Genomic DNA, 57,671 nt, shown 5'->3' with positions numbered 1-57,671 from the left:
AGCCCGGACCCTAACCGGGCGCCCGAATACGGCCCCGCACCGCCCCTGGGCCCGTGGGCCCCGGTGGCCCGGCGGTCCGGCGGTCCGGCGGTCCGGCGGTCCGGCGGTCCGGTAGCGCCCATAGCACCGCCGGGCTCCCCGCTCCCCCACAACCCCCGCATCGGTCACTCCACCACGCCAAGTCGGCGGCGCCAGATCTGGATCACGGTCGCATACGGTCATCTCGCGCCCGAGTCCCACCACTTCCGTACTTGCCGTTACCCCGGTCGCGCTCCCAGGTTTAGCGTCCTTCACCAGGTGACCGGCTCCCCACCGCCGCCCGGGCCAGGGGCGGCCGTCGGACACCACCGCCGAGGAAGGTCCGGCGGCGGCCCGCTCCCCCTGTGCGGGCCGCCGCCGGACGCGTACCCGACCCATCGAGGACCGCCGCCGGGGACGTACCAACGCCTCGACGACCGTACGGAAGTCCCCTTCGGGCTTCAGGAAAGGACGTGGGCCCACGTGGCAGCGCACCGCAAGCCGAGACAGCGCTCAGGCGGCGGAAATACGGCCCGCACAGCCTTCACGGTCGCGCTCGCCGGCGCGGCGAGCGCGACCGGTTTCGACGGGACCGGGCACGCGGAGCCGGAGCTGACGTCGGCTCAGGTCAAGGCGAAGATCGACAAGTTGTACCAGGAGGCGGAGGTCGCCACCGAGAAGTACAACGGGGCGAAGGAGAAGGCCACGAAGGCAGAGGGCCGGCTGAGCACCCTGCGGGACGAGGCCGCGCGCAAGACGGAAAGGCTCAACTCCGAGCGGGACGCACTCGGTTCGCTGGCCACCGCGCAGTACCGGGACGGCGGGATCGACCCCGCGCTGCGGCTCATGCTCTCCTCGGATCCCAACCAGTACCTGGACGGGGCCGCGTTCGCCGAGCGGGCCGACAGCCGACAGGCCTCGACGGTGTCGCGCGTACGTGGGCAGCTCCGCGAGATCGAGCAGTTGCGCGGGGCCGCGCATGTCGAACTGGCCTCCCTCAAGGCGCAACAGGCGCAGCTGAAGCGGCACAAGAAGACGGTCACCGGGAAGCTGGGCGAGGCGCGGCAGCTACTGTCCCGGCTGCCGGACGAGGAGCGGGCGCGGATCGGTGCGGACGACGCGCACACCGCGGACGCCGCGCGTGCCTCACGCTCCACTTCCGTCCCGCGTGACCTGGGTTCGGGTCCGGGCGGCTCCTCCGCCGACGCTCCCAACTCCCGTGCCGGGGCGGCGATCGCGTACGCATACGAGAAGCTCGGCAGCCCGTACGTGTGGGGCGCCACCGGCCCCGACGCCTTCGACTGCTCGGGGCTGATGCAGGCCGCGTACCGCTCCGCGGGGATCTCGCTGCCCCGCACGACGTACTCGCAGATCAATGCGGGACAGCGCGTCTCGCGGTCCGAAATCCGGCCCGGTGACCTGGTGTTCTTCTACTCGGGCATCAGCCATGTGGGGCTGTATGTGGGCAACGGGCAGATGATCCACGCCCCCAATCCGTCGGCGCCGGTGCGGTTGGCACCGATCGACGAGATGCCGTTCGCGGGGGCTACGCGCGTGGCGTGAACGGGGTGGTGAAGGTTCCGTCGCCCTTCTCAGCTCACCTCGCGTAGATGCCCCGCGTCAGCGCGGCACCGGCGAGGTCGGTGTCGGTGTCGGTGAAGTTCCCCAGGCTCCCGCCACCTCCGTCTTCACCTGCACCTCCGCCTTCACCTTGGCCTTCTCCTTCTCCGAACGTGGTCGATGGCTTCACCCGCACCACATTCATCACCATGATCGGTCCGCACGGGACGACGCCCTGGCCGCGGGCATCATGACGCCCACGGACCGGGCCCGCGGCGTCGCGCACCTGCACTACCCGGCGGCCGAGGACGGTACGTTCCACTACACGTTCTCCAAGGCGGTGGCCGTAAATCCCAACTGAACGCTGCAGCCTGAACCGACCGCTTGAACGGGCCCGACCGAACGCGCCCGACCGCGCCCCGCCGACACCACGCGGCCGCCCGGACCGTGACCAGCTACCAGTCAGCAGTCAGCAGTCAGACCAGTCGCCTCGCCGTCGCCCACCGTGTCAGCTCGTGCCGGTTCGACAGCTGCAACTTCCGCAGCACCGCCGAGACATGGGACTCGACCGTCTTGACGGAGATGAAGAGCTGCTTGGCGATCTCCTTGTATGCATACCCCCGGGCGATGAGTCGCAGCACCTCGCGCTCGCGCTGGGTGAGGCGGTCCAGGTCCTCGTCCACCGGCGGGGCATCCGTCGAGGCGAAGGCGTCGAGGACGAATCCGGCCAGGCGGGGAGAGAAGACTGCGTCGCCGTCCTGGACGCGGAAGACCGAGTCCACGAGGTCCGTACCGGTGATCGTCTTGGTCACGTACCCCCGGGCGCCGCCCCGGATCACGCCGATGACGTCCTCGGCGGCGTCCGACACGGACAGCGCCAGGAACCGTACGGGCTGCTCGGCGTCGGCCATCAACGGGGCGCAGCGGCGCAGGACTTCGACCCCGCCGCCGCCCGGAAGATGCACGTCGAGGAGGACGACCTCAGGCCGTGTCGCCGTGATGACCGTGACCGCCTGGTCGACGTCCGCGGCTTCGCCGACCACCTCGACACCGGTCCGCTCTGTCTGCCCGATCTCCGCCTGAACCCCCGTACGGAACATGCGGTGGTCGTCGACGAGGACCACCCGCACATGCCGCCCGGGCCCGGCGCCCGCCGGATCGCTCGTGCCCGCCGGGTCGTTGTTCGCGCCAGCCGGATCGTTGATCGTGCCCGCCGGGTCGTTGGACGCGGCGGCCTGCGACGGCGCGTCGGCTCCGGCCGGACCGGTCGGCGTGGCGGGGCCGTTGGCCGCGCCCGCCGCCATCGCGCCCGCGCCGGTCGCGCCGCCGCTCGGCTCGACCGCCCCGGTCGGCTCGTTCGCGTCGCTCATGTCTCCGCCCTCTCCATCTCCAGCTCGACCTCCGTGCCGCCGTCCGGCACTGCGCGCAGCCGGGCCGTACCGCCGTTGCGCTCCATGCGGCCGATGATCGATTCTCTGACGCCCATGCGGTCGGCGGGTATCGAATCCAGGTCGAACCCAGGACCACGGTCCCGGACCGACACGAAGACGGTTCTCCCCTCGACCTCGGCGTAGACCTGCACCGCGCCGCCCTCGCCACCGTACTTGGCCGCGTTCACCATCGCTTCCCTCGCGGCCTGCATCTGCGCTCCGATTCTGTCGTCGAGCGGGCAGTCGCCGACGACGACGACCTCGATGGGGACGCCGTGCTTGTCCTCGACCTCCGCCGCGCTGCGCCGGACCGCCTCGGCCAGGGTGTCGGGCTCGTCCGCTTCGTCCTTGCCGGTGCCCTCCGGTTTGTAGAGCCAGTTGCGCAGGTCGCGCTCCTGGGCGCGGGCGAGGCGTCTTACCTCGCTCGCGTTCTCCGCGTTGCGCTGTATCAGGGTCAGGGTGTGCAGCACCGAGTCGTGGACGTGCGCGGCGACCTCCGCCCGCTCCTGAGCGCGGATACGCATCAGGCGCTCCTCGGAGAGGTCCTGGGTCATGCGGACGAGATAGGGGCCGGCGAGCAGCGCTATGCCGACGAGGACCGCCAACGCGGCCTGGAGGACCGAGCCGAGGTGGGCGGCGGAACCCTGCAGGACGAATATCCCGGAGACGCCAGCGGTGACGAGCAGGACGCCGGCCGCGGAACGGAGCAGCGTGAGCGTGCGCCGGCGGCGGCCCACCTCCATCCAGCGGGCCCGCCGCGCGTTGTCCGCCTGGCGCCAGACCAGGGCGACGCCCGCGCCGACGAGGACGGTGGGCCAGAGATAGGCCTTGGCCCCGCCGCTCAGGTTCACACTGCCGACGAAGACCATGGCCATCACGACCATGGCGAGGAGCGCGACGATCTGGCCCTTGTCGGGCTTGCGGGCGACGAGTCTGCGCCGGCCGTCGGGGGCGGTCTCGGTGGCCAGGGCCGGGGGCCGCTCGGCGTCCACGCCGCCGACGCCGAGCGGGACGAAGAACCAGAACGCCGCGTACAACAACGCACCCAGTCCCTCGGCCATGAACAGACCGACGAAGACCAGCCGCACCCAGATCACGGGCAGCCCGAGGTGCCCGGCGAGCCCCCGCGCCACACCACCGAACCAGCGTCCGTCACTGCTGCGGTAGAGCTTGCGCGGCGGCCGCGGGTCCTCGACGGTCAGAGTTGCGGCTTCCGGCATGCCATCGATATTCACACGTCGGCCGTGCCCGGGCATCAGGGTCGACCCCCGAGACTCCCCTGATCTTCGAAGCCGTGGCGCTTCGCGGATCCAGGCCCTGGCCGGCGGAGGCCAGCGGAGGAGGCCGAGGGGGAGACCAGCGGAGGAGGCCGCCGGCCCCATCGCCGCAGAACCGACCCCGCCGGCAACCCCGCAGAACCGGCTGATGCCCCGCTATCTCGCGACACCGACCTGATCCGCCGGACAGCCGTGACAGCCGCCGAACAGCCGTGCCATCCGCCGGTCAGCTGGTCCCCTCATCCCCCTTTTCCCCCTTCGCCTCCGCCCTGCACCTCAACCTCCACCGAGCCCCCTCCCTCCCCCTCCACGCACCTCGGGGTCGATTTCAGGGTTCGGCCAGGGTCGTTCCGACTCCCAACGGGCCGTCGCGCCCGTCACCATGGACACATGACAGATCAGCAGCACGCCGCGACGGGTCCGGGACCCGGTTCGGGCCCTGGCCGGGGCGGCAGCCCGGGCGCGGGGGCCGGGCCGCAGGACGCCGTGCCTGCCGCGGACGCCCCGGCCGCCGCGGGTGAGGAGCCGCGCGCGCCCGGGGAGCCACGCGCCCACGGAGATCCGGTCACGCCAGGAGATACGGGTGTGCCCGAGGTCCCGCGCAAGTTCCGACGCGACCGGCGACACAAGATGCTGGGCGGTGTGTGCGCGGGGCTCGGGCGGCAGTGCGACATGGACCCGGTGATCTTCCGGATCGTGCTCGCGGTGCTCTCGGCGACCGGCGGCATCGGCCTGATCTTCTACGGCTTCGCCTGGCTCTTCGTCGCGTACGACGACGAGGAGGAGAACGAGGTGCGCAAGCTCCTCACCGGCCGCGTGGACGGCCAGGCGCTGACGGGCGTGCTGTTCGCGCTGGTCGGCTGCGGGGTGTTCCTCTCCATGCTGAGCAACAGCGGCGTGCTCACCTTCGCGGCGACGCTCGCCCTGCTCCTCGCGGGCGCCGGCTACTGGTCGCGGAACCGCGGCACCCCCGATCCCGACCCGCTCGCCGCACAGGCTGTGGCCGACGCGCCGCCGGAGGCACAGGCACCACCCGTCCCTGTCGCCTTCCCGTCCTGGTGGCGTGAGCCCATCGTCAAGGACGGCACGTATGTGGGCGGCACGGGCTATCTGTGGGGCCCCAAGGACGCACGGGACCGCGACATCGCGGCGGCCGTCACCATCGCGCACGGCGGCGCCCTCGGAAGGGACATACGCACACGAGAGCCCAAGCAGCCCGGCCCCCGCTGGATCGGCGGCTGGGTGTTCCTGCTCGCAATGCTGGCGGGCACGCTCGGCACGAGCCTGACCTGGGAAGACCGCGCGCTGGGCACCAGCCTGCAGACCGGCCTGTCATGCGCGCTCGCCGTGTTCGGCATAGGTATCGCGGTCAGCGCGTTCCGGGGGCGTACGGGAGCGGGGTCGATCTTCCTCGCGATCATCACGGCGGGGCTGCTGGCAGGGTCGGCGGCGCTACCGAAGGACATCAGTACGCACTGGACGCGTACGGAGTGGACACCTTCCACGGTGGCCGCCGTACAGGGGCAGTACGACCTCGGCACCGGTGTCGGGACGCTCGACCTCACCCGGATCGACCTGTCCAAGGGCCAGACCGTGACGACGAACGCCGAGGTGGGCATGGGCAAGCTCGAGGTCGTGGTGCCCAAGGACGCGACCGTGAGGCTGGACGTGGAAGTGGGCGTGGGCGACATCCAGTTGCCGGGCGACGGCAAGCAGGACGTGGACGTGGCCCCCGGCAAGAGCAAGCAGCTGACGCTCACGCCCACGGGCGACACCAAGACCGGCGGAACGCTCGACCTCACCCTCCAAGTCGGCATCGGACAAGCGGAGGTGACCCGTGCCACGTCATGAATTCCAGCCCGGCCGACTCATCGCGGGCCTCTTCCTCACCCTCACGGGCATCGTCTACTTCGGCGACGCGGGCGGCGCCTGGGACACCCCGTGGTTCGTAGTGATCCCCCTGGTCGCAGGAGGCCTGTGCCTGGCAGCCGCGGCAGGCACCCTGACCCTTGGAATACGTCGCCACCGCCGAGCCATCCCCGCCCGAGAGGACACCCACACCCCCTAGGGCCTCCCGGCCCCGACCGACCACGCGTTCGCCGACCAGGAACTGTCCCTGAACTCTCGCCACTCAGACCCCATTGTCAGTGGCGGCCCCTACCGTGGGGCCATGACCTTGACCCTGAGCTTCTTGAGGGCGACGCCATGACCCTCCTGAGCCACGAGCGCCACTGCGCCGAGATCGTCAGGCAGACCAACCTGCTGAGGTCCTGCACAGCCGACGCGGACCTGATGGCCCCCGTCCCCTCGTGCCCCGGCTGGAACGTGGGCCAGTTGCTGCGCCACCTCGGCGGCGGCCACCGCTGGGCCGAGAAGACCGTACGGACCCGCGCGACGCATCCACTCCCCGACGACCACTTCCGTGTCCTCTCCGCCTACACCCACGAGGACGCCGCTCTGCTCGGCCCCTGGCTCACCGAGGGAGCCGAGAAACTGGCCGAAGCACTGCGCGCCGCCGGCCCCGACGCCGCGGTATGGACGCCGGTCCCAGAGCAAACGGCCAGGTTCTACGCTCGCCGTTTCGCACACGAGGCCCTCATCCACCGGGCCGACGCCACCCTGGCCATGGACAGGGACTTCATCGTCGCCGAGGACTTCACCGTCGACGAGGACCTCGCCCTCGACGCAATGGACGAGTGGATGGAACTCGGCTCAGTGCCGCAGCTCTTCGACGTCCACCCGGAGAAACGCGACCTCCTCGGTCCGGGCCACACGCTCCACTTCCACGCGACCGACACCGCCCCGGAGGCGGCGGCGGAATGGCTCGTAGACCTCACCGGCGACACGATCGAGTGGCGCCGCACGCACGAGAAGGCCGCCGTAGCGGTACGCGGGCCCCTGAGCGAACTCCTGCTCCTCGTCTACAGACGACGCCCCGCCCAGAGCAAGCACATCGAGATTCTCGGGGACGCGGAGCTGCTCGACTTCTGGCTGGAGCGGGTCGGCTTCGGGTGACCGACCAGCACCGACGCACCGACAAGTGCTGACTCCCGCCGACTGGTGCTGACTACCGCCGACTAGTAGGCACCCAGCCGGGGCCTCCGCCGCGCCCGCAGCATCGCGTCCACGGAGAACACCGACGCGCCGGCCAGCACGAGGGGCAGCCAAGCCATCAGGTAGGGGAGGTCATTGCCGTAGTAGTACGGATCCGACGCCCAGCTCACCGTCAGCCAGAGGCTGAGGGAGATGAGAGCCCCGCCGAGCGCGGCAATACGAGCGAAGAGGCCGATCAGCGTGCCGATACCAACGGCGAGCTCCCCGAAGGCGATGGCATAGCCGAAGCCGACGGGATTCTTGAGGGAAAGATCCACCAGGGCCGGAATGGCCGATGAGTCACGCACCGTACGCATCAGGTCGCCGACCGACCCCGACCCGGCATCGGACATGAACGCGCTGTCAGTGAGCTTGTCGAGCCCCGCATAGATAAAGGTGACGCCGAGGAAGACCCGCAGCGGAAGCAACGCGTACCGGGTGGCGGTATCCCGCCAGTCCCGACCGCCGTCGTCCGTGTACCCCGAGTGCGAGTCCATCCGCATGCCGTGAGCCATCGCCCTCCGCCGCCTCTCGCCCGCCGAACGGTTTACCCCTCAACAGACGATACGTACGACCGCAAGCTCCCGCTCACCCCCGAACCGACAAATTTCCACCGCGCCCACCGGAACGTCCGCTTTTGAGCCCTACTGGGGGGGTGCCTCCGGCTGCAGCCGAGATCTGCCGGTCGGTTGGGCCGTTTGCGCGGTTCCCCGAGCCCTTAACGGAGCGCATCAGGCGGGTTCGTGAAGTGCGGGCCGTCGGTGGCTGGGCGCGCAGTTCCCCGCGCCACCAGAGCGGCGGATCTCCTCCGCTACGTACACTGCCGTCGTCGTGCGCTGGGCGCGCCAGTTCCCCGCGCTCCTGGGCCGGGGGATGCAGTCGCCGTACCGGCGCGTCCCACCCACCGGCAGGCGCGCTTTCAAGGGGCGCGGGGAACTGCGCGACCAGCCCCCACCCACTCGCACCAGACCAGAAACCAGAAACCACAGACCACAGACCACAGATCCGAAGCCACCCACCACAGGCCCCGTCCGCCCCTCACTCAGTCACATCAATCCCCACCCGATTCGTCTCCACCCCCGCCGCAGTAACCACCTGCACCTCAAGCCGTCCAGGCTCCACATCCACCGGCACCGGCACCGTGAGCACCGCGTCGGACGGATTGCTGAATCCCCCAGCCACCGGAACAAGCGGCACATGCACATGCACCGCCCCGATCCGCACCACCATCCGCGACAACCGGTCCGCCGTCCCGGCCCCGGGCGGCACGAACCCGGCCCCCCGGATCTCGATGTCGTCCCCAGTCCGAATCGGCGCGTCCAGATCGCCCGCCTCCCGAGCCCGCACGACCGACAGAATCACCGGCCGCCCACCCTCCGCGTACTTCCCTGCGACATAGGTGGCGGCCGACACGAGTACCACCAACGCCAGCCCCCACGGCAGATCCGGCAACTGTTCGGGCCGCCGCGCGAGCCGTACCGCCGCGAACACCAGGGCGACCGCGGTGATCACCACGTACTGGGTGTCCGCGAAGCTCCCCCGCCCCGAGTCATCGGTCAACAGGTCCGCTGCCCTGGGCCGGTCGGCCCGCACCTTCTGCAAGCGCTGCCCGAGAACCCGCAATCCCACAACCCGCCGCACCAACACGGCGATCCCGCACACCACGCCGAGAACGGTGACAACCCCCGCTCCCCGGGCTAGGTCAAGCCCATCGATCAACGCGTCCCGCTCGGCAGGCGAGGACGCCCCCGCGAGCCGCCCCGCCAGCACCAAAACGGCATAGACGACGAAAAGCACCCAAACAACCGCCACCGCACGAGAGGTGGACAGCCGGTTGTCCTCCCCGATCAGCGGCGCCAAGACCCCACCCCGCGCCCGATGGAGCCAAGACGCGCCGGTCAACAACCCGCCCACAACCACCGCCGCGAGCAACCCCACCGTCCGGGCATTCGTCCACCCGGCCCCGATCGCGGTGAGCGCCTGGACCAACAGCAAGCACCCCACGATCCCCCACACCGCGACAGTCGTACGTCGCCACACGAACCCCAGCCAGACCTCCCCCTCGGCCCGCCCGCGCTCGGCGACGAGATCAGCGGACTGCGTCAACTCGTCCGAAACCCACTGCCGCGAGGCCCCGGCCGAGTGCGCGACAGCGGCGGGCAACCCACGCCCGGACGCCAATTCGTCCCGCTTGGACAGAAATTCGGCAACGGCCCGCCGATGCCCCTCACGCGCCCCATGCGGACAGTCCCCGCAGGTGCAGCCACCCCCGTGCGCGCCCCGACCGGCGCCCCGCCCCGCGCCCTGTTCCGCGCCTTGTCTAGCCTCCTGCACCGCCACGCCCGCTGCCGCCTTCCACACCGCTCCGCCGAACCATCACTGACCGCACGCCACACTCATACGCCACATACATCACGACCGCATTCCAGTCGGCCACTGACCCCGCCCCAACCGCGCACCCGCCCGCGGCACAGCAAGCCCTACACACCCCTTCGCCACCCAGCAGCCCCACACGACAGCCCTACGCGACAAACCACCGCACAACAAGCGCGCACGACAACCCACCGCACAACAGCCCGCACGACAACCCACCGCACGAGAGCCCGCACGACAACCCACCGCACACCTGCCCGACCGCACATCCGCCCAGCCGCACAACTGCCTCACGACGAAAGCGCATTGTGCCGTACCCCACACCCCCCGCACCCGCCAGGTCAGGTCAGCGCGGGTGAACCGCCCACCCCCGTGTTGACCCGGCTGCGAGAATTTCCGTATGGCCGAGATCATCCAGCGCGACGGGACCTGGGCCTTCGACGGCAGCACGGTCCGGATCACACCGGGACTCCACCGCTCCGTGCCGCTGTTCCGGCAGACGTACGGAGAGATCGCCGTGCCCCTCGAAGCCGTCGCGGGCGTCGTCTACGAACCCGAACGCAAGCGCGGCCGCCTGCGCCTGAGGCTCCGCGAGGGCGCCGACCCACTGCTCCAGGCGACCGGCGGCCGCCTTCCCGACGCGGCCGACCCCTACCGGCTGACGGTGGACATCGACCGCTCCGGCGTCGCCGAGTACGTAGCGGAGGAGATCCGCCGCGCCATGCTCCTCGAACAGATCCCCAAGGAGCCGACCAAGTCCTATCTCCTCCCCGGCCCGCCCGTCCCCGTCTCGGTCCGCTCCAGTGACGGCACGGTGTCCTTCGACGGCGTCCAGGTCCGTATCGACTGGAGCGACACCTCGGACCGGGTGAAGCGCGCGACGGGCCCGCGCATCATCGACATACGGGATCTCGTGCAGGTGGAGTGGCTGCCCAACTCCGGTTACGAGGACGGTTTCCTGCGCTTCCTGACCCGCGAGACCGTGTTCTCGAAACTCCCGCCCGAGAAGGACCCGTACGCCCTCGACCTCTGGGGCAGCGCCCGCCGCGACCTGCTCACGGCCCTCGTCGCCACCGCGGTCACGGCCCGCCTCCCGCACCCGTCCATCCGCGCCGGCGAGTACGTCCCCGGTGACCCGCCCCGCATCCCGGGCCCGCGCCAGGACGGCACACCGCCGCAGCTGACGCAGGAATCCCAACAGCCGCAGCCCCAGCCGGACCACCACGACGTACTCCTTCGCCGCCTGAGGGAGTTGGGCGAACTGCACCGCGACGGCGTACTGACGGACGAGGAGTTCGCGGCGACAAAAGCCGCCGTGCTCCGTGGCTTCTGAGACAAGCCGCCGGCGCTTCTGAGGCAAGCCGCCAGAACGATCGTTCAGAACAGCGATGACACCTCAGGACAGCGCCGACCCTTCGAGAAAGCGACGACCTTCAGGAAAGCAGATCCGGCTCGCTGCGGCTGATGTCCTGCCACAACGGCTGGTAGTTGATCCACGCCACCAGATCCCCGCCGAGCTGCTCGCGCGTCGCCACCGCCTGCCTGTGGTCGATCAGCACCGGCCGCCCCGCCGCACGCGCGGTCAGCTGCACCTGGCACGACCGTTCCATCGACAGGAACCACCAGGCCGCCGCGTCCACCGAGTCGCCGACGGTCAGCAGCCCGTGGTTGCGCAGCACGAGCGCCTTGCGGGAACCGAGCGCGGCGGCGATCCGCCGCCCCTCCTCCGCGTCCACGGCGACGCCCGAGTACGCGTCGTACAGCGCGTGGTCCTCGTAGAACGCGCAGCTCTCCTGCGTGATCGGATCCAGCAGATCGCCTAGCGCGGACAGCGCGCGCCCGTGCACCGAGTGGCAGTGAGCGACCGCGACGACGTCGGGGCGGGCGGCGTGCACCTGGGCGTGCACCGTGAACGCCGCCTGGTTCACGTGGTAGCGGCCCTCGATCACCTGCCCGTCCTCGTTGGCCATGACCAGATCGCTGACGGTGACGTGCTTGAAGGGCATCCCGAACGGGTTGACCCAGAAGCAGTCGCTGAACTCCGGGTCGCGCGCGGTGATATGACCGGAGACCCCGTCCTCGAAACCGAGCCGCCCGAAGATCCGCAGCGCCCCCGCGAGGCGTTCCTTGCGATGCCGCCGCTCGTCGTCGAGCGACTCGTGCATGGGCGGCATGGCGAACCGCAGCTGTTCGGTGGGAAGGGGCAGGGGCGGCGTGGGCCCGTGCATGTGTCCTCCAGTCCTGAGGGACGGACTCCTTACGGACTCCTTTACGGTTTACGGGCGGGAAGTTACCGTCGGTCAGCGCAGGAGAACAGAGGATGTTCGTGAAGAGAGTGCACAACCGTTGTACAACATTGCACAACCGTTGTCCGGGGTCGCTGGTCTGCCTGACTGGAGCCAACTAACCGGTCGGGCCATTTGTACCGACGCCCCTGGAGGACCCCCCGTGCGCAGTCACCCCCCTACGCTGCGCGGACCGAGCCCCGCGCCCGCACCCCCCACCCGCTCATGCCCCGCCCCCGCATGCCCCACCCACTCATGCCCCATCCACTCATGAAGAGAACCGAGCGCCTGATCACAGGCGTGCTCCGACAGGTCGCCACCCGCGACGTGGTCGTCCTGGACGACCTCGGCGGATCCCCACGCCGACTCGCCGCGCTCACCTACATCGCCGTGCAGTACGGATTCCGGTACGAGGAGACGAGCCGACTCGGCCCGACACTCCAGGTCCGCCTGGTCCGTGACTGCCGGCCCGAGGCCCGCGAGCGAAGTACCGCCGCCCTCGGCCGCCTCGCGGACGGCCGCGCCCCCGGCATGCGCCCCGGCACCCTCAAACCCCTCCCGGACGTGGCACCCGCGGTCGGACTGATCAGGGCCCGCATCGAGTTCGACGCCCTGGACGACGACCTGGACTGGCGCCGCAAGGCCGTCTTCATGACCGCCAGCGCGGCCCTCATGGCTCTGCTGCTGATCCCCGCGGGCTGGCGGGCCTCGCTCGCCGCGAGCGCCACGATGGCCGCGGTGTTCGCCGTCTTCCTGCGCCTGGAGGTGGTACGGAAGGACCGGCTCGCGCGCCGGCTGAAGGCGGCCGGACTGATCTGAGGCCCATCCGCACAACCGCAGCCCACCGCCCCCACATCGACGGCCCACACAACGGCGGCAGCACAGCGACAGCCACACAACGACATCCGTGCAACGCCATCCGCCGTAAGACGACAGAAGGTGTCCGGTATCGGCGCGAGACTCGTCTCATGACGTCGAACTGGGCAACTTTCACCACCGCGGAACCGGACCTCGCCAAGCTGGTCGAGGACCGGTTCGCGGCGTTCACGCACCACATCGTCGCCACCCTCCGCAAGGACGGGTCGCCCCGCACCAGCGGGCTCGAAGTCCGTTTCCTGAACGGCGAGTTGTGGCTCGGCATGATGCCGGACTCCCGCAAGGCGCTGGACCTGCGCCGCGACCCCCGCTTCGCCCTGCAGGCCAATCCGGGTTCCGGCACGGAGATGGCGGGCGGCGACGTACGGATCGCGGGCCGGGCGTTCGAGGTCCACGAGCCGGGCGAGCGGGCCCGGTACACCGAAGAGGTGGAACCGCCGGAGCCGTTCCACCTCTTCCGCACCGAGTTGACGGAGGTCGTACGGACCTACGTCGAGGACGACACGTATCTGGTCGTCGAGATCTGGAAGCCCGGAGAGCCGGTGCGCACTCTCAAGCGGAAGTGAGCCCCGCGGAAGTGAGCCCCGCGGGAAGCCCTGCCCGAATCACTCCCACTCGATGGTGCCCGGCGGCTTGCTCGTCACGTCGAGCGCGACGCGGTTGACATCCGCGACCTCGTTCGTGATCCGGGTCGAGATCTTGGCCAGGACGTCGTACGGGAGGCGCGACCAGTCGGCGGTCATCGCGTCCTCGCTCGACACCGGACGGAGCACGATCGGGTGGCCGTACGTCCGGCCGTCGCCCTGGACGCCCACGCTGCGCACGTCCGCGAGCAGCACGACCGGGCACTGCCAGATGTCCCGGTCGAGGCCGGCCGCGGTCAGCTCCTCGCGGGCGATGGCGTCGGCGTCGCGCAGCAGGTCGAGCCGCTCCTTCGTCACCTCGCCGACGATGCGGATGCCGAGGCCGGGACCCGGGAAGGGCTGGCGCTGGACGATCTCGTCCGGCAGGCCCAGCTCCTGGCCGACCATCCTGACCTCGTCCTTGAAGAGCTTGCGCAGCGGCTCGATGAGTTGGAACTCGAGGTCTTCCGGCAGCCCGCCCACGTTGTGGTGGGACTTGATGTTGGCCGTGCCCGTACCTCCACCGGACTCGACCACGTCCGGGTAGAGGGTGCCCTGCACGAGGAACTCGACGGCCTCGTCCGAGCCGCTCGCCTCGGCGATGATCTCCGCCTGCGCCTGCTCGAAGACCCGGATGAACTCCCGGCCGATGATCTTCCGCTTCTCCTCGGGGTCCGAGACGCCCTTGAGCGCGTCCAGGAACCGCTCCTCCGCGTCCACGACCTTCAGCTGTACGCCGGTCGCGGCCACGAAGTCCTTCTCGACCTGCTCGGTCTCGCCCTTGCGCATCAGACCGTGGTCGACGTACACGCAGGTCAGCTGGGAGCCGATGGCCTTCTGTACGAGGGCCGCGGCGACCGCGGAGTCCACGCCACCGGACAGACCGCAGATGGCCCTCTTGCTGCCGACCTGCTCACGGATCGCGGCGACCTGCTCCTCGATCACGTTGCCGGTGGTCCAGGACGGGGTCAGGCCCGCGCCCCGGTAGAGGAAGTGCTCCAGGACAAGCTGGCCGTGCGTGGAGTGCATGACCTCTGGGTGGTGCTGGACCCCGTACAGCTTCTTCTCGTCGTTCTCGAAGGCCGCGACCGGGACGACGTCCGTGGAGGCAGTCACGGTGAAGCCTTCCGGGGCGGCGCTGCACGCGTCGCCGTGCGACATCCAGACGGACTGCTCGTCGGGGGTGCCCTCGAAGAGGGTGGAGCCGGACTTCGAGACGTGCAGCTGCGTACGGCCGTACTCGCGGGCGCCCGTGTTGTCGACCGTGCCGCCGAGGGTGGTCGCCATCAGCTGGAAGCCGTAGCACATGCCGAAGACGGGGATGCCGGACTCGAAGATCGCGCGGTCGAGGCGGGGGGCGCCCTCCGCGTACACCGACGAGGGGCCGCCGGAGAGGATGATCGCCGCCGGGTTCTTGGCGAGCATCTCCTCGACCGGCATGGTGCTCGGCACGATCTCGCTGTAGACCCGCGCCTCACGGACTCGGCGGGCGATGAGCTGGGCATACTGCGCACCGAAGTCGACGACCAGGACGGTGTCGGGGGCGGCGGCAGCGGGGGACGCTGATGGCACGGCTTGCCTTCCGGCGGTTTAGCAGGGCTGTGGTACTGAGTCTAACTGGGTGCTCGGAGATGGTGTCCCGTAACTGGGGGCTCCGCCCCCAGACCCCCGATCGGCCTGGAAGACGTCCCGCTCCCGTGTATCTGGAAGGCGTCCCTCCTCCCAGTATTTGGAAGGTTTCCCCCTCCCATGCATACTGGCCCCATGCTCACGCACCAGACCTTCGTCTTTACCTATGGCAACCGGCCCACCGGCTGCCATGGTCGTGCTGCTTGAGCAACTGACAAGCGACTTACCAGGCGCCCCGGGCCGACAAGGCCCGGGGCGCCTGACGTTTCCGGACCTTGCCGCTCCGGGGCACCCCACTCGAAGAGGAGCCCCACCATGGCCGACGTAGTCGACAGGACCGGCGCCCGTACCGACGAGGCCGCCGACGTGATCTCCGGTGCCCGTGAGCGCATCGACACGCTCGACGACCGAATCATTGGTCTCGTCCAGGAACGCATGGCCGTCTCGGCCGTCATCCAGGAGTCCCGGATCGCCTCCGGCGGCCGCCGCGTGAACCTGTCGCGCGAGATGGAGATCCTCGCCCACTACAGGGACGCGCTGGGCAAGCCGGGTACGTCGCTCGCGATGACGCTGCTGGAACTGTGCCGGGGCCGCATCTGAGTCCCGCGTACTCATGTGCGCGTGCCCTCTCACCCGTACGGCGCGTGACCGCCCCACGGCGGGCTTCGTTGGTCCCGATGTCCGTGCCAGCCAGGGGCGGGCCCGAACAACCACGCGTGGCTCCGCTGGAACGATGAGGCGTACGGACGTGCGTCGTGGGACCTCGTTCCAGAGAAGTGACCGGACGGCAGGGGACAGCAGCCCGGTCACCCAAGAGAAGGTCGGCTCCGGGGACGCCCGGAGCCGACCGGCGGAATCTGTGCAAGGACGGTCGAAATGGTTGCGAAGGCCGCAGCCCATCCAGCACGATGCCTAGAACAACCCCGAACCCCCAACCCCCAAGTTCCAGAGCAGAAAACCGCATTGCACCACCTGACTGCCAATGGTCGATACCACACGCGCTCCCCTCACGCGCCGGGGCGCCGACCGGCGGATGAACCATCAAGCGGCGCTACCCCCCGGCGCCGCTCCCCAGGCACCGGCGCTGCCCTGACGTCGGTGCTGACCAAGAAGGGCCCCGTGGATCCGTCCCACGGGGCCCTTCGCCTGCCTCAAGTACCTCTCCAGGAAGGCGGATTCGGCGTGGGTCGCCCCTTGTCGACAATGCCATGGACACACGTTCCCCACAGATTGATCTCATGTTTCACACAGGGTGACCGTACTGCCGCGCTCCTCCTCATGGGCCTCACCACGCACCGCGCTCCCGACCCGTGCCGGTGTGGCGGTGGACTGCCCCGGGGGGAGGGGACGACATGAAGATCGCGTTAGTCATCAACAACGCCTACGGCATCGGCGGCACCATCCGGTCCACCGTGAACCTGTCACGAGCCTTGGCCAAGCGCCACGACGTCGAGGTCGTCAGTGTCCACCGGGTGGCGGACGTTCCGCAGCTGTCTTTCGACCCACGCGTGAAGCTGACCTGGCTGATCGACATGCGCGAGGACAGCCCGACGTACGAGGGCGATCACAAGCTGACCCGGCAGCCCTGCACCATGTTTCCCGACACCGGTGCCGCGGCGAACTCCTCGCGACTGCCGTACTCCGCCCTGCAGGACGAGCGCATCGGCGGCTGGCTGCGGCGGACCGAGGCCGACGTGGTGATCGGGACCCGGCCCGACCTCAACGGTTACCTCGCCCGCGACGGACACTCCGGCTACCTGCGCATCGGCCAGGAGCACCTGAGCCTCGACGCGCACAACGCCACGCTCCGCCGCCACCAGAACAGAGCCGTGGCCGGGCTCGACGCGTTCGTCACCGTCTCGGAGGCCGACGCCGCGCAGTACCGGGCCGCGCTGCCGGACGTGGCGACGCACATCCAGTGCATTCCCAACGGCGTCCCGGCACCCGCCGTCGAGCCGTCGGACCACCGCTCGAAGACGATCGTGGCAGCCGGGCGGCTGGTCTCCGTGAAGCGGTACGACCGGCTGGTCGACGCCTTCGCCAAGGTCGCCGACGCGCACCCCGACTGGACTTTGCGCATCTACGGGCGCGGTCCCGAGAAGCCCAGGCTGCGCCGACGGATCGACGAACTCGGCCTCTACGACCGCGTCCTGCTCATGGGACCGGTCTCCCCCATCGAGACCGAATGGGCCAAGGGTGCCGTCGCCGCCGTCTCCTCCGACATAGAGTCCTTCGGCATGACCATCGTGGAGGCCATGCACTGCGGCGTCCCGGTCGTCGCCACCGACTGCCCGCACGGCCCCGGCGAAATCATCACCCACGGCGAGACCGGCCTCCTGGTTCCCCTAGACGGCGGCATCGACGCCTACGCCGACGCGCTCGCGTCCCTGATGTCCGACGGCGCCGCCCGCGAGCGCCTGGGCCGCGCCGCCCGCGAGCACGCGCTCTCCTACGCCCCCGCCGCCATCGCGCGCCGCTATGAGGAGCTCTGCCACGACCTGTACCGCAAGCGCTACCGCGAACAGGCACGGGAGGGGACCGGGCGGGCCGCCGCTCGGGCTCGGCGCTTTCCGCTTCTGGGCCGCCTGCGCTCGGCGCTGCGCGGCCGGGCCGCCCTCGCCGCTCCCGGGGCCGGCCCGGCCACCGCGGGGTCCGCGGCCGCCGGATCGGAGGCGGTCGCCTCGGCATCCGGGACCGCCGACAGCCCAACGGCATACGCCCGTTCCACCGAGGAGGGCGGCATCGTCGTACGGCTCGACGCCAAGACCCTGCCCGGTGGGCAACTCGACTTCGTGGCGCGGCTGCGCCGTGATTCCAAGAAGCGGGAGATCAGGGTCCCGATACCTCTCGTCGCCACCGCGGCGAACCTCGGCGACATCCGCGTGGCCCTGAGCCCCGCCGTGCACGCACTCGCAGAGGGCCGCTGGGACTGCTACGTGGTGACACGCGGCTCCGACACCCGATTCCGCCTCCGCTCCGGCCTCACCGAGCGGGCCCGCCTCGTCGGCCGCTTCCCGCTGCACACCGGCGACTCCGACACTGAAGGAGCCGAAGTGTCGGCCTGGCTGCCGTACGCGACCGCCGACGGTTTCCTCGCGCTGCGCACCTGGCAGCGGCCTGCGCATGCCGAGGTCGAGCGGGTGCTCGTCGGCGAGTGCTGGGCCACCGTCACGGCACGACTGCTCGGCGAGGGCGCGGGCACACCGTTCGACGGAGCGTGCGTCGTCGCTGTCTCCCGCGAGGCGGAGGCCCACGACTTCACGGCTCCGATCGCCCGACTACCGGACGGGCGCTTCGAGTTCACCATCCCGTACCTCTCGGCGCTGGCCCGCCGCACCGTCGAACACGACCTCTGGGACCTGCGCCTGCGCCGTACGGCCACGGCCGCCCCGGTCCCACTGGGCCGGATCGGCGGCGACATCGTCGACCGCAAGAAGACGAACGTCTTCCCCCCGGTCCACCTCGCCCACCCGGAGCGCGGCGCTACGCGCGTCAAGCCGTTCTTCACGACGACGAACGACCTCGCGCTGAGCGCCCGGGACACGGAGGATCACCAGGAGTGACCCGAGTCGATCCGTTCCGTGTCGCCCTGGAACAGGTGAGGCACATCCCGCCCGAGTGGCGCTGGCCGACACCTGAGGAGTACGGGCCTGCCTGCGTGCCGTGGACGGCGCGCGGGCCCGGGTGCTGTATCCGGGCTACAGCCGACCGCTCTGTGACTCAGCCCACATAAGAATTCTGTGAGTTCGAGGACAACCATTCACAGGGGTCACACGTCTCACTTGCGAAACCAACGGCCATACCCGCGCCCGCCACGCGGAGGCCTCCCAAATCTCGTACCGCGACACTGCGGTACACCGGACTTTCTGAGGTCTTGATGAAGCTTCGCCGTGCCATGGCCGCTGCGGCCGCGACGGCTGTCATAGCTCCGCTGGCGCTGCTGTCCGCACCGGTCGCGTTCGCGACGGAGGAGACCGACCCGACCGCCTCCACCTCCGAGAGCGCGTCGCCGTCGGCGTCGACGTCGGAGTCGGAGAGCGCGTCCGCCTCCGCGTCGGCGTCGGCCTCCGAGTCGGAGAGCGCATCCGCCTCCGCGTCGACGTCGGAGTCGGCGAGCGCGTCAGCGGTGCCTTCCAACTCCGAGAGCTCCAGTGCGTCGGCCTCGCCGAGCGAGTCGGACGACAACGGCGACATCGGCGACGAGCCGTGGAACCCGTACGAGGACTGCAAGTCCTTCGACCTGGACGAGAAGCTCACGGCCACGCTCACCGGTCTGCCGAACAAGATCGTCGCCGGCTCCGGCTGGGACGAATTCAAGTTCGTGGTCAAGAACGACTCCGGCAAGGACCTCGAGAACGTCTGGGTCGAGGCGTTGACCGAGTACTCGGATGACACGAACAGCGACTCCTCGCTGCTCATGGATCTCGCTGAGATCCAGGTCAAGGAAGACGGCAAGTGGACCAGCGGTTACCAGGACTCCTTCGGGGACGAGGACGGCGACTTCGTCCTCACTGGGAGCTTCGTCGCCACGCTGGGCGCCTTGGAGAAGAACTCCACGGCCACGCTGGACCTCCGGCTGCGGGTGAAGGCGTCCGCCCCGGCGGGTTCGTCGTTCGCGCTGAGCCAGGCGGTGTACGCGGGCGAGGACTCCGCCTGCTACGGCAACGGTGACTTCTACGACTTCACCGTGCTCGCCGCGGGCACCAAGCCGGGCGATGTCGCCGATGTCAAGCCGAACGGCAAGAAGCCCAAGGGCATCGACGGCACGAAGCCCCAGGGTGAGGTCAACGAGATCGACGGCAACCTCGCCGAGACCGGCTCCAGCTCCGCCCTGCCGACCATCGGTCTCGTCGGCGGTGCCGCCATCGTCGCCGGTGCCGGTGCGGTGTTCGTCGTCCGCCGCCGCAAGGCCGGCGTCGGCACCGACGCGTAAGGCGTAACGCTTCACGCTTCACGCAAGAGACGAAGGACCTGCGCTCGGAGGGGGGCGCAGGTCCTTCGTCTTGTCTGAGGACCGCCGGGGACTGGTGGGGACTGACGGGGGCTGGTGGGGACTTACGGGGGCTGGTGGGGACTGACGGGGGCTGATAAGGGCTGGTAGGGGCGGCTCATTTCTTCGGCGGTACCGTCGGCATCCCCAGGAACGGCAGTCTCAGCGCGCCGAAGGCGTCCGCGGGAACTGCGGGTGAGTGGGGCTCGACCGGCTTCAGGCGCTCGTACGCGGCTCCCGGCGCCGGACGCGGGTCCGCCTCGCCCTTGTTGGGCCAGTACGACATCGCGCGTTCGGCCTGGGCGGTGATCGTCAGGGACGGGTTCACCCCCAGGTTCGCGGAGACCGCGGCGCCGTCGACGACCGAGATGCCCGGGTGTCCGTACAGCCGGTGGTACGGGTCGATGACGCCCTCGGCCGCGGACGCGCCGATCGGGCAGCCGCCCAGGAAGTGGGCGGTCAGCGGGGTGCCGATCAGCTCGCCGACGTTCGAACCCGCGAAGCCGTTGATCTCCGCGGCGATCGCGGAGGCGCCCTCCGAAGCGGCCCTGATCTGCTTGGGGTTGGGCGCTCCGTGGCCCTGCCGGGCGGTCAGCAGCCCCTTCCCCGCTCCCTTCGGCTTCAGGTACGTCGTCAGGGAGTTGTCGAGGGACTGCATCACCAGGCCGATGATGGTCCGCTCCGACCAGCGGTGGGAGGAGAGTGAGCGGGCCAGGGTGAGCGGGTGCTTCACCGCGTTGGCCAGCCAGCCCAGGACCCTCGACGAGCCCTCCGAGTAAGGGACTTGGATGATCGCCAGGCCGCCCATCGAGTTCGAGCCCTTGCCGTAGCGGACGGGCTCGATGTGGGTATTGGCGTCCGGGTGGATCGAGGACGTGATCGCGACCCCGCGGGTGAAGTCCACCTTCCGCTCGCCGGTGACCTTGCGGTACCGGCGGTTGGTGGTCTGCGCGCCCACCAGGGCCTCGGAGTTCGTACGGGTCAGTGTGCCCAGACTGCTTGATACGTACGGGAGTTGGCCGCTCGCCTTCATGCGGTGCAGCAGGGTCTGCGTGCCGTACGTGCCGGCCGCGAGGACGACCCGCCGCGCCTTGAAGGTCCTGCCCTCGCCCTTGCGCCTCTCGTCGGTCGGGAGCGTCGCGATCGCGTAGCCGCCCTGCGAGTCGTCGGTGACGGACACGACGGTCGTCATCGGGTGGACCACCGTGCCCGCCTGCTCGGCGAGGTAGAGGTAGTTCTCGTTGAGGGTGTTCTTCGAGCCGTGCCGGCAGCCGGTCATGCACTCGCCGCACTCGTTGCACGCCGTGCGGGCCGGGCCCGCGCCGCCGAAGTACGGGTCGTCGACCCGCTGTCCGGGCTCGGCCTTCACGGTCCCGTCGGCGTCGTCGCCGTCGCCGAAGAAGACGCCGACCGGTGCCATGTGGAAGGTGTCGCCCACGCCCATCCGTTCGGCGGCCGCCTTGAGATGCACGTCCGAGGGGGTCGTCGTCGGGTTGAGCCGCACGCCGAGCATCCGCCGGGCCTGGTCGTAGTACGGCCGCAACTCCTCCTGCCAGTCGGTGATGTCCTTCCACTGCGGGTCCTCGAAGAACGGCTTCGGCGGTACGTAGAGGGTGTTGGCGTAGTTGAGGGAGCCGCCGCCGACGCCCGCGCCCGCCAGCACCATGACGTTGCCCAGCAAGTGGATGCGCTGGATGCCGTACATGCCGAGTCTCGGCGCCCAGAGATAGTTCTTCAGGTCCCAGGAGTTCTTGGGGAGCGTGGCGCGGGTGAAGCGGCGGCCCGCCTCCAGCACGCCTACGCGGTAGCCCTTTTCGGTCAGGCGCAGGGCGGTGACGGAGCCGCCGAAGCCTGAGCCGACGACGATGACGTCGTAGTCGTACCCGTCGTCATTCCGGTCGTGGACAGAGTTCTCCTGTGACACGTGCTCTCCTCATTGAGAACTGGTGCGGTCTAGCGGAAGCGCAGCGCCTTCATCACCTTCAAGCTTCGGCTCATGAACTGCGCGTACTTCTCGTCGTCCATCCCCAGCGACGGCGCCATCGGCAGCAGTCGCTGCTGGGCGACGGTCTGGGCCTCGGTGTACTTGAGGATGCCCTCGGAGCCGTGGCGGCGCCCCAGGCCGGAGTTCTTCATGCCGCCCATCGGCGACTGGACGCTGCCGTACGCGGACGCGTAGCCCTCGTTGATGTTGACCGTCCCGGTACGCAGCCGGGCGGCGACCTTGGCGCCGCGGCGGCCGTCCTTCGTCCAGACCGATGAGTTGAGGCCGTACGGCGTGGAGTTGGCGCGCTCGACCGCCTCGTCCTCGTCCTTGAAACGGTAGATGGAGACGACCGGTCCGAAGGTCTCCTCGTTGCAGACGGCCATCGGCGCCTCGACGCCGTCGAGGATGGTGGGCTCGAAGAAGTACGGGCCGATGTCCGGGCGCGCGACACCGCCCGCGAGGACGGTCGCCCCCTTCGCGACGGCCTCCTCGACGTGCCGGGTCACGGTCTCCAGCTGGCGCTCGCCGACCAGCGAGCCCATCTCGGCGCCGTAGGAGAGGGACTTGCCGAGGCGCATGGCCTTGGTACGGGCGGTGAACCGCTGCACGAAGGCGTCGGCGATCGACTCGTGGACGTACAACCGCTCGACGGAGATGCACAGTTGGCCGGCGGACGAGAAGCAGGCGCGGACCGCGCCGGCCGCCGCCTTGTCGAGGTCGGCGTCCTCGAGGACCAGCATGGCGTTCTTGCCGCCGAGTTCGAGGGATGCGCCGATCAGACGGGCCGCCGCGCCCTGGGCGACCTCGCGGCCGGTGCGGGTGGAGCCGGTGAAGGAGACGTAGTCGGCGTGCTTGACGAGCTCCGGGCCGATGACCGGTCCTTCGCCGAGGACGACCTGGAAGACGTCGGCCGGCAGGCCCGCCTCGATCAGCAGGTCACGGGCCCAGAGGGCGGTGAGGCAGGTCTCGGTGTCGGGCTTCATCACGACCGCGTTGCCTGCGGCGAAGGCGGGCAGCGCGTCGCCGACGGACAGTTCGAGGGGGTAGTTCCAGGGGGCGATCTGGCCGACGACACCGCGGGGGTGACGAAGCTCCGTGACCTTGGTCAGGGTCGGGACGGCGCCGGTGTGCCGCTTGGGCCGCAGATACGAGGGGGCCATGCGGCCGTAGTGGCGGGCGGTCACGGCGACCACCTGCACCTCCTCGTGCGCGTGCAGGCGGGCCTTGCCGGTCTCCAGCTGGATGAGGTCGAGGACCTCGGCCTGGCGGGCGACCAGCAGGTCGTGGAAGCGCAGGAGCACGGCGGCGCGCTGCCTGACGGGCGTCTGGGCCCAGACGGACTGGGCCGCGCGAGCCCGCTCGAAAGCCCGCTCCACGTCCTCCGGAGTGGACTCCGGCAGGTCGGCCAGCTTCTCACCGGTGAACGGCATGTGGTTGGCGGTGCGGCCCGAACCGACCACGCCACGAGTGAGCTGGGCGATCAGCTCCGGTGTGACCACGTCGGCGGCCGTGCGGGCGCCCTCGGGGGCGGGGGCGAGGGGGTTCGTACCGGTCTGTGCCGGAGCCTGTTCCGTCGCTTGCGAGTCCGTCATGAGCGGCAGGGTATGCCCGGGCCGGGCGCTTTGGGTACCCGGCGGTAACAGGGATTCACGGAGTGCTCACACGGCGCCAGTGATCACTGGCAACGAATGGCCTGATCAGTGGGTTGTACGGCGACGATCAGCGCCCGGCCGAAACATCGGCGCTCGGCGACCACTCCCTCGTCTCCCCGATCTCGAGACGCCCGCGCGCCCCCTTGAACACCGCCGTGCCCCGTTTCTCGTTCGCCGTCCCCTTCGGCATGTCCACGCGCAGCTCGTACATCCGGTTGTCGTCGGTGAGGATCATCAGCTCCATGACGCGGTTCGGCGTGCCCTTGTTGACATAGGTGGTGTCGACGAGCACGGCCTCGTACCCGTGGAAGGACGTCGGAGTGAACCGCGACTTCGACTCCCCGAATCCCGCCCAGGCGTCGGCCGACTCCTTGGCCTCGTCCATCGGCGAGCGCGGTGCCTCGTCCCACTGGGTGAGGCGGACCTGGATGATCTGTTCGTTGTCGTAGATCGCCGTTTGCGGGTCGTCGTCGGCGCCGCCCGGCTCGCTGACGCGCTCGTACTGCCCGGGGAGGGAGAGGACGGCGTTCAGCTCCGTCTCCTCGTGGGCGATCCAACTGTCCTCGGGAGAAGGGGAGTTCTGGCCGTCATCGGGGGAAGGCGAGCTCCGGCCCGCCGTGATGGGCGCCGACGGACTGCCCCCTGCGGCGGCTGCGTCGCCGTCGTCGTCGGTGAGCGAGGTGCCGAGCCAGACTCCGCCCGCTATGAGGACGGCGCCGGCGAGCGTGCCCGCGACCAGGCGGGTAGTGGAGCGCTTGCGCTTGGGGGGTACGGCCTCGGGCAGGTCCCGCGAGGTGCGCGCCGGCGTATCGGGCACCCTCGCCGGGGTGGGGGACTCCGACCTGTCGGGCGCCTCGTCCGGATCCGGAGTGGAGGACCCACCGAGCTGTACGGTGCCCGCGTCGTCCGCGAACTCCCGCAGCGCTGAGGCATCTTGGGGAACCGCCGGATCCCGCCTCGGTACGGGCCAGCCCTCGGCCACCGCCTCCAGCGCGGCCGTGACCTCCTTCGTGTCCGGTCTCTGGGCCGGGTCCTTCGCCAGGAGCCGTACGATCAGCGGTCCAAGTGGCCCGGCCTGCTTGGGTTCCGGCGGGTCGGCGGACAGGATCGCGGCGAGGGTGGACTCCAGCGTCGTACGGCGGAACGGGGACCAGCCCTCGACGGCGGCGTACAGCAGAACACCCAGGGACCACAGGTCGGAAGCGGGCCCGGCGCCGCGCCCCGACATACGCTCGGGCGCGATGAACTCCAGCGAGCCGACGAACTCGCCGCTCGCCGTGAGGGATTCCTCGCCCTGGATGTGGGCGATCCCGAAGTCGGTGAGGATGACACGGCCATGCTGTCCGAGCAGCACGTTGGCGGGTTTCACGTCCCGGTGCACGATCCCGACCGCGTGCGCGGCGTCGAGGGCGCCCACGACGGCCAGCCCGATGCGCGCGGCCTCGACGGGCTCCAGGTCGCCCCGCTGCAACACCTCGTCGTGCAACGACCTCCCTCGGACCAACTCCATGACGATCCAGGGGAGTCCGTCCTCGACAACGACGTCATGGATGGTGACGGCGGCGGGATGCTCGACGCGCGCGGCGGCCCGCGCCTCGCGGTAGAGCCGGTTGGCGGCCCGCTGGTGGGCGGCGTCCTCCGGATCTCCGGGCAACCGCGGCTGCTTGACGGCGACTTCACGCTCGACGAGCTCGTCGACGGCCCGCCATACGGTTCCCATGCCACCGGAGCCGATGCGCTCGGCCAACCGGTAACGGCCGCCGATCAGACGCCCCGCCTTGCTACTCATGTCACATGATTACCGTGCGGGGTCGGCCCTTGTCGATGCCGGCCAGGGCCTACCCGCCCGCCACATCCTTGTCCGCGTCCTTCACTTCCTTCCGCCGTTCCACCGCGGTCGGGCTGCGGCCACGCAAAGCGACACCCCGGAACCATCCTCACCACCGGGCCACCGCCGACTCCGCGCACTGATGACCACGCTCCGGGCCCCGTCACCTCTTGGGTAGGTTCCAGCCCTTGGGAAGGGCCCTGTGCTTGGGCAGCGCCGTACGTCCCACCGCCGCCGCGAGCTTGCGCAGCCTGCGCCAGTCCATGGGCGGCTTGGTCTCCGGAACGCCCGGCCGGTTCCTGGGGACGCGCACGCGGAGGGCGCCGGGCTCGATGCGGCACCGTACCGGCGTGGGAAGGACGAGGGCCTCGCCGTCGACACCCGCCTCGATCTCGGGGCGGTCGGCGTCGACGACCACCTCGCGGGCCGTCAGCACCGTGAGCCCGGTGGAGTGGCGCCCCAGCAGCAGCGCCGCGGCCTCGGCGGCGCTCTCGACCTTGATGCCGAGGACGCCCAGCACACCGGACTCCAGCCGCTCGCGGTACCCGAGCCCCACCGGATCGTCCATGCGGTACGGGTTGTTGCTCACGAGCAGGGCCTGGGGCGCGTCGATGACGGCCGCCCCTTCGGTCGCCCCGGTATCCCCGGCCTCCCCGATCCGGGCGGTCAGGCGCGGTCCGCGCTGATGCGTGAGCAGCTCCGGCAGCAGCTCCAGCGTCGTACGCACCTTGTCGTCCCGGTACTCGGGGCTCTGCACGACCGCCGCGTACGCCCCGAACGAGGCGTTGTTGACGAAGGGGTGGCGGTCGGCGAAGCCGAGGTCGACGCGGAGTTCGACCCCGTCGTCGGTGAGCGCGTCCAGGCAGGCGGCGGGGTCGTCCCGATCGAGCCCGAGGTCCATGGCGAAGTGGTTCAGGGTCCCGGCGGAGATGACGAGGAACGGAATCCCGTGCTCGGCCGCGACCGCCGCGACGAGGGCCTGTGTACCGTCCCCGCCCGCGACGCCGAGCAGATCGGCCCCGGCCGCGACCGCACGCCGGGCGAGCGCGGCGACGTCCTCGTGCTGCCCCGGGTCGAGGAGGTGGACGCGCGCTCCGAGCCGCTCGGCCTTGTCCTGCAGCCCGAACCGTTCGACCTTCCCGCCCCCGGACCGCGGGTTCATGATGAGAAAGGGGCTGGCGGGGGCGGGAGTCCGGTACTCGGGCACGCTCACCACATGTGACCTGGTGGTGCTGAGCGCGAACTTCCCGGCCCAGACGGCGAAGCCCCACAGTCCCAGGGAAACGACGGCGACCCACAACAGGTTCGCCGTGGCGAAGGACCCGACCACAGCGGCGGGTGCCGCGAGGACCAGCACCCCGGCCGCGGCCCGGGCCGGGCCGCGGCGGGTCAGCGTCCACCAGAGGGCGGCCACGGTCACCGCCGTACCGAACACCCCGAACACGACGAGCAGCAGGCTCCCGGCACCGGCGTACCCGAGCGGCAGCAGGACAGCCAGCCCGGCGGCCGCCAGGGCACTCCGCGCCGCCCACCGCTGCCGGGCGTGCGCCCGCCCGTCGAGATCCAGACCCATGGCAGCAGTATGTCGTTCCCGGAACCGGCTTGACGTTTCTTTGACCTTGACATCAGACTCCAGCGTCATCTCCACACCACCGAAGGAACATTCGAAACATGAAGAGATCCGCGCTGTCGCGCACCGGCGTCGCAGTGATCGCGTCTGTCTTCTCGCTCGCGCTGATGACCGGTTGCTCCGACAGCGATTCCGACTCCGGCTCCGGCTCCGGCTCGGGCGACAAGGCCGGCGCCAACGAGCCCACCACGGCCGCGAAGGCGCTCAGCGACAGCGAACTGGAGAAGCTGATCGTCACGACGGCCGACGTCAAGGGCTTCAAGGTCGGCCCGGCCGACCAGTCCGACGCGTTCGCCTCCTCCAAGAAGGACGTCAAGGTCGTCGACGAGAAGTGCGCGCCCCTCGCGTACGTCCTCACCGGGTTCGCGCCCGGCGACTCGACCGCGTACGTCAACCGCATGGTCCAGGAGGACCCGACGGCCAAGCCGAGCGCGTCCCCCACCAAGAACATGGAGGACATGACCGAGGAGGAGATGGAGGAGGCGCTGGGCTCGATCACCGACGCGCTCGGTATGACGATGACCATCGTCTCGCTCTCCTCCTACGAGGGTGAGGGCGCCAAGGAGACGATGTCCTCGGTCTCCGCCGCGATAGACGGCTGCGGCGGCGGGTTCACGGCCTCGGCGGGCGAGGAGCCCCAGAAGTTCACGAAGGTCGAGGCGGAGAAGGCCTCCGGGAGCGGGGACGAGTCACTGGCGTTCGCGGTGACCGGTGCCGCCGAGGACGACTCGGTCACCGTGCACGCCGAGGTCGTGCGGCACGGGAACACGGTCGCCACGTACTACGCGATCAGCCTGGCGGCCTTCGCCGATGACGCGAAGGCCGGCGCCTACAACGTACCGGCGCCCATCATCAAGGCCCAGGCGGCCAAGCTCGGCTGAGCCGACGCCTGTTGGGCGACGTTTGTTGCACGTCGCCCGTTGCACTCGCCTGTCGGGCGACGCCTGTCGGGAGGGCGGGGCCGGGTTCACCGGTCCGCCCTCCCCGGGTTCACAGCTTGTTGATGTCGAGGTTCGCGATGGCCGTCTTCGCGACCTCACGACCGCGCTCGGTGAAGTCGCCCTTGCCCGGGTAACTGATCGTCAGCTTGTACATGTCCCCCTTCGAGGACTTGTAGTAGAAGATCTTCAGCTCGCGGGGACGCGGATTCTGAGTGTCGGTCGTCGTGAAGGCGAGCGTGTTCTCGGCGGCCTGCTTGTCCTGGTACTTGGACTGCTTCGGATCGCTCCTGGGCCCTTCGGGCATGCTGAGGTCGTAGCTGCCGCTGGTCCGGAACGCGCCGTCGTCGGCGTACATCTCCGCGGCGGCCGACTCCTTGATCTTCCCGGTGCTGTCCTCCGACTTCTTCGCGAGCGTCAGACCGATCCAGACGCTGCCGCTCCAGTCGGAGTACCTGACCCAGTTCTTGTCCGTGTCGTCGGCGTCCGGCCTGGCCACCTGGTAGCCGGCCGGCACGGCCAGCGTGACGCCCAGCGCCTTGTGTTCGCGCGTCTTCCAGTCGTCCGGCAGCGGTCCCGCGAACGGGTTGCCGAGCGCCAGGAACGCCGCCACCACCGCCGCAGCGACCAGCGCCGCACCGATCCCGATCCACCCCTTGCTGCCGACCCGCCCGGTCCCGCCGGTACGTACCGGCTTGCCGCCCGGACCCGCGATCTGGACGACCTGGGTGGGCGCCGCCTGGGGCGGCTGCGCGGCCTGCTCCAGGAGTTGGCGGACCTGCGCGGCGTTCGGGCGGCGGGCCGGGTCCTTGTCGAGGAGGCCGTTGATGGCGTCGGCGAGCGGGCCCTGGGCCGCGTTGGGCGCGGCCGGCGTGGCGTTGAGGACGGACTGGAGTGTCGCGGGCGTGTTGGTACGGCGGAACGGCGAGACGCCCTCCGTGGCCGCGTACAGGACCACGCCCAGCGACCAGAGGTCCGACGCCGGACCCGGCCGCTGCCCCAACACCCGCTCCGGGGCGATGAATTCGGGCGAGCCGACAAAGCCTCCGGTGTCCGTCAGGTTCGTCTCGCCCTCGATCTGGGCGATGCCGAAGTCGGTGAGGACGACACGGTCGTTGCGGCCGAGCAGTACGTTGTCGGGCTTGACGTCCCGGTGCAGGATGCCGGCCGCGTGCGCGGCCTCCAGAGCGCCGAGGACGTCGAGGCCGATTCTCGCCGCCTCGCGGGCCCCGATCGTGCCCTCCTGCAACGCCGCACCGAGCGAACGCCCCTGCACCAGCTCCATCACGATCCACGGCTGGCCGTCCACGACAGCCACGTCGTGCACGTTCACCACCGACGGGTGGTCGAGCCGGGCCGCGGCGCGTGCCTCGCGGCGCATTCGCTCGAAGGCGTTGGAGCGTTCGCGTTCGGGAAGATGGTCCGGCAGGCGAGGCTCCTTGACGGCGACCTCCCGGTCCACCGTCTCGTCCTTCGCCCGCCATACGGTGCCCATGCCGCCGTGGCCGAGCTTGCCGAGCAGCCGGTAGCGGTCGGCGATGAGTCGACCGGTGCCGGGGTCCTGAGGCGACTCGGACGTTTGTGGCGCTTGTGGTGCTCGGGCTGCTTGTGGTGCTTGGGGCTGCGGTATCTGTGGCGTCTGCGGTATCTGCTGTTCGGGCACGACCTGAGTGGGTGCCGCGTACGGGTTGCCGGGGTACGGAACGCCAGGGGTGCCGGGGACCCCACCGGACTGCTGCTGCCCGGGCACAGCCGGACGCGGCGGTTGCAAACCGAAACTGGTTGGCTCGTCGGATCCGTAGGGGGCTCCCCCGTTGCTGCTCATGGGTCCATCCCTATCGCGGCAAGGGCTTCGGGTTCCACCCCGGACGCTTTCCAGTCACAGACCCGTGACGCAGGGCGTTACTTATGTTCCTTTTAGGACTGTTCCGTTTACGAGGTCGCACGGCTCACGAAGTGGCGCGTACGAACGTGTCGACCGCGACGTCGAAGTACTCCTTCGCCTCCCGCGCCTTCCCGACCGGAGCCGACACCCACACGTCGTACATCCGGCCGCCCTCCTCCCAGCACAGGTCGTACGTGTGCCGCGCGCCCTCCGCCTCGCTGTAGCCGTTCCAGGTGAACTCCCAGAGGGCGGCGGTCCGTCCGGCGTGCGTGGTCTCGGTGACCCGGCCGTCGCGGTAACCGGGGTTCGTGGACGGCCCCTTGGCGTCCGAGCGCCCCATCACCGCGAGCGGCCCGCCCGGCTCCGGGTCGGACACCTTGATGCCGAGGCGAAAGGTTTCCCCCTCCGACACGTAGAAGATCCGCTCGCCCTGCGGATCGCGCGTGAAACCCTCCGGCACGGCGAGCGAGAAACCGCCGGGGTCCTGGGCGAGGCGGTAGCCGGAGGGCACGGTGCGGGCGACAGGGGAGGGCGCGGGCTGCGAGCGGGTGACGGTGACTGTGGGCGCGGGGCTCGCTGTCGGGCTGGCCGTCGTCACCGAGGTCGTACGGGACACGGAGACGGAACTCGTGGGCGGTGTAGGCCCGTTGTCGCCGTCGTCCTTCATCAGCAGGGCGGCCGCCGAGACGCCCGCCCCGGCCATCGCGGCGACCAGCACGGCGGCGAGCAGCACATTCCGCATCGAGGACGTCGAGGATCCCAGGGACGCCGAGGACTCCGACGACGTCGTCACGGGCGATGCCGGGTGCGTCGGCGCAGGCGCCGGCTCCCGCCTCGGCGCGTCCCGGTCCCGCTGCGTCGGCGTGTACCCGGGCGGCACCGGCGGCGTACGGCCCGTGTCGAGAAACGCCCGCAGCAACCGCTCGGCCTCCACCGCGTCGAGCCGCCGTTCGGGATCGCGCTCAAGGAGCCCTCGTACGACCGGAAGCAGGGGTGCGGCAGCCGCGGGCGGACGTATCTCGTCGACCACCACCGCGTGCAGTATCCCGCCCAACGAGTCGCGGCGGAACGGCGATTCGCCGCTCAGAGCCGTGCAGAGCAGCGCGCCCAGCGACCACAGGTCGGACTCGGGCCCGGTTCTGACCCCGGACATCCGCTCGGGCGCGGTGTACTCGGGCGACCCGACGAACGACCCGCTCTCGGTGAGCGTCGTCGCGCCCGCCACCTGCGCGATCCCGAAGTCGGTGAGCACGACGCGGCCCTCCTCGGTGAGGAGCACGTTCGCGGGCTTCAGGTCGCGGTGCAGGACGCCCGCACCGTGCGCCCTGCGCAGCGCGCCGAGAAGGTCAATCCCCATCCGGGCCGCCTCGGCCGCGTCGACGGGCCCGCGCCGGGAGATCCGCTCGGCGAGCGAGCCGCCCTCGATCAGGTCCATGACGATGTAGGGGCGTTCGTCCTGCTCGACGACGTCGTGCACGACGATGATGTGCGGATGCCGCAGCTGCGCGACCGCGCGCGCCTCACGCAGGGTGCGCTCGCGCTGCAGCCGGGACTCCTCCGCCGAGAGCGACGTGTCGAGAGCGAGCTCCTTGACCGCGACCTGCCGGCCGAGCAGTTGATCCGTGGCCCGCCATACGATGCCCATGCCGCCCCGGCCGAGCCTGGCCTCAAGCCGGTAACGGCCCACGATGACGCGGACGTTCTCCCCCTCGGTCCCCATGAGCCCCATCATGCCGCACCGGAGGAAAACCCTCCGGGACGGTTCGGCCGGGGTGGCCGACAAGCGACGTATGCGACGAGTACGCAGCCGTCCCGGCGGTCACTGTGCTGTCGCCGGATGGGCGGTGGGTCGGCGCCGGATGGGCGGCGGGTCGGCAGCAGATGGGCGGTGGGTCGGCCCGCCGATCGGCCCTGGATCGGCCCGGGATTGGGCCCAGGCCGTCACTGGGCCGGGGGCCGCCATCCGCGCAGGATCGCGTCGAACTGCTCCCGTGCGGTGTCCCAGTCCGCCGCGGGCGCCGACATGTAGATCACGTACTCGACGCCGTCACGGCCGAGATAGGCCTGCTCGATGGCCCGGCGCGGACCGGGGAACTCTGTGTCCTTCGGCAGTGCGGTCCAGGTGAAGTCCCACAGCGCGCCCGGGCGGTCGCGGAAGGTGTTGGCCTCCATGCTGACCCGCCGGTAGTCGCTCAGCCGCGTCAGCAACTGCTGCTCCAGGTCGAGCAAGTGCGCGTGCGGGCTGTCGAAGTCCGGGGAGTCGTCCATGGCGACGCGGACGAACTGCTTGCCGTTGTCGGGCGTGTAGTCGATCTGGCTTCCTTCGACCTGCCGCTGCCAGCCCTTGGGCAGGACGAGGCTGAAACCCTGGACGTCGTTGACGCGTTCCCAGCCTTCGGGGATGCCGCCCGGCTGGGTCTCGTTCCCCTGTTCCCCGCCCGTCGGGGACGACGAGGGCGACTCGGAGGACGGCGGCGGCGAGGGAGACGTGGACGAGGAGGGCGACTCCGTCGACGTCTTGGTCCCCCATCCGTCCGCGTACAGCATCGCCGCGGCTCCACCGCCGCCGACCAGCGCCGCCAGGACCACGACGAGGACGAGGGAACGGACCCGGCGGCGCTTCGGCGGGCCGCCGGTCTGCTGGTGCACGGTGGCGACGGCGGGATCGGGCGCCGGACGGCCGTGAGCGCCGTAGGTGCCGTGGGGGCTTTGAGCGCCATAGGTGTCGTAGGGGCTTGCGGGGGCGGGGACGTGAGGGCCCGACGGGGTGGCGTAGGCGTCCGAGGCGCCCTGGTCACTCGGGGGTCCATAGGCGTCCGGCGTGCCCTGGCCCTGGGATCCGGATCCGTAGACGCCCTGTGCGCCTTGGGATCCGGGCCCATAGACGCCCTGAGTGCCCTGAGACCCATAAGTTCCGTGAGCGCCTTGGACTCCTTGGGCTCCCTGGGCTGGCTGGGCTGGCTGGGTGCCATGTTCGTTGGCCACATGTTGCGTCGGCACATAGGCCTGCGCCGAACTCGGCGCCCGTCCCTCCGCGGCCTCGGCGAGCATCTGCTCGGCCTCATCCGCTCCCGGCCGCAGGGCGGGATCCTTGTGCAGCAGCGCGGTGATGACGGGCGCGAGCGGACCCGCGTTCCGGAGCTCCGCGGGCTCCTCGCCGACCACGGCCTGCATGGTCGTCAGCGGTGTGGTCCGCCGGAACGGCGACCTCCCCTCGACCGCCGTGTAGAGCGTCGCGCCGAGCGCCCACAGGTCCGCGGAAGGACCCGGATCATGACCGCGGATGCGCTCCGGCGCCAGATAGTCCACCGAGCCGACGATCTCCCCGGTGCGCGTGATGGTCGTGTCCCCCTCGACCTGCGCGATCCCGAAGTCGGTGAGCAGGACGCGCCGGTCGTTGGAGATGAGTACGTTGCCGGGCTTGACGTCACGGTGCAGTACGCCGGCGGAGTGCGCGGCCCGCAGCGCGCGCAGCACCCACAGTCCGACCCGGGCCGCCTCCTCGGGCTCGACGCGCCCCGACTCCTTGACCGCGTCGGCGAGCGAGTGGCCCTCGACCAGCTCCATCACGATCCAGGGGCGGCCGTCGTGGTCCAGCACGTCGTGCACGGTGACGACGGCGGAGTGGTTGATCCGCGCGGCCGCGCGCGCCTCGGCCCGGGTACGGGCGAGCAGGATGGGCCGGTCGCTCTCGGAGACGTAGAGCGCGGCCGTCAGCTCCTTGATCGCGACGGCACGGTGCAACACCTCGTCGTGCGCCCGCCACACCCGGCCCATGCCGCCGCTGCCGATGGAGTCGACGAGCCGGTAGCGCCCCGCCAGAAGCAGGCCCTGCATCTGATTCACGTTTCCCCGCAATGGTCTTGACAGGGTCAGACTAAAGACCGGCCTCCGCCCAGGGAACCGGCGGGGGCCGACGGAGACAGCACTGTGACGGTTGCCCCGCGTGTGAACGAGTGGCAACCGACGGGTGATCAGGCATCAAAAGGGCGTCGGCTACTGACGTATCGTCACGTGTTGGCCCCACACAGCATCGGCTGAACCAATGTCACGAGCACACAGTCAAACACCCATCGGCTGGACGGATGTCACGAGCACACGGCCGCATAGCCATCGGTCGAACCGGTGTCGCGACCGCCACAGCAGAACAGCCGTCCGCTGCCCCGTGCCACCCCACGACTTCACCCCGGTCAACCGGTGAACTGATAGGTCGCCGACGCCTGCTCGTAGAGCCGCGTCACCTCGTCCCGCTCGGCCTCCGGACCGCGCACCTGGACCACGTGGTAGCGGCCTTCGACGATGATCGCGAGATTGCGTACGTAGGTCTCGCGTCCCGCCGAGTCCTGCCAGGTGAACTGGCCCTCGGCCATGACCCGTCCGCCCACGTCGATCCGCCGCATCCCGCTGGACGTGGCCCAGGTCGAGTCGCGGAACGGCTGCAGCTCTCGCTCGTCCTCGCGCTGGTACGTCATCGGGTCGGTGCCGTACTCGCTGGTGCTGTCGCGTCCGGGCACGACCAGCAGCTCGAAGTTGCCCTGCGAGTAGACGACTTGGCCCCGGCCGTTCTTTCCTGCCCGGTCCCACCCGTTGGCGACCGCGACGCGGAAGCCCTCGGAGTCCTTGCGCAAGGTGAACCCCTGCGGGAGCTCGGGGCCGGCAGTCTGCGTCGTGGAACTGGACCCAGAACCGGACGACTGCGTCGGGCTGTTTTCCTTGCTCGGCGACGCCTCGTTCTGCGGATCCGTACCCGCGTTCCCGTCCGTCCCCGTACCTGTGCCCGCGTCCGACGAGTGGCCGGGGGCAGGGCTGACGACGTCCCCCGCGGAACTGGTCCGCTCGCCGTCGGTATCGGCCTTGGGCATGAACACCATGGCGTACGCGACGGCCGCGGCCAGTGCCAGCAGTATCAGCACCAGCAGGGTGCGGCCGAGGCGGCGGGGCTTGACCTCCTTGCCCGCCTGCTTGGCCCGCTTGTGGCGGCCGTGCGTGTCGGGCAGCCCGGCGCGGCGCCTGCGGACGAGCTCGCCCCGGCGACGCACGATGGGCAGCCGCGAGGGATCCACGGGCGGCGCCGCCACGACGTACGTCCCCGCCTCCGGCTCGGGTGCCGACCGCACCAGCGAACGCAGCCAGCCGCGCAAGTCCTCGAAGTCCAGCCGCTCGGTGGGATCCTGGCGCAGCAACGACTCCACCACCGGCCTGAGCGGCCCGCACTCCTCCGCGAACGCGGGCGGCTCCGCGCACACCAGCTGCACCAGCTCGGCGGTGCTCTCCTCCGGGTACGGCGCGTGCCCCTGCACGGCCCGGAAAAGCAGCGCCCCCAACGCCCACAGATCCGTGGCCGGTCCGATCGGCGCGGCCAGCTGCCAGTTCTCATGCACGGGCCCGGCCTGCTCGGGCGCCCACCGCTCGGTGACAGGCCCTACAACAGCCATTCGCGCATGCCTGGCCCGCTCGGCCGCCAGAGCGGTGGCGGGGCCTCGGTGGCCGGCGGGGGCGGGGCCGGCGGCGGCGAGCTGACTCCACTGGGTGGGGCCCTCAGTGAGGGCTCCGGCGGCGGCGTGGTCGGGCTGTGCCGCCGCGGAGTCGCCGCCTGATACGCCGCTTCCCGGGAGGCCAGTGCCCTGGGTGGGACTCGGGTACTGCTGCGCCACGGTGCCGTTGCCCGGCGCCGACGCCGGCGCACCGGTGCCGTTCCCGTGGAACCCGGTCATGTCACCGTGGCCCGCAGCTCCAACTCCATTGCCCGGAACACCACTCCCGTTGCCGCCCCCAGGACCAGGAAGCGCGGGAGGCTGGTTCTGACCGTTGCCGCCCGCCATGGGTGCACCAGTGCGCGGCGCCGCTCCATGCCAGGAACTCGACCGCCCCACGCCGTACGGATCGGCGATCTGCCCGGGCGGCGGAGTGTGCTCCATCCCGACCCCGGAGGCCTGCCCGCCCTCGGCATCGCTCCCGGCGGGCCGGGACCGCGGCGCGGGCAACGCCGCGCTCTGCCCACCCCGCTGCTCCTCCTGCACCCGAGCCGCGGCCCGCGCGCCCGCACGGTAGGCCGCGATGGCCCCGGCCCGCGCGGCGCGCACGTCACCGCCGACCTCCAAGGCCCGCTGCCCGCCACCCGACATCTGCGGCGCCTGGGGCACCGGCGGTGCTTGAGCGACAGGCGTCGACGAACCTCCGGCACTCCCACGCACCGCCTCGACCGCGGCACGACCGTCACCGGCAACGAGCGCCCCGGGCACATCGCCTGAGCCGAGCTGCCCCGGCTGACCGGACGCGCCGTACTGGCTGGGCTGACCGGGCTGTCCGTACTGTTCGGACGGCCCGTACTGACCAGACGGGCCACGCCGACCGGAGACCGGACCTCCCGGACCGGCGGCCGCCGCTGCCCCAGACGAACCCCCTGCCTCGCCGTGGCCCTGGCCCTCGCCCTCGCCCTCGGCAGTCGGCACCGGGTCATACCCGCACAGCGCCTCCTCCGCGGCCCCGGCGGCAAGCCCTGTGAGCATCACGCGCCCGTCATCACAGACGAGCACCGTCCGTGCGGTGATGTTCCGGTGCACCCATCCATGGGCGTGCAGCACGCGCAAGGCGGTCAGCACATCGGAAGCCACCTCGGCGGCCCGGTACGGACTCAGCGGCCGCTCCGCGAGCAGCGCCGCCAGCGGCCGCGCGGCCACCAACTCACTCACTATCCACAACGACCCGCCCTCGGCGAACACGTCGAAGACCTGGTCGAGCCGCGGATGGTCAGGGATCTGCGCCGCGGCCTGCGCGGCCTCGATCGCCCGCCGCACCGCGGGTTCCGTGGGCCGCCGCGTGGTCCGCGCGGACGGCCGCCGCACCCCGGCGTCCCGCGACACGAACCCGTCGGGCAGTCCGTCCGCGTCGAGTACCTCCGCCTCGACGACCTCGGGCAACGGCACCTGCCGGACCAGGACTTCCTGCCCGCTGTAGGTGTCGAAGGCCCGGGTCTCGGCGAGTTCGTACTCGTCCGAGGGCGGCAGCGGCAGGCGGTAACGGTCGGCGAGTACCCGTCCCGCATAGTCGTCCACGATGCCTCCCCCGGCCGCCCGGTTGGTCAATTCCGTTCGCCATGCGCCCCGTTGTGGCCGCAGATGTGGCTGCGTACGGTCCGCAACCACTCACGATACGTGCCGGAGGCAACCCACAGTGAGGAGATGCGAGATCTCAGGAGTCTCGTGCCCCTCAGGGCTTCGGTTCGAACGACTTCGTCAGCGTCCGCCACGAGTTTTTACGAAGCTCGGTGTCCCAATTCGACGCCTTCGCGGTGTACATGAGCCCATATCCGAGACTGTCGTTGACGACGAATCCGCGGTCTATCGACCGGTACTTCGTCCCACCGTCCACGTAGGTGAACTCCCAGTCGGCCGTGTTCCAGCCGCGGTAGCCCACCTGCTCTATTCGGATCCGCTCGTACTGCGTCCGCCGCATGGCCCGCTCTTGGTTCTCCCAGTCCGCCACCGGGTCACTCTTGGGCGTCGTGGTCCACCCGACCAGCAGCTTCTGCCCGGCAGGGCCGGCGAACCGGTCCCCCGCCGCGCTCGTGGACTGGAACTTCCATCCCTTGGGCAGCCCGATCGAGAACCCCTGCCCGCTCTTGTACGGCGTCACGACGCCGCCGACGGGATCCTCGCCGGAGGAGCCGCCCTCCGACCCGCTCGACGCACTCGCACTAGCACTGGCACTGGCACTGGCACTCGGCGGAGTCCCCGTGGTCGCGCCCCCGCCTGCGGAGTCGGTCTTCTCGCCACTGTCCGTCTCGGTACCGCTGTCCTTGTCCTCCTTGGCGTCGTTCCCCGCGCTCGCCCCGCTGGACGACGACTTGGTACCGCCGTTCTTGTTCCCCTGGGACCCGGAGTCGTCGTCCCCGCCACCCAATGTCACGGTAAGGATCGTGCCCAGCACCGCCAGCACGACGACCACGGCAATGATCACCAACGTCCGCCGAGGCACCACATCCGTGAGCGGTGCCCTGGGCGCGGGAGGCCTCGGAGGCGTATCCCCGGCACCGGCACCCACCGAAGCCCCGCCGACCGCACTGGAGTTCACCCCGGAAGCGTCGGCACCGCGGCTCTTCGCCGCAGCGGCCTCGTCCACCCCGACGGAAGCGGAAGCGGCCGGAACGGAAGCCTCAGAAGTGGGAGCCGCAGAAGGAGAAACGACCGGAGATGAGACCTCCGGAGGAGAAGCCGCGGGAGGAGAAGCAGAAGCCGCAGGAGCAGCCGAGGCCGCCTTACCGCCCGATCCCTCCGCCGGCCGTTCCGCGGCCTTTCCGGTCCCGGTCCTGGCCACGGCGGCAACCCCGGCCGCCCCGGCGCCCTTTCCCTTCCGCACGGAACGCAACGCTCCACGCAGCCGCTCCCCCGGCTCCTCGCCCTTCTCCTTCTTCTCCCTGGCCTTCTCCCTGGCACCGGCCTTGCCGCCCGAAGCACTCCCCTTCTCGGAAGGGAGATCTGGCAACGGCACGACCTTCGTAGCGTCCGCGGGCTCCGGCTCGTCCTCCTTGGGTTCGGGCGCGTGGATCACCTCGGTGAGCATCGCCCGCGCGCCCGCCTCGTCGAGCCGCTGCTCGGGGTCCTTGACGAGCAGCCCGTAGATGACCGTCTCGAGCGGCCCCGCGCTCTTCGGCCTCTCCAACGGCTCCGTCATCACCGCGGTGAGTGTCGCGATGGCGGAACCCTTGTCGTACGGCGGCACGCCCTCCACCGACGCGTACAGCAGCCCACCGAGCGACCACAGGTCGGCCGCGGGCCCCGGCTTGTGACCGCGCGCCCGCTCCGGCGAGATGTACGAGGGAGCGCCGACGAGCATGCCGGTCGACGTGATGGACGGGTCGCCCTCCACCTGCGCGATACCGAAGTCGGTGAGCACGACCCGGCCGTCCTCGGCGATGAGCACGTTCGACGGCTTCACGTCCCGGTGCAGGATGCCCTCGCGATGCGCCGAACGCAGCACATCGAGAACGGCGAGCCCCACCTCCGCCGCGCGCTTCGGTGTGAGCAGCCCGTCCTCACGGATCGCCTCGGCGAGCGACTTACCCTCGACGAGTTCCATCACGATCCACGGCCGGTTGTCCTCGTCGACCACGTCGAAGACCGTCACCGCGCCGTTGTTCCGGATCCGCGCGATCGCCTTGGCCTCGCGCAACGTCCGCGTGATCAGCCGTCGCTTCTCTTCCTCGTCGATGCTCGACGGGAACCTCAGCTCCTTGACGGCGACCGTACGGCCCAGCGTCTCGTCCTTGGCCCGCCAGACCGTGCCCATGCCGCCGCGGCCGAGGACTTCTCCCAGCCGGTACCGCCCGGCGAGGAGACGCTCGCTCTTGTCCTGACGGGATGCTCCCGCCCGCTCCGCCTCCGACATGCGTCCCCTCATGCAACCCGCCCCGACAGAGCCTCCATTGTCACCCACCCGAGCACCGCCCAACGCCCCGGGTGCCACTCATTCGAAGAGCACCCCACACTCCAAGCCATCCCCGACACCGCGTGCACGCCGCGCCCCGAGCCACCACCGACACCGGCGAGCACGTCCCGCCCCAGGCCACCCCGGACGCCGACGAGCACCCCGCACCCGAGCCGCCCCCGACGCAAGCCCCGCCCACCGATCGATCCAGGCCGTCCCGCATGATGAGCGGCGACGAGGAAGGACCGTGATGCCGCCGCTGAGGACGCTACTGGCCCTACCTGTGTCCCTGGCCCTCCTCGGTCTGATCCCGGCCGGCTCGATGGCCCCGGCACCCCCGGCCTCGGACTCCGTCCTCAGTCAGTTCGTCACCCGGGGCAAGGCCCCGGCTGCCGCCCTCCTCGCCCACGAGGAGTCCGCCTCCCGCTTCGCCCACGCGGAGACGGCCACCACGACTGACGGCACATCCGGCGCCAACGTCCGCCCCGGCAACGCCATCCGCCTCGCCGACCACTTTCGCGCGGGCAGCATCACCAAGACGTTCATCGCGACGGTCGTCCTGCAACTGGCCGCCGAGCACCGCCTGTCCCTGTCCGACTCGGTGGACGCTCATCTGCCAGGCCTGGTCCGCGGCGCGGCCAACGACGGCCGCACCCCGACCCTGCGCGCCCTGCTCACGCACACCAGCGGCCTCGCCGACTTCACCGCCGAGACCTCGGGCACCGTGCCCGTCACTCCTGTTCAGGCCGTACACATCGCACTCACCCACACCCCTTCCGAACGTGGCCGCTTCGCCTACTCCAACACCAACTACGTACTGCTCGGCATGATCGTCGAGCAGGTCACCGGTCGCTCGTACGCCGCCGAGGCCGAGCGTCGCGTCATCACTCCCCTCCGTCTGACCGGCACCTCGTTCCCGGGCGCCCGTCGCTCACTGCCCGACCCGCATGGCCGCGCATACGCAACCGACGGCTCCGACGTCACCGAGCTGGACCCCCGCGTGGCCGGCGCGGCGGGCGAGCTGGTCACCACGCTCGGCGACCTGAACCGCTTCTACGCGGCCCTGCTCCGCGGCGACCTGCTGCCGCCCCGCCAACTGCGCGAGATGCTCAACACCCGCACCGCACACGGCTCGTACGGCATGGGCCTCTACCCGGTGGAACTCCCGTGCGGCACCACGGTGTGGGGTCACAACGGCCGCATATCCGGCAGCTACGTCCGAACCGCAGCCACCGTCCCCCACTCTCAGCTTCGCTCGAGCGGGGACACCCCCATGAGCGGAGGCACTCCCATCGGCCCTCGCGTCCTCACCTTCCGCGTGAACACGGACGCGATCGCAGACCCCGACCTCGAACCCGCCCTGCTCGCCGCCGAGTTCTGCCCCCGCACCCCGTAGAACGGCCGGGTTCCGAGGAAAGATCCCAGGCCAAGACACTCGTTCGAGTGACATTCGAGTGACATCCGCTCGGTTTCGCGAGCCCTCGCCGCCACAGCCGCTCCCAAGGCGCCACAACCGCACGCACGGCGGCCCGAGCCCTGCTCCTCCGCTCCTCTACCTCCGCCCCTGCCCCTGCCCCTACAGCGGCACGATGTCCGGCGCCCCCAGCCGAGCGGCGTCGGCCGTCAGGTCGTCCGGCTGCCGCTGCGACTCCCGCTCCGCCTCCACCCGCTTCTCGTAGTGCTCGACCTCCCGCTCGATCTGGTCCTTGTCCCAGCCGAGAACCGGAGCCATCAACTCCGCCGCCTCCTTCGCACTGCGCGTCCCGCGGTCGAAGGTCTCGATGGAGATACGCGTCCGCCGCGTCAGCACGTCGTCCAGATGCCGCGCTCCCTCGTGCGAGGCGGCGTAGACGATCTCGGCGCGCAGATAGTCCTCGGCCGCCGGCAGAGGCTCACCCAGCGAGCTGTCCGCGGCGATCAGATCGAGCACCTCCTCCGCGAGCGACCCGTACCGGTTCAACAGGTGCTCCACACGCACCACATGAAGGCCGGTCCGCTCGGAGATCCGCGCTCGCGCGTTCCACAGCGCCCGGTACCCCTCGGCTCCGATGAGAGGTATGTCGTCGGTGACGCATTCCGCGACCCGCTGGTCGAGGCCGTGCACCGCCTCGTCCACGGCGTCCTTGGCCATCACCCGGTACGTCGTGTACTTGCCGCCCGCCACGACCACGAGCCCCGGCACCGGATGCGCGACGGTGTGCTCGCGCGACAGTTTGCTCGTGGCGTCCGACTCTCCGGCGAGCAGTGGGCGCAGCCCCGCGTACACCCCCTGCACGTCGTCGCGTGTCAGCGGGAGCGCGAGCACCGAGTTCACATGTTCCAGGAGGTAGTCGATATCGGCGCTGGATGCCGCCGGATGCGCCTTGTCCAGGTCCCAGTCGGTGTCCGTGGTGCCCACGATCCAGTGCCGCCCCCACGGGATCACGAACAGCACGGACTTCTCGGTGCGCAGGATCAGCCCCGTCGTCGACTTGATCCGGTCCTTCGGTACGACCAAATGGATGCCCTTGGACGCCCGTACGTGGAACTGCCCCCTCTCGCCGACCATCGCCTGGGTGTCGTCGGTCCACACCCCGGTGGCGTTGACGACCTGCTTGGCGCGGACCTCGTACTCACCGCCCGCTTCCACATCCTGGACCTTGGCACCGACAACGCGTTCGCCCTCGCGCAGGAAGCCGGTCACGCGCGCGCGGTTGGCGACTTTCGCGCCGTACGCCGCCGCTGTGCGCACCAGCGTCGCCACATAGCGGGCGTCGTCCATCTGCGCGTCGTAGTACTGCAGTGCCCCGACCAGCGCGTCCTTCTTCAGTGCGGGCGCGACGCGCAGCGCGTGACGGCGTGACAGATGCCGGTGGGTGGGCAGTCCGCGCCCGTGTCCGCGCGCCATCGACATCGCGTCGTAGAGCGCGACGCCCGAACCGGCGTACCACCTCTCCCAGCCCTTGTGCTGCAAGGGATACAGGAACGGCACGGGCTTCACGAGGTGTGGCGCTAGCCGTTCGAGAAGCAGCCCGCGCTCCTTCAAAGCCTCCCGTACGAGCCCGAAGTCGAGCATCTCCAGATAGCGCAGGCCGCCGTGGATCAGCTTGCTCGACCGGCTCGACGTGCCCGAGGCCCAGTCACGCGCCTCCACCAGACCGGTGGACAGGCCTCGGGTCACGGCGTCCAACGCGGTGCCCGCGCCGACCACGCCCGCTCCCACGACCAGCACATCCAGCTCACGCTCGGCCATTCCCGCGAGCGACTCGGCGCGCTCCGCCGGCCCCAGTGTCGCTGTCCTCACAGTTGCCTCCCGCTATCTGTCGCGCTGGGCTCACCCGTCCGGCAAGGCCCGGCTCACATCCCCCATTCCCAAATTCTGACCGCGTTGCCCGACTTCGGCCACCACCGGCCGTCGGCCTGTGGATATCTCTCGGCGACTTCCGAAGAAACACAGCCGAACAATCCAGCAAATCGGTCATATTTACTCCTAGTCTGACATTGCGCTCGTCCGTTCTGTCCACAGGGCTTGCGCCCTCGTCCCACTTCGGCTAACGGGAAGGACGGCCCACCGCCATGCCCGCAGATCTCGCCGTCATCGGCCTCGGCCAGCTCGGCCTGCCCCTGGCCCAAGCCGCCGTCACCGCCGGCATCTCGACCCTCGGCTACCAGTGCGGCGACCCCGCGCCGCTGGCCGCCGCCGACCTGCGCCGGATGCTCTCCACCGGCTTCCGGCCGGCCACCAACCCGGCCGAGCTCGGCCGCGTACGCACCGCGGTCGTCTGCGCGCCGACCCCGCGCGGCCCGGACGGAGCGCTCGACCTGGGCCAACTGACCGCGGCCGCCCGCACCCTGGCCTGGCCGACCACCTGCGCCCGCACACCACGGTGATCCTGGAGTCCCCCGTGTACCCGGGCACCACCGAGGAATTCCTCCGTCCGCTCCTCGAAGAGGGCTCTGGGCTACGGGCCGGACGCGACTTCCACCTCGCGTACTCGCCCAGCCGTGTCGACCCCGGGAACCGCGACCACGGACCCGCCAACACCCCGAAGGTCATCGGCGGCCTCACTCCGGCGTGCACCGAGTCGGCTGCCGCCTTCTACGGCCGCCTCACCGACAAGGTGGTACGCGCGCGTGGACCACGCGAAGCGGAGACGGTGCAGCTCCTGGAGACCAACTACCGGCACATCAACATCGCCCTGGTCAACGAAATGGCCGTCCTCTGCCACGACATGGGCGTCGACGTGTGGGACGTCATCCGCTGCGCCGAGACCAAGCCGTTCGGCTTCCAGGCCTTCCGCCCCGGCCCCGGCGTGGGCGGCCACGCGGTCCCCCGCGACCTCGCGGGCCCCAGGACCCGCTCCCTGCGCATGGTCGAGCTGGCCCAGCAGGTCAACAACCACATGCCCCAGTACGTCATGCAGCGCGCGGCCCAACTCCTCAACGAGCACGGCAAGTCGGCCCGCGGCGCGCGCGTGCTACTCCTCGGCGTCACCTACAAGCCCGACCTCGCCGACCAACAAGGCTCCCCGGCACGGGAGATCGCGACCCGTCTGATGGAACTGGGCGCCGCCGTCAGCTACCACGACCCCCACGTCCCGTCGTGGAGCATCCTCGACCGCCCGGTCCCGCGCGTGGACTCGCTCTACGAGGCGGCCGCCGACGCCGACCTGACGATCCTGCTCCAGCAGCACCGCACGTACGACCTCCAGGGGCTGTCGGTGAAGGCCCAGCTGCTGCTGGACACGCGGGGGGCCACGCCTACGGGGGCGGCGCACAGGTTGTGAAGGGGGGCGCGTGGGGGTGGCTGAGCCTCTGGGGCTGGTGGCGTGCGGGGCGGGTCCGCCGCTAGCGTAGGAGGGGCAGGTAGAGCCCACCGCAGGTGGCAGAGAAGTACTGCGGCGGACTCCTGGATGGTTCACAAAGTGTCCGCCCCTACTGGTTATGGGGGCGGCCGCTCACCAACCGAAAATCCGCGAGATCCCCTCCTCCGGTGCCGTGCCGCCCAATGGCGGATCCGGTACCGTACAAAAGGTGGAGCCCACCGCAGGGGGTACTGCGGCAGGCTCCTGACGGGTTACGGGTGTCCGCCCCTATTGTGTCTAGGGGCGGCCGCTCACCGTCCGAAAATCCGCAAGATCCGCCTCCTCCGGCACTTCACCGTCCGCAGACGGATCCGGTCCCAGCGGGTGGGCTTGCGGTGGCGGCCCATAGGCGCCCCCTTCCACGACGCCACCCATTGACCCGGTAGGCAGCACGTCGGAACTCGGGCCGGGCCCCGAGGGCCGGGGTCCGGAACGTTGTCCTTGGAAGGGGGCACCCCACACAACCGGGGCGCCGAACAGGGACGTTATCGCCTCGACACGGCCGTCCAGCGCGCATTCGCCCCGAACGCAACCGTGCGCCCCCTTCCGTGAAACGCGCCACACCAGGGCGACTTGGACACGCGAAGGGGCCCGGACCAAGCAGGTCCGGGCCCCTTCGTGTCGTTTATGTCGTACCGCCGCCTACCTCTTGTGCTGCGAGTCCGCCACCGTGACCTCGACCCGCTGGAACTCCTTGAGCTCGCTGTAGCCGGTCGTGGCCATCGCGCGGCGCAGGGCGCCGAAGAAGTTCATCGAGCCGTCAGGGGTGTGCGAGGGGCCGGCGAGGACCTCCTCGATGGTGCCGACCGTGCCGAGGTCGACCTTCTTGCCGCGTGGCAGCTCGTCGTTGACGGCCTCCATGCCCCAGTGGTTGCCCTTGCCGGGCGCGTCGGTGGCGCGCGCGAGCGGGGAGCCCATCATCACGGAGTCCGCACCGCAGGCGATGGCCTTCGGGAGGTCGCCGGACCAGCCGACACCACCGTCGGCGATCACGTGCACGTACCGGCCGCCGGACTCGTCCATGTAGTCGCGGCGGGCGGCCGCGACGTCCGCCACCGCCGTCGCCATGGGCACCTGGATGCCCAGCACGTTGCGCGTGGTGTGCGCGGCGCCGCCCCCGAAGCCCACCAGGACACCGGCCGCGCCCGTACGCATCAGGTGCAGGGCCGCCGTGTACGTGGCGCAGCCGCCGACGATGACGGGGACGTCCAGCTCGTAGATGAACTGCTTCAGGTTCAGCGGCTCGGAGGCGCCCGAGACGTGCTCGGCAGACACCGTCGTACCGCGGATGACGAAGATGTCGACGCCCGCGTCCACGACGGCCTTGGAGAACTGGGCGGTGCGCTGCGGCGAGAGCGCGGCCGCGGTGACCACGCCCGAGTCGCGCACCTCCTTGATGCGCTGCCCGATCAGCTCCTCCTTGATGGGAGCCGTGTAGATCTCCTGGAGGCGGCGGGTCGCGGTCTCGGCGTCCAGCTCGACGATCTCGTCGAGGAGCGGCTGCGGGTCCTCGTACCGAGTCCAGAGGCCTTCGAGGTTGAGGACGCCCAGGCCGCCCAGCTCGCCGATGCGGATGGCGGTGGCCGGTGAGACGACCGAGTCCATGGGGGCGGCCAGGAAGGGCAGCTCGAAACGGTAGGCGTCGATCTGCCAGGCGATCGAGACCTCCTTCGGGTCTCGCGTACGGCGGCTCGGTACGACGGCGATGTCGTCGAAGGCATACGCCCGGCGGCCGCGCTTGCCGCGCCCGATCTCGATCTCAGTCACGTGTGTGGCCTTTCCCTCTTCGCTTCTGCGCCTTCCAGTATCCCCGACGCATACGACAAGAGCGGTCCCGGAGCCTCCGGGACCGCCCGTGGACGTGCTCCACGCGCGCGTGGAGCACGTTTACCGCTACCGGCCGCGGCTGTAGTTCGGCGCCTCGACCGTCATCTGGATGTCGTGCGGGTGGCTCTCCTTGAGGCCCGCCGACGTGATCCGTACGAAGCGGCCCTTGGACTCCATCTCGTCGATGGAGGCGGCGCCCACGTAGCCCATGGTCTGGCGCAGACCGCCGACGAGCTGGTGCAGCACGTTGCCCAGCGGGCCGCGGTAGGGCACCTGGCCCTCGATGCCCTCGGGTACGAGCTTGTCGTCGGATGCCACCTCGGCCTGGAAGTAGCGGTCCTTGGAGTACGACCTGCCCTGGCCCCGGGACTGCATGGCGCCGAGGGAGCCCATGCCGCGGTACGACTTGAACTGCTTGCCGTTGATGAAGAGAAGCTCGCCGGGCGACTCCTCACAGCCCGCGAGGAGGCTGCCCAGCATCACCGTGTCGGCACCGGCGGCCAGCGCCTTGCCGATGTCTCCGGAGTACTGCAGGCCGCCGTCGCCGATCACCGGGACGCCCGCGGCGCGGGCCGCGAGGGCCGCTTCGTAGATGGCGGTGACCTGTGGGACACCGATGCCGGCGACCACGCGGGTGGTACAGATCGAGCCGGGGCCCACGCCCACCTTGACGCCGTCGACACCGGCGTCGATCAGGGCCTGGGCGCCGTCACGGGTGGCGACGTTGCCGCCGATCACGTCGACGCCGACGCTCGACTTGATCTTCGCCATCCAGTTGAGGGCGTTGCTGTTGTGCCCGTGTGAGGTGTCGACGATCAGGAAGTCCACGCCGGCCTCGGCGAGCGCCTGGGCGCGCTCCAGCGCCTCGGGGCTCGCGCCCACGGCGGCACCGACGAGGAGGCGGCCCTCCCCATCCTTCGCGGCGTTCGGGTACTTCTCGGCCTTCACGAAGTCCTTGACCGTGATGAGGCCCTTGAGAACTCCCGCGTCGTCGACCAGCGGAAGCTTCTCGATCTTGTGGCGGCGCAGCAGCTGCATGGCGTCGTTGCCGGAGATGCCGACCTTGCCGGTGACCAGGGGCATCGGGGTCATGACCTCGCGCACCTGACGGGAGCGGTCGGTCTCGAAGGCCATGTCGCGGTTGGTGACGATGCCGAGCAGCTTGCCGTTGCCGTCGGTGACCGGCACGCCGCTGATGCGGAACTTGGCGCACAGCGCGTCGGCCTCGGCGAGCGTCGCGTCCGGGTGCACGGTGATCGGGTCGGTGACCATGCCGGACTCGGAGCGCTTCACCAGGTCGACCTGGTTGACCTGGTCCTCGATGGACAGGTTGCGGTGCAGCACGCCGACACCGCCCTGGCGGGCCATGGCGATCGCCATGCGGGACTCGGTCACCTTGTCCATCGCCGCCGAGAGCAGCGGGATGTTCACGCGCACGTTGCGGGAGATGCGGGACGAGGTGTCGACCGCGTTGGGCAGCACTTCAGAGGCGCCCGGCAGCAGCAGCACGTCGTCGTAGGTCAGCCCGAGTGTCGCGAATTTCTCGGGCACTCCGTCGACGTTGGCAGTCATGACACCTTCCCCAAATGGCCTTGATCGGTGCGGATGTCCATGCTAACGGGAAGCATGGCTCTCTCATTCCACGGTTACGGTGCCCCTCGGCTTCGTAGCTTCCTACGGGCGGGGCGTCTTCTCTGCTCACCCGGCGCCGTCACCCTCCGGGAGACCTGGGCCGTGGTCGGCCTCTGCCCGCCACCGCCGGTCCACACCGACCCGTACGTCGGTCATCGCGGCGGTAAAAAATTTGCCATTCCAACGAGAAAAACCATCCTGCCAGGAGGCCGACGCGAGGAGATACCGGCCTGACGGAACGCTCCCGCCCCGCGATACGGGCCTGGCGGGATGTCGTCTCGATGACGCAACCCCACTGAATGGAGCCCGCAGGGGACGCCGACCCCGACGAGACAACGACCCGATGGGTCCGGGCCCGAGCGGACGCCAACCCGGCTGAGTAGCTCCTGGAAAGCGCCGGTCTGGCGGCCACCGGTCCGACAGAATTCCCGCGCGGCCGGCCGGCCGGATGGGACCGTCGAGCGCCGGAGCGCGACCCGACGAATGCTCTCCTCGTCAGTGATCAGCCCGACAGAACGCGTCCCGGCGAGAGACCAACCGCACATCAGCCCTGCGGCGAGGCAGGCGGCACAGGCCGCACAGCCCTACGACGCAGGCGGCGCGCCAACCCTGCGAGGCGTGCGCGCGCCAGCCGCGATGAAGAAGACCCGCTACTGCTCCGCCAGCGCCCTCAGGCGGTTCAGGGCCCTGTGCTGGGCCACTCGGACCGCCCCCGGTGACATTCCCAACATCTGGCCCGTCTCCTCCGCCGTGAGGCCCACCGCGATCCTCAGCAGGAGTAGCTCCCGCTGGTTCTCGGGGAGGTTGGCCAGGAGCTTCTTGGCCCACTCGGCGTCGCTGCTGAGGAGGGCGCGCTCCTCGGGGCCGAGCGAGTCGTCCGGCCGCTCGGGCATCTCGTCCGACGGCACCGCCGTCGAGCCGGGATGGCGCATCGCGGCGCGCTGCAGATCGGCGACCTTGTGCGCGGCGATGGCGAAGACGAAGGCCTCGAAGGGGCGCCCGGTGTCCTTGTAGCGCGGCAGCGCCAGAAGCACCGCTACGCAAACCTCCTGCGCGAGGTCCTCCACGAAGTGCCGCGCGTCGCCCGGCAGTCGGGACAGCCGCGTGCGGCAGTACCGGATCGCGAGCGGATGGACATGGGCGAGGAGGTCGTGCGTGGCCTGCTCGTCGCCCTCCACAGCACGATGGACGAGCGACCCAATCGCCCCTTGGGCAGAGGCCGCCTCGTCGTCGCGCATCGGTCCATGGTGCCTTGGCGTCGTCCGATCCGTGGCACCGCGTCCGTAGTTGTGCACCGAAGCGTTATGAGCAGGTGCGCCGGAACTCATATCCTGCGCCCTCCCCTCCCGCTCGACCGACTCGTTCCCGAGGAACTCCACACCTCAAGGATGCGGCATCCGCCGGGAAACCGGGATCGGGCACAAGAACGGCTGACTTCGTTCCCCCGTCGGGCCCCGCCCCACCCGCTGTTCTGCGGGCGGGGATGACCGTACCCCCGTGACGGTTCACCTAGCGGACCAGGCCCCACCGGAAGCCGAGCGCCACCGCGTGCGCGCGGTCCGAGGCGCCGAGCTTCTTGAACAGCCGTCGGGCGTGGGTCTTGACCGTGTCCTCGGAAAGGAACAGCTCACGACCGATCTCCGCGTTCGACCGGCCGTGGCTCATGCCCTCCAGGACCTGGATCTCACGCGCGGTGAGCGTGGGCGCGGCACCCATCTCGGCCGACCGCAGTCTGCGCGGGGCGAGCCGCCAGGTCGGGTCCGCGAGGGCCTGGGTGACGGTCGCACGCAATTCCGCGCGGGAAGCGTCCTTGTGGAGATAGCCGCGGGCCCCGGCGGCGACCGCGAGCGCGACACCGTCCAGATCCTCGGCGACGGTGAGCATGATGATGCGCGCACCGGGGTCGGCGGACAGCAGCCGCCGGACCGTCTCCACGCCGCCCAGACCGGGCATGCGTACGTCCATCAGAATCAGGTCCGAACGGTCGGCACCCCAGCGGCGGAGGACTTCCTCGCCGTTGGCCGCCGTGGTCACGCGCTCGACACCGGGCACGGTCGCCACCGCGCGGCGGAGCGCTTCTCGGGCAAGCGGGGAGTCGTCGCAGACGAGGACGGATGTCATGACCGTCCTCCGCAGCTGATGCGCGTCACCTTGAGCCTCCAGGCTGGTACGAAATGTCACCTGTGCGGTCGACCGACTCGGACGCTTGCCCGAGCGCTTGTTCTTTCAACCGCCTCCGCACTCTCAACGACGGTCACTCGAAAGAGTTACGGGGCCGTGAGCCACCTTCGGCACTCTACGTGAGGGGGTGGACACGGTGCAGACACCCGCAACGGACCCTCAAGGTTTCATCACAAGCCATGCCCCATTTAGCCGTTTTTCTTCCCATTTCTCAGTGTCTGAGGCTAGATTCGCCATGAGTCATATTTTCATCTCCTTAGATCGCAGATGTACGATCATGGTCATGTAACCGGCCAGAACGGCTACAAGGGGACAACGCAATGGCAGATTTCTCCCGCCTTCCCGGACCCAACGCGGATCTGTGGGACTGGCAGCTCCTCGCGGCCTGCCGCGGAGTCGACAGTTCGCTCTTCTTCCACCCCGAGGGGGAGCGTGGTGCGGCACGGAGCGCTCGCGAGAACTCGGCCAAAGAGGTCTGTATGAGGTGCCCGGTACGCGCGGAGTGCGCGGCCCACGCCTTGGCGGTGCGCGAGCCGTACGGCGTATGGGGCGGGCTGACCGAGGACGAGCGCGAGGAACTCATGGGCCGGGCGCGCAACCGCCTGGTCTCGGCGTCGGCGTCGAGCGGTGGCGCACCGTCGCACAACTGAAGGAACGTTTCTGCATTGGGTACGCGCGCGTGTGCCCCTACTTTTCGCCCCCCGGGGCATACCGGGTCTGTGGGGCTCAGCGCGCCGCGGCCCGGGCGAGCTGGTCCAGCGTGGCCGCCACCGCCGGCACTTGGGCCAGGTCCGGGAGGGTGAGCGCGACGATCTCCCGGCGCAGCGCGGGTTCCACCGTCACGGTGCGGGCGCCCTTGGGGCGTACGGACTCGATGGCGAGCTCGGGGAGGACCGCGACGCCGAGGCCCGCTCCGACCAGGCCGACCACGGCCGGGTAGTCGTCGGTCGCGAAGTCGATGCGGGGCGTGAAGCCCGCGTTCTCGCAGACCTCGACCAGCTGGGCGCGGCAGCGGGGGCAGCCGGCGATCCACGGCTCGTCGGCGAGTTCGCCGATGGCGACCGACCGCGCCTTGGCCAGCCGGTGTCCTTCGGGGACCAGGCCGACGAGCCGGTCCCTCAGCAGGGGACGTACCACCAGGTCGTCCCACTCCTCCACGCCCGCCGCGCCCTCGCCCACCCGTCTCGCACCACCGCCCTTGTTCAGAGGCGCTTCGCGCCGCTGCTCATATCTGAAGGCGAGCGTCACATCGCAGTCGCCTTCACGGAGCATCTCGACCGAGCGGGGCGGCTCGGCCTCCTCCAGGGAGACCCGCGTGCCGGGGTGCGCGGCGCGCAGGGCGGCCAGCGCGGTCGGTACGAGCGTGGAACTGCCGCTGGGGAACGAGACCAGGCGCACCCGGCCGGCGCGCAGGCCCGCGATCGCGGCGACCTCCTCCTCGGCGGCCGTCAGCCCGGCGATGATGCCCGCCGCATGCCGCACGAGGGCCTCGCCGGCCTGGGTCAGGCGCATCTCACGACCCGTGCGGATCAGCAGCGGCGTGCCGACGGAGGCTTCGAGGGCCTTCATCTGCTGGCTGACGGCGGGCTGGGTGCAGCCCAGTTCTCGTCCCGCCGCCGAGAAGGAGCCGGTGCCGGCGACGGCGCGCAGCACACGGAGATGACGGGCTTCGATCACCCTTCGAGCATAAGTGAGTCTTGGACAGGGCGGCGAATATTACGTCGACGCTTTGGCTCGGATCGCCTAGCGTGCCGTCATGAAGCTTCTGTCTCTGAATCTGGGCCGGCCCAAGGCCGTGCCGTACACGGACCAGGCCGACGGCGTGACCGGGATGGACAAGCGACCGGTGGACGGGCCCGTGCGGGTGGCGGCGCCCGGGCCGAAGGGGGTCGGCGCGAGCGGTCTCGCCGGGGACGCCGTGTGCGAGACGCGGCATCACGGCGGGGACGACCAGGCCGTTTACGCCGTCGCTCGCGAGGACCTCGACGACTGGGAGCGCGAGTTGGGGCGGCCGCTGGCCGGCGGGTCGTTCGGCGAGAACCTCACGACGGAAGGGCTCGACGTCTCCGGCGCGAAGATCGGGGAGCGCTGGCGCATTGGATCCGAGGTCGTTCTCGAGGTCACCTCCGGAAGGATTCCCTGCCTCACCTTCCAAGGCCATATGGGTGAGAAGGGATGGGTCAAGCGGTTCACCGCGAAGGGTGCGCCCGGTGCGTATCTGCGGGTGATCGAGCCCGGAGAGATACGGGCGGGCGATCCGATCGAGATCGTGCACCGGCCTGATCACGAGGTGACCGTCGCCTTCCAGTTCCGTGCGACGACGACCGAACGGGGTTTGCTGCCGCGGGTTTTGGCGGCGGCGGACGCGCTGCATCCGGGGGACCTGGAGACAGCGCGGAGGTACGTGGAGAAGTACGGCCAGGGTGAGGGATGAGCGCGGAGGCGTGACCTGTTGTGCGGCGCCGACGGGGCGTGAGGGGCGGACACCGGAAGTAGGGGTTCCGGCGAGCGGAGACCGCTCGCCGGGTCACTAATCTTGGCGCATGACAACGGCTTTGATTACGGGATCGACCGCGGGCATCGGTGCCGCCTTCGCGCGGCGGCTGGCCTCCGACGGGCACAACCTCGTGCTGGTGGCGCGTGACACGGAGCGACTTGGCGAGCAGGCGACCGAGTTGCACGACCGGCACGGCATCGAGGCGGAGGTGCTGACGGCGGATCTGGCGACGGACAAGGGCATCGAGGCGGTGGCCACCCGCCTCTCGGACCGCAGGAACGCCGTCGACCTGCTGGTCAACAACGCGGGCTTCGGCAACAAGGGCCGCTATCTGGATGTACCGATGGCGGACGAGTTGATGATGCTCAAGGTGCACTGCGAGGCGGTGCTCCGGCTGACCTCGGCGGCGACCGAGTCCATGCGGGAGCGCGGCCGTGGAGGCGTCGTCAATGTGGCGTCGGTGGCCGCCTTCGTGCCGCGCGGCACGTACGGGGCGTCGAAGGCGTGGGTCGTGCAGTTCACGCAGGGCGCGGCGAAGGACCTGGCCGGCAGCGGCGTACGGCTGATGGCGCTGTGCCCCGGTTTCGTGCGGACCGAGTTCCACGAACGGGCCGGGATGGGCACGGACAACATCCCCAACTGGATGTGGCTCGACGCGGACAAGGTGGTCGCCTCCGCGCTCGCCGACCTGGCGCGTGGCAAGTCGCTGTCCATTCCGGACCCGCGGTACAAGGCCATGATGGGTGTGGTGAAGGTGACGCCGCGGGCGCTGCTCGGCGGGATCAGCTCGAAGACGGGGCGGAAGTACGGGCCGCAGTGACCCCGGTGGCACCGTTATGCGGAACGCCATGCACATCGGAATCCCCTTCGGCCTGAGCGGTGGCCGGAGGGGATTTTCACTAAAATGGGCGTATTCCATCGGATCTGGGGGGCCGGAAGGCGGCGCCATGACATTCGTACAGTTGATCGACTGCAAGACGAGCCGGTTCGATGAGATGAACCGGCTCATGGACACCTGGGTCGAGCAGACCAAGGGGAAGAGGACCGCGACGCACAACGTGATCGGGAAGGACCGGTCCGACGCGTCGCACTTCATCGAGATCGTGGAGTTTCCGTCGTACGAGGAAGCGATGCGGAACTCGAACCTTCCGGAGACCGACAGGATCTTCCGGGAGATGGTGGCTCTGTGCGACGAGATGCCGACATTCACGGACCTGGACGTGGTCCGCGACGAGCAGCTGTACGCGGTCAACATCCGCAGGTTCTTCGAGACCTTGGGCACCAAGGGTGAGCTTCCGCCGCTCAATGACCTGATCGCCGAGGACTGCCACGACCACAATCCCGCCAACCAGCAGGACAGCATCGGACTGGACGCGATCCGGCGCGACATCCGCATGTGGCGCGACGGGTTCGACTTCACGTTCACGATCGAGGACGTGATCTCCCAGGGCGACCGGGTCTGTGCACGCTGGACGTGGGACGCCACGCACAAGGGCGACTTCCTGGGCATCTCGGCGTCCGGCAAGAAGGTCGGCATGACCGGAACGACCATCTTCCGCTGCCATGAGGACGGGAAGATCGCCGAGACCTGGTGGCAGTACGACATGCTGGGGCTGATGGGACAGCTCGGCGCGCTCGAGCAGCTCGAGGTGTAACTCGAGGCGTAACGGGCGAAGGCCTCTCGAGACGTAGCGGGCGAAAGGCTGAGGCCCGGTTCCCCGCGGGGGAACCGGGCCTCAGCTGTCGGCTACGAACCTCAGTGGGAGTGGCCGTGACCGTGGCCGTGACCGGCCTCGGCCTCTTCCTCGGCCGGCTTCTCGACGACCAGGGTCTCGGTCGTGAGGAGCAGGGAGGCGATGGAGGCGGCGTTCTCCAGGGCGGAGCGGGTGACCTTGACCGGGTCGATGACACCGGCCTTCACCAGGTCGCCGTACTCGCCGGTGGCGGCGTTGAAGCCCTGGCCCGCCTCGAGCTCGGCGACCTTGGCGGTGATGACGTAACCCTCCAGGCCGGCGTTCTCGGCGATCCAGCGCAGCGGCTCGACGACGGCGCGGCGGACGACCGCGACACCGGTGGCCTCGTCGCCGGTCTTGTCGAGACCGCCCTCCAGGACCTTGGCGGCGTGGACGAGCGCGGAGCCACCACCGGAGACGATGCCCTCCTCGACCGCGGCGCGGGTCGCGGAGATGGCGTCCTCGAGACGGTGCTTCTTCTCCTTCAGCTCCACCTCGGTGGCGGCGCCGACCTTGATCACGCACACGCCGCCGGCCAGCTTCGCGAGGCGCTCCTGGAGCTTCTCTCGGTCCCAGTCGGAGTCCGTGGACTCGATCTCGGCCTTGATCTGGTTGACCCGGCCGACCACGTCGGCGCTGTTGCCGCCGCCGTCGACGATCGTCGTGTCGTCCTTGGTGACGGTGACGCGGCGGGCGGTGCCCAGCACGTCCAGGCCGACCTGGTCGAGCTTGAGGCCGACCTCCTCGGCGATGACCGTGGCACCGGTGAGGGTGGCCATGTCGCCGAGCATCGCCTTGCGGCGGTCACCGAAGCCGGGGGCCTTGACGGCCACCGCGTTGAACGTGCCGCGGATCTTGTTCACGACCAGGGTCGACAGGGCCTCGCCCTCGACGTCCTCGGCGATGATCAGCAGCGGCTTGGAGGAGTTGGTCTGGATGACCTTCTCCAGCAGGGGCAGCATGTCCTGGATGGAGGAGATCTTGCCCTGGTGGATCAGGATGTACGGGTCGTCGAGGACGGCCTCCATACGCTCCTGGTCGGACACCATGTACGGGGACAGGTAGCCCTTGTCGAAGGCCATGCCCTCGGTGAAGTCCAGCTCCAGACCGAAGGTGTTGGACTCCTCGACGGTGATGACACCGTCCTTGCCGACCTTGTCCATCGCCTCGGCGATGAGCTCGCCGACCTGGCTGTCCTGGGCGGACAGACCGGCCACAGCGGCGATGTCGGACTTCTCGTCGATCGGGCGAGCCGTCGCGAGGAGCTCCGCGGAGATGGCCTTGACCGCGGCGTCGATGCCCTTCTTCAGGGCGGCCGGGGAGGCGCCCGCGGCGACGTTCCGCAGGCCTTCGCGGACCAGCGCCTGGGCCAGCACGGTGGCGGTGGTCGTACCGTCACCCGCTACGTCGTTGGTCTTGGTCGCCACCTCCTTCACCAGCTGGACGCCGAGGTTCTCGTACGGGTCGTCGACCTCGACCTCGCGGGCGATGGTGACACCGTCGTTGGTGATGGTGGGTGCGCCGAACTTCTTGTCGATGACGACGTTGCGGCCCTTGGGGCCGATCGTCACCTTGACCGTGTCGGCAAGCTTGTTGACGCCGCGCTCGAGGGCGCGACGGGCGTCCTCGTCGAACTTCAGGATCTTCGCCATGGGAGCGTTTGCCCTCTCGGAAATCTAGAGGTGTGGGTCTAGGAGTGAACGAACTGCGCCCCCGACGCCCGGCTTCTTATGGTCGCGGGGGCCAGGGGCGCAGTTCTGCAAGCAGTAATGCTGAGGTGAATTACTTCTCGATGATCGCGAGCACGTCGCGGGCCGAGAGGACGAGGTACTCCTCGCCGTTGTACTTCACCTCGGTGCCGCCGTACTTGCTGTACAGCACGATGTCGCCGGTCTTCACGTCGAGCGGCAGGCGCTCGCCGTTCTCGAACCGACCCGGGCCCACCGCAAGGACGACGCCCTCCTGGGGCTTCTCCTTCGCGGTGTCCGGGATGACCAGGCCAGAGGCCGTGGTCTGCTCGGCATCCAGCGGCTGGACCACAATGCGGTCCTCGAGCGGCTTGATGGCAACCTTGGAGCTGGTGGTCGTCACGATCCGACCTCCCCCTTCGGAGATCTCACGGGGTTAACTGTCTGAGGTGGCGACCAGGTGGATCCGTCGTCGCGGGTGCCGGACCTGCCCGTCGCTATTGGCACTCTCCTAGGGGGAGTGCCAGAGCTGAGACTATGACTGTGATTAGCACTCGGTCAAGCGGAGTGCCAGTTGCCCGCGGCGCGGAGCCGGACTTTGGGTCACCCGGAGGTGGGGGTCTCACCCGGAGACGGGGTGGGCGTACCTGGGGGGCTGCCGCCCCCAGACCCCCGCTTTCGGCCTGAACGGCCTCGTCCCAGACGTCGGACTGGCCGGGCCTGGAGATAGTCCTCCAGGCGAGCCCGCGTGGAGCCCTGCCGCTGGATGCGGGTCGGTATCCGGGGCGTCGTCTCCGTGAGCCCTGTCCTTGGTGGGGATGGTCGTGAAGACCGGCGGGAGGTTTTCCTGACCGTCCACCTCGAAGCCCTTGCGGGTGGTGATGTGCGGCTGCTTCGCGGAGCCTGGGGTGTGGGCAGCGGGGTCTTCGCCGACCTCACCGCGTGCGGGCGGCGGCGAGCCGGCTGCGCCGCGCGTGCGCCGGCTCGTAGGCCGAGTTCGGAGGCATAGGCGTAGGCGTCGGCGTCCAGGGCCCGGGCGGGTGGGGCCTCAGCAGCTGTTGGCCGGCGGCCGGACTGACGTCGCCGTCACCGCCACCGGACGCGCGTCATCCACCGACTGGCCCACAATGGGTCGGTGAACGACCTCGATCCGCTGGACTCCTTCGTCTCGCTCCTCACCCCGGAGGGCCATGCCCTGCTCGACGAGGTGCGCGGCACCGAACCGGCGCAGGAGTTGGCCGTGGCCACGCGGCTGCGGCGAGAGCACCCCGTCGGGCTCGTCTCGGCGGCGCTCGGGCAGGCCCGGTTGCGGCAGCGGGCCGTGGTGAAGTTCGGTGCGGCCGACGCGGGGCGGATGTTCTTCACTGCGAACGGGGTGGAGCAGGCGACCCGGGCGACCGTCGCGGCGTACCGTGCCGGGCGTTTCCAGGAGCTCGGCGTGCGTTCCGTCGCCGATCTGTGCTGCGGCATCGGGGGTGACGCGATCGCGCTCGCCCGTGCCGGGATCCGTGTTCTCGCCGTCGACCGGGACCCGCTGACCTGCGCGGTGGCGCGGGCGAACGCCGACGCGCTCGGGCTCGCCGACCTGATCGAGGTGCGGGAGGCGGATGTCACGGAGGTCGACACGTCCTCGTACGACGCCGTCTTCGTGGACCCGGGTCGGCGTGGGGGGCGGGGCCGGATCTTCGATCCCGAGGCGTACTCGCCGCCTCTGTCGTGGGCTGTCGGGGCGGCCCTCAAGGCGCCTCTGGCCGCTCTGAAGATCGCGC

Annotated in this window: 41 protein-coding genes and 1 pseudogene; 19 read left to right on the top strand and 23 right to left on the bottom strand. The window is 70.1% G+C overall.

What is annotated here, in order from left to right; genetic code table 11:
• Positions 1 to 501 precede the first annotated feature (501 nt).
• Positions 502 to 1,581 carry an NlpC/P60 family protein gene (locus tag ACTWQR_RS11635; protein ID WP_443226906.1) on the top strand — a complete coding sequence of 360 codons (1,080 nt, stop codon included), beginning with the start codon at positions 502 to 504 and terminating at the stop codon, positions 1,579 to 1,581.
• A 473-nt stretch (positions 1,582 to 2,054) separates the two neighbouring features.
• On the opposite strand, the gene ACTWQR_RS11630 is transcribed toward ACTWQR_RS11635, so the two are convergent.
• Together ACTWQR_RS11630 and ACTWQR_RS11625 are read right to left on the bottom strand one after the other, a co-directional pair.
• On the bottom strand, positions 2,055 to 2,783 hold the full coding sequence (locus tag ACTWQR_RS11630; RefSeq protein WP_443227023.1) for a LuxR C-terminal-related transcriptional regulator: 729 nt from the start codon (positions 2,781 to 2,783) through the stop codon (positions 2,055 to 2,057).
• Positions 2,784 to 2,944: 161 nt separating this feature from the next.
• Positions 2,945 to 4,264 (bottom strand): ATP-binding protein, encoded by a 1,320-nt coding sequence (locus ACTWQR_RS11625; protein ID WP_443226905.1) that lies wholly within the window; start codon positions 4,262 to 4,264, stop codon positions 2,945 to 2,947.
• 411 nt (positions 4,265 to 4,675) lie between these two features.
• On the opposite strand from ACTWQR_RS11625, the gene ACTWQR_RS11620 reads away from it, so the two are divergent.
• The 3 genes from ACTWQR_RS11620 (at position 4,676) to ACTWQR_RS11610 (ending at position 7,300) form a co-directional block, all read left to right on the top strand.
• The gene (locus ACTWQR_RS11620) at positions 4,676 to 6,136 is read left to right on the top strand and encodes a PspC domain-containing protein (RefSeq protein ID WP_443226904.1); all 1,461 of its coding nucleotides are present in this window, start codon (positions 4,676 to 4,678) and stop codon (positions 6,134 to 6,136) included.
• Positions 6,123 to 6,353 (top strand): hypothetical protein, encoded by a 231-nt coding sequence (locus ACTWQR_RS11615; protein WP_443226903.1) that lies wholly within the window; start codon positions 6,123 to 6,125, stop codon positions 6,351 to 6,353. The genes ACTWQR_RS11620 and ACTWQR_RS11615 overlap by 14 nt, the downstream gene beginning before the upstream one ends.
• 137 nt (positions 6,354 to 6,490) lie before the next feature.
• Complete coding sequence (locus tag ACTWQR_RS11610; RefSeq protein ID WP_443226902.1) at positions 6,491 to 7,300, top strand: maleylpyruvate isomerase family mycothiol-dependent enzyme; 810 nt, start codon at positions 6,491 to 6,493, stop codon at positions 7,298 to 7,300.
• 62 nt (positions 7,301 to 7,362) lie between these two features.
• Here the strand turns inward: ACTWQR_RS11610 and ACTWQR_RS11605 are convergent, their stop codons facing one another.
• Together ACTWQR_RS11605 and ACTWQR_RS11600 are read right to left on the bottom strand one after the other, a co-directional pair.
• Positions 7,363 to 7,893: a DoxX family protein gene (locus tag ACTWQR_RS11605; protein WP_443226901.1), complete on the bottom strand. Its 531-nt coding sequence runs from the start codon at positions 7,891 to 7,893 to the stop codon at positions 7,363 to 7,365.
• Between the two features lie 523 nt (positions 7,894 to 8,416).
• Complete coding sequence (locus ACTWQR_RS11600) at positions 8,417 to 9,718, bottom strand: hypothetical protein (RefSeq protein WP_443226900.1); 1,302 nt, start codon at positions 9,716 to 9,718, stop codon at positions 8,417 to 8,419.
• Between the two features lie 433 nt (positions 9,719 to 10,151).
• Here ACTWQR_RS11600 and ACTWQR_RS11595 point away from each other — a divergent pair, with 433 nt between their 5' ends.
• The gene (locus ACTWQR_RS11595; protein ID WP_443226899.1) at positions 10,152 to 11,084 is read left to right on the top strand and encodes a DUF4429 domain-containing protein; all 933 of its coding nucleotides are present in this window, start codon (positions 10,152 to 10,154) and stop codon (positions 11,082 to 11,084) included.
• Between the two features lie 100 nt (positions 11,085 to 11,184).
• Here the strand turns inward: ACTWQR_RS11595 and ACTWQR_RS11590 are convergent, their stop codons facing one another.
• On the bottom strand, positions 11,185 to 11,979 hold the full coding sequence (locus ACTWQR_RS11590; RefSeq protein ID WP_443226898.1) for a class II aldolase/adducin family protein: 795 nt from the start codon (positions 11,977 to 11,979) through the stop codon (positions 11,185 to 11,187).
• 327 nt (positions 11,980 to 12,306) lie between these two features.
• Between ACTWQR_RS11590 and ACTWQR_RS11585 the strand changes: the two genes are divergently transcribed.
• A complete protein-coding gene (locus ACTWQR_RS11585) occupies positions 12,307 to 12,855 on the top strand; it encodes a hypothetical protein (protein WP_443226897.1) in 549 nt (182 codons plus the stop codon).
• 149 nt (positions 12,856 to 13,004) lie between these two features.
• Positions 13,005 to 13,478, top strand: coding sequence for a pyridoxamine 5'-phosphate oxidase family protein (locus tag ACTWQR_RS11580; RefSeq protein ID WP_443226896.1), 474 nt, complete (start codon positions 13,005 to 13,007; stop codon positions 13,476 to 13,478).
• A 39-nt stretch (positions 13,479 to 13,517) separates the two neighbouring features.
• Here ACTWQR_RS11580 and guaA read toward each other — a convergent pair whose 3' ends face one another.
• Positions 13,518 to 15,107: a glutamine-hydrolyzing GMP synthase gene (guaA, locus tag ACTWQR_RS11575; RefSeq protein WP_443226895.1), complete on the bottom strand. Its 1,590-nt coding sequence runs from the start codon at positions 15,105 to 15,107 to the stop codon at positions 13,518 to 13,520.
• Between the two features lie 372 nt (positions 15,108 to 15,479).
• Here guaA and ACTWQR_RS11570 point away from each other — a divergent pair, with 372 nt between their 5' ends.
• The 3 genes from ACTWQR_RS11570 to ACTWQR_RS11560 all read left to right on the top strand — a co-directional run bounded on the left by ACTWQR_RS11570 (position 15,480) and on the right by ACTWQR_RS11560 (position 20,097).
• On the top strand, positions 15,480 to 15,764 hold the full coding sequence (locus tag ACTWQR_RS11570; RefSeq protein ID WP_443226894.1) for a chorismate mutase: 285 nt from the start codon (positions 15,480 to 15,482) through the stop codon (positions 15,762 to 15,764).
• Between the two features lie 752 nt (positions 15,765 to 16,516).
• Complete coding sequence (locus tag ACTWQR_RS11565; protein ID WP_443226893.1) at positions 16,517 to 18,727, top strand: glycosyltransferase family 4 protein; 2,211 nt, start codon at positions 16,517 to 16,519, stop codon at positions 18,725 to 18,727.
• 314 nt (positions 18,728 to 19,041) lie between these two features.
• Complete coding sequence (locus ACTWQR_RS11560; protein ID WP_443226892.1) at positions 19,042 to 20,097, top strand: LAETG motif-containing sortase-dependent surface protein; 1,056 nt, start codon at positions 19,042 to 19,044, stop codon at positions 20,095 to 20,097.
• A 175-nt stretch (positions 20,098 to 20,272) separates the two neighbouring features.
• Here the strand turns inward: ACTWQR_RS11560 and ACTWQR_RS11555 are convergent, their stop codons facing one another.
• From ACTWQR_RS11555 to ACTWQR_RS11540, 4 genes are all read right to left on the bottom strand, one after another.
• Entirely contained in the window at positions 20,273 to 22,078 is a 1,806-nt protein-coding gene (locus tag ACTWQR_RS11555) for a GMC oxidoreductase (protein WP_443226891.1), read from the bottom strand.
• Between the two features lie 29 nt (positions 22,079 to 22,107).
• Positions 22,108 to 23,733, bottom strand: a complete 1,626-nt coding sequence (locus ACTWQR_RS11550; protein ID WP_443226890.1) for a succinic semialdehyde dehydrogenase — start codon at positions 23,731 to 23,733, stop codon at positions 22,108 to 22,110.
• Between the two features lie 127 nt (positions 23,734 to 23,860).
• Positions 23,861 to 25,582, bottom strand: a complete 1,722-nt coding sequence (locus tag ACTWQR_RS11545; protein ID WP_443226889.1) for a protein kinase domain-containing protein — start codon at positions 25,580 to 25,582, stop codon at positions 23,861 to 23,863.
• Between the two features lie 202 nt (positions 25,583 to 25,784).
• A complete protein-coding gene (locus ACTWQR_RS11540) occupies positions 25,785 to 27,194 on the bottom strand; it encodes a diacylglycerol/lipid kinase family protein (RefSeq protein ID WP_443226888.1) in 1,410 nt (469 codons plus the stop codon).
• A 98-nt stretch (positions 27,195 to 27,292) separates the two neighbouring features.
• Here ACTWQR_RS11540 and ACTWQR_RS11535 point away from each other — a divergent pair, with 98 nt between their 5' ends.
• Positions 27,293 to 28,132: a hypothetical protein gene (locus ACTWQR_RS11535; RefSeq protein ID WP_443226887.1), complete on the top strand. Its 840-nt coding sequence runs from the start codon at positions 27,293 to 27,295 to the stop codon at positions 28,130 to 28,132.
• Positions 28,133 to 28,241: 109 nt separating this feature from the next.
• Here ACTWQR_RS11535 and ACTWQR_RS11530 read toward each other — a convergent pair whose 3' ends face one another.
• The 5 genes from ACTWQR_RS11530 to ACTWQR_RS11510 all read right to left on the bottom strand — a co-directional run bounded on the left by ACTWQR_RS11530 (position 28,242) and on the right by ACTWQR_RS11510 (position 39,461).
• The gene (locus ACTWQR_RS11530; protein ID WP_443226886.1) at positions 28,242 to 30,014 is read right to left on the bottom strand and encodes a serine/threonine-protein kinase; all 1,773 of its coding nucleotides are present in this window, start codon (positions 30,012 to 30,014) and stop codon (positions 28,242 to 28,244) included.
• Between the two features lie 124 nt (positions 30,015 to 30,138).
• The gene (locus ACTWQR_RS11525) at positions 30,139 to 31,794 is read right to left on the bottom strand and encodes a serine/threonine-protein kinase (RefSeq protein WP_443226885.1); all 1,656 of its coding nucleotides are present in this window, start codon (positions 31,792 to 31,794) and stop codon (positions 30,139 to 30,141) included.
• 221 nt (positions 31,795 to 32,015) lie between these two features.
• Positions 32,016 to 33,911: a protein kinase domain-containing protein gene (locus ACTWQR_RS11520; protein ID WP_443227022.1), complete on the bottom strand. Its 1,896-nt coding sequence runs from the start codon at positions 33,909 to 33,911 to the stop codon at positions 32,016 to 32,018.
• Between the two features lie 353 nt (positions 33,912 to 34,264).
• Positions 34,265 to 37,129, bottom strand: a complete 2,865-nt coding sequence (locus ACTWQR_RS11515; RefSeq protein WP_443226884.1) for a protein kinase — start codon at positions 37,127 to 37,129, stop codon at positions 34,265 to 34,267.
• A 154-nt stretch (positions 37,130 to 37,283) separates the two neighbouring features.
• Complete coding sequence (locus ACTWQR_RS11510; protein ID WP_443226883.1) at positions 37,284 to 39,461, bottom strand: serine/threonine-protein kinase; 2,178 nt, start codon at positions 39,459 to 39,461, stop codon at positions 37,284 to 37,286.
• A gap of 122 nt (positions 39,462 to 39,583) precedes the next feature.
• On the opposite strand from ACTWQR_RS11510, the gene ACTWQR_RS11505 reads away from it, so the two are divergent.
• Both ACTWQR_RS11505 and ACTWQR_RS11500 read left to right on the top strand, forming a co-directional pair.
• Positions 39,584 to 39,751: a hypothetical protein gene (locus ACTWQR_RS11505; protein WP_443226882.1), complete on the top strand. Its 168-nt coding sequence runs from the start codon at positions 39,584 to 39,586 to the stop codon at positions 39,749 to 39,751.
• Positions 39,751 to 40,896 carry a serine hydrolase domain-containing protein gene (locus ACTWQR_RS11500; RefSeq protein ID WP_443226881.1) on the top strand — a complete coding sequence of 382 codons (1,146 nt, stop codon included), beginning with the start codon at positions 39,751 to 39,753 and terminating at the stop codon, positions 40,894 to 40,896. Before ACTWQR_RS11505 ends, ACTWQR_RS11500 begins: the two co-directional genes overlap by 1 nt.
• A 180-nt stretch (positions 40,897 to 41,076) precedes the next feature.
• On the opposite strand, the gene ACTWQR_RS11495 is transcribed toward ACTWQR_RS11500, so the two are convergent.
• On the bottom strand, positions 41,077 to 42,783 hold the full coding sequence (locus tag ACTWQR_RS11495; RefSeq protein ID WP_443226880.1) for a glycerol-3-phosphate dehydrogenase/oxidase: 1,707 nt from the start codon (positions 42,781 to 42,783) through the stop codon (positions 41,077 to 41,079).
• A gap of 272 nt (positions 42,784 to 43,055) precedes the next feature.
• Here ACTWQR_RS11495 and ACTWQR_RS11490 point away from each other — a divergent pair.
• Positions 43,056 to 44,266, top strand: a pseudogene (locus ACTWQR_RS11490) (nucleotide sugar dehydrogenase).
• 720 nt (positions 44,267 to 44,986) lie between these two features.
• Here ACTWQR_RS11490 and ACTWQR_RS11485 read toward each other — a convergent pair.
• The 4 genes from ACTWQR_RS11485 to ACTWQR_RS11470 all read right to left on the bottom strand — a co-directional run bounded on the left by ACTWQR_RS11485 (position 44,987) and on the right by ACTWQR_RS11470 (position 49,924).
• Positions 44,987 to 46,111, bottom strand: a complete 1,125-nt coding sequence (locus tag ACTWQR_RS11485) for a GuaB3 family IMP dehydrogenase-related protein (protein ID WP_443226879.1) — start codon at positions 46,109 to 46,111, stop codon at positions 44,987 to 44,989.
• Positions 46,112 to 46,237: 126 nt separating this feature from the next.
• The gene (gene guaB / locus ACTWQR_RS11480) at positions 46,238 to 47,743 is read right to left on the bottom strand and encodes an IMP dehydrogenase (RefSeq protein WP_443226878.1); all 1,506 of its coding nucleotides are present in this window, start codon (positions 47,741 to 47,743) and stop codon (positions 46,238 to 46,240) included.
• 710 nt (positions 47,744 to 48,453) lie between these two features.
• The gene (locus ACTWQR_RS11475; protein WP_443226877.1) at positions 48,454 to 49,041 is read right to left on the bottom strand and encodes a sigma-70 family RNA polymerase sigma factor; all 588 of its coding nucleotides are present in this window, start codon (positions 49,039 to 49,041) and stop codon (positions 48,454 to 48,456) included.
• Between the two features lie 271 nt (positions 49,042 to 49,312).
• The gene (locus tag ACTWQR_RS11470) at positions 49,313 to 49,924 is read right to left on the bottom strand and encodes a response regulator transcription factor (protein ID WP_003948568.1); all 612 of its coding nucleotides are present in this window, start codon (positions 49,922 to 49,924) and stop codon (positions 49,313 to 49,315) included.
• 380 nt (positions 49,925 to 50,304) lie between these two features.
• Between ACTWQR_RS11470 and ACTWQR_RS11465 the strand changes: the two genes are divergently transcribed.
• Positions 50,305 to 50,634: a WhiB family transcriptional regulator gene (locus ACTWQR_RS11465; protein ID WP_443226876.1), complete on the top strand. Its 330-nt coding sequence runs from the start codon at positions 50,305 to 50,307 to the stop codon at positions 50,632 to 50,634.
• Positions 50,635 to 50,710: 76 nt separating this feature from the next.
• Here ACTWQR_RS11465 and ACTWQR_RS11460 read toward each other — a convergent pair whose 3' ends face one another.
• The gene (locus ACTWQR_RS11460; protein ID WP_443226875.1) at positions 50,711 to 51,661 is read right to left on the bottom strand and encodes a LysR family transcriptional regulator; all 951 of its coding nucleotides are present in this window, start codon (positions 51,659 to 51,661) and stop codon (positions 50,711 to 50,713) included.
• A 79-nt stretch (positions 51,662 to 51,740) separates the two neighbouring features.
• Here ACTWQR_RS11460 and ACTWQR_RS11455 point away from each other — a divergent pair, with 79 nt between their 5' ends.
• The 3 genes from ACTWQR_RS11455 to ACTWQR_RS11445 all read left to right on the top strand — a co-directional run bounded on the left by ACTWQR_RS11455 (position 51,741) and on the right by ACTWQR_RS11445 (position 54,136).
• Complete coding sequence (locus tag ACTWQR_RS11455) at positions 51,741 to 52,418, top strand: MOSC domain-containing protein (RefSeq protein WP_443226874.1); 678 nt, start codon at positions 51,741 to 51,743, stop codon at positions 52,416 to 52,418.
• 109 nt (positions 52,419 to 52,527) lie between these two features.
• A complete protein-coding gene (locus ACTWQR_RS11450) occupies positions 52,528 to 53,301 on the top strand; it encodes an SDR family NAD(P)-dependent oxidoreductase (protein WP_443226873.1) in 774 nt (257 codons plus the stop codon).
• Positions 53,302 to 53,428: 127 nt separating this feature from the next.
• Positions 53,429 to 54,136: an ester cyclase gene (locus tag ACTWQR_RS11445; protein WP_443226872.1), complete on the top strand. Its 708-nt coding sequence runs from the start codon at positions 53,429 to 53,431 to the stop codon at positions 54,134 to 54,136.
• A gap of 101 nt (positions 54,137 to 54,237) precedes the next feature.
• On the opposite strand, the gene groL is transcribed toward ACTWQR_RS11445, so the two are convergent.
• Complete coding sequence (groL, locus tag ACTWQR_RS11440) at positions 54,238 to 55,866, bottom strand: chaperonin GroEL (RefSeq protein ID WP_443226871.1); 1,629 nt, start codon at positions 55,864 to 55,866, stop codon at positions 54,238 to 54,240.
• 130 nt (positions 55,867 to 55,996) lie between these two features.
• Positions 55,997 to 56,305, bottom strand: coding sequence for a co-chaperone GroES (gene groES, locus ACTWQR_RS11435; protein ID WP_003998759.1), 309 nt, complete (start codon positions 56,303 to 56,305; stop codon positions 55,997 to 55,999).
• Positions 56,306 to 57,037: 732 nt separating this feature from the next.
• On the opposite strand from groES, the gene ACTWQR_RS11430 reads away from it, so the two are divergent.
• Positions 57,038 to 57,671 (top strand): SAM-dependent methyltransferase (locus tag ACTWQR_RS11430; RefSeq protein WP_443226870.1); only part of this gene is annotated, 634 nt, incomplete at its 3' end.

This window comes from Streptomyces sp. 2A115 (genome assembly GCF_052245575.1).
Lineage (GTDB): Bacteria > Actinomycetota > Actinomycetes > Streptomycetales > Streptomycetaceae > Streptomyces.
The sequence above is the reverse complement of the archived record's forward strand: the minus strand, read 5'-3'. Positions and strand labels throughout refer to the sequence as shown.

Coding starts and splice junctions, on each gene's coding strand:
- ACTWQR_RS11625 (WP_443226905.1), bottom strand. CDS start 4,264: ATGCCCGGGCACGGCCGACGTGTGAATATCGATGGCATGCCGGAAGCC.
- ACTWQR_RS11620 (WP_443226904.1), top strand. CDS start 4,676: ATGACAGATCAGCAGCACGCCGCGACGGGTCCGGGACCCGGTTCGGGC.
- ACTWQR_RS11610 (WP_443226902.1), top strand. CDS start 6,491: ATGACCCTCCTGAGCCACGAGCGCCACTGCGCCGAGATCGTCAGGCAG.
- ACTWQR_RS11605 (WP_443226901.1), bottom strand. CDS start 7,893: ATGGCTCACGGCATGCGGATGGACTCGCACTCGGGGTACACGGACGAC.
- ACTWQR_RS11595 (WP_443226899.1), top strand. CDS start 10,152: ATGGCCGAGATCATCCAGCGCGACGGGACCTGGGCCTTCGACGGCAGC.
- ACTWQR_RS11590 (WP_443226898.1), bottom strand. CDS start 11,979: ATGCACGGGCCCACGCCGCCCCTGCCCCTTCCCACCGAACAGCTGCGG.
- ACTWQR_RS11585 (WP_443226897.1), top strand. CDS start 12,307: ATGAAGAGAACCGAGCGCCTGATCACAGGCGTGCTCCGACAGGTCGCC.
- ACTWQR_RS11580 (WP_443226896.1), top strand. CDS start 13,005: ATGACGTCGAACTGGGCAACTTTCACCACCGCGGAACCGGACCTCGCC.
- ACTWQR_RS11570 (WP_443226894.1), top strand. CDS start 15,480: ATGGCCGACGTAGTCGACAGGACCGGCGCCCGTACCGACGAGGCCGCC.
- ACTWQR_RS11565 (WP_443226893.1), top strand. CDS start 16,517: ATGAAGATCGCGTTAGTCATCAACAACGCCTACGGCATCGGCGGCACC.
- ACTWQR_RS11560 (WP_443226892.1), top strand. CDS start 19,042: ATGAAGCTTCGCCGTGCCATGGCCGCTGCGGCCGCGACGGCTGTCATA.
- ACTWQR_RS11550 (WP_443226890.1), bottom strand. CDS start 23,733: ATGACGGACTCGCAAGCGACGGAACAGGCTCCGGCACAGACCGGTACG.
- ACTWQR_RS11545 (WP_443226889.1), bottom strand. CDS start 25,582: ATGAGTAGCAAGGCGGGGCGTCTGATCGGCGGCCGTTACCGGTTGGCC.
- ACTWQR_RS11540 (WP_443226888.1), bottom strand. CDS start 27,194: ATGGGTCTGGATCTCGACGGGCGGGCGCACGCCCGGCAGCGGTGGGCG.
- ACTWQR_RS11535 (WP_443226887.1), top strand. CDS start 27,293: ATGAAGAGATCCGCGCTGTCGCGCACCGGCGTCGCAGTGATCGCGTCT.
- ACTWQR_RS11530 (WP_443226886.1), bottom strand. CDS start 30,014: ATGAGCAGCAACGGGGGAGCCCCCTACGGATCCGACGAGCCAACCAGT.
- ACTWQR_RS11525 (WP_443226885.1), bottom strand. CDS start 31,794: ATGGGGACCGAGGGGGAGAACGTCCGCGTCATCGTGGGCCGTTACCGG.
- ACTWQR_RS11520 (WP_443227022.1), bottom strand. CDS start 33,911: ATGCAGGGCCTGCTTCTGGCGGGGCGCTACCGGCTCGTCGACTCCATC.
- ACTWQR_RS11510 (WP_443226883.1), bottom strand. CDS start 39,461: ATGTCGGAGGCGGAGCGGGCGGGAGCATCCCGTCAGGACAAGAGCGAG.
- ACTWQR_RS11500 (WP_443226881.1), top strand. CDS start 39,751: ATGCCGCCGCTGAGGACGCTACTGGCCCTACCTGTGTCCCTGGCCCTC.
- guaB (WP_443226878.1), bottom strand. CDS start 47,743: ATGACTGCCAACGTCGACGGAGTGCCCGAGAAATTCGCGACACTCGGG.
- ACTWQR_RS11475 (WP_443226877.1), bottom strand. CDS start 49,041: ATGCGCGACGACGAGGCGGCCTCTGCCCAAGGGGCGATTGGGTCGCTC.
- ACTWQR_RS11470 (WP_003948568.1), bottom strand. CDS start 49,924: ATGACATCCGTCCTCGTCTGCGACGACTCCCCGCTTGCCCGAGAAGCG.
- ACTWQR_RS11465 (WP_443226876.1), top strand. CDS start 50,305: ATGGCAGATTTCTCCCGCCTTCCCGGACCCAACGCGGATCTGTGGGAC.
- ACTWQR_RS11455 (WP_443226874.1), top strand. CDS start 51,741: ATGAAGCTTCTGTCTCTGAATCTGGGCCGGCCCAAGGCCGTGCCGTAC.
- ACTWQR_RS11450 (WP_443226873.1), top strand. CDS start 52,528: ATGACAACGGCTTTGATTACGGGATCGACCGCGGGCATCGGTGCCGCC.
- ACTWQR_RS11445 (WP_443226872.1), top strand. CDS start 53,429: ATGACATTCGTACAGTTGATCGACTGCAAGACGAGCCGGTTCGATGAG.
- groL (WP_443226871.1), bottom strand. CDS start 55,866: ATGGCGAAGATCCTGAAGTTCGACGAGGACGCCCGTCGCGCCCTCGAG.